Here is a 57,671-nt window from a genome sequence, read left to right on the forward strand (position 1 = left end):
CGGCGCTCTCATGGCAACGTATAATTACACCTTTCTTGCAGGCCTTAAAAATGGAAGCCCCGGAGCTGGCGGTATTTTAGTTACAACCTTAAATCCGGTTATGGCTTATGGAATTGGGATGCTCATTGACTGGAAAAAACCGACAAGAAACGAATTCATCGGCTTATTATTTGGAGTTATTGCCGGTTTAATGCTCCTGAAAGTTTGGGGGAATGAGACTATTTTTGCGAGACCCGGAAACCTGTACTTTCTGTTAAGTGCCTTGATTTGGGCTGTTATGAGCAAATTTACATCGAAATCTGCGAAATATGGTTCACCGTTTGCATTTACCTGGTGGATGTATCTAGTTACCTTTTTGTGTATTTTTCCTTTTTGCGACTTTACAGAAATTGGTAAATTAATTCAAACGCCGGATATTCATTTCTGGGGAAATGTTCTTTTTTCAAGTGTGATTACAACCACTCTGGCAACCACCACTTACTTTTTTGCCACTTCTAAAATCGGAGCTGAAAAAGCGAGTAGTTTTATCTTTATTGTACCGTTCAGTGCCGCGATATTCTCATTCGCTATTCTGGGTGAAAAATTGGAAATAAATACCATTGCCGGTGGTATGTTGGGAATTGCCGCTGTATATATGATTAACAGAAAGTAACATAGTTGTACTGAATTCGTTATCCCAATAAACAAGTCTTTTATTTTCTCTACTTTAGCATTCGAAAACTGAAAACTATGAAAAAACTAACATTTCTGTTCATCCTGCTTGCTATAATATCAGTAGGATGCAAAAAAAAGGGTTGCACCGATGAGAATGCAACCAACTACAACTCCAAGGCAAACTCAGATGATGGAAGTTGCACATATGCGGTAGAAACAGGACCCTACTTAATTGTGAAATTACATTTTGATTCTTTGCAGCCACGTCTGGACAATTTTGGCAATCCGGCTGTGATCCCATCAAATCATTCAGCTCAATCACCTATATTTCATGCAATGAGTGCCCATTACATTGAGTTTGCTCAAAATATGTATACACAATTAGGAGCGGGTGAAGTTTTGTATCATGGCGCAGAAACTACAGCAGGTGGCTCAAATGCTGTTGATTTCAGTAAAGCAATTATCAAAGGAGACAATGAAGTATTCCTGAAAATTCCATTGAAGGATATTTCACCTGATACTTATAACTGGGTTCGCTTGTCCCTGACTTATCAAAACTACAGTTTGAATTACCGTTACTCGGATGGAAATGATTACACCGGCCGTTTGGCTGCCTTTGTAGGATTTAATACCTATATCTCGAACTATAAAGTCTGGACGCAAACCCTGAATATCAATGCAAACAAATTGCAGGGATACTGGGCATTTGAGAATTACGGAATCGTTGTTCAGGGTCAGGCTTCAGTTACCACTGTACCAAATCCTTTATCGGCAACATCACCGGTTCCTGCAGGTTCTTGTGTTGTAACCGGAAATTTTGATACCCCTTTCACTATTACCGGAAATGAAACACAGGATATTACTTGTACCATGTCACTCTCCACAAACAAAAGTTTTGAGTGGTATGATGCAAACCAGGATGGAAAATATGAGCCGACAGGTGGTGATTATCCGACAGACATGGGATTAAGAGGTTTAAAGCCCATCATTACACCGTAAATATCGGAATTACACAAACAATTTTGAAGGAGGGAATCTATGTCCCTCCTTTTTTTATCTCCTAACCGGAGCATTCAGAAATAAGGCATGGCTTTTGCTAAAACGCAAGAAATTATTTTAACTAACTATTTATGAAAAGAATAATCTTACTTGCCACTTTTATTTCAGCAGCAATCGCTTTCGGACAAAAAGGATCCTGGTACCTCGGAGGAAGTACCGGAATCTCTTCAATTCTAAAACAACCGCGATCTATTATTTCAAAATCAGCTTCCTGGTCATTCTCACCGGAAGTAGGTACTTTTGTAAGTGATCAGATACAAATTGGTTTAGGACTAACAGTAAGCGGTTACCGAAATTCATTTATCCCTGCGAACATACTTGACAACATGCAATTCGGAGGCAGGATCTATGGCCGCTATGTTTTCGGAAAGGCAAGCTTTAAACCATTTGTGGGAATCAGTACCAACTATTTGGGAAGAGCATCTAATCTAAGTTCCGGGTTTGGAAGCACCGGTAAGTTGAATATCTTTAATGTGAGTTTGAATGCGGGCTTTGCTTATTCTGTTTCTCCGCGATTTAGCATTTTCGGTTCCGTTGGGGTTTTTGGTTTCACACATTCAAGAACAGGTTTCATCAAAACTCCTGATCAAACCTCTAACAACTTTAGCTTCAATTCGGGTGCGCCTGGTGGTCGGCTGACAGTCGGAATTTACTATACTTTCTGCAAAGGAAAATCAGGTGAATAAATTTTCATTTTTGATCAATAAAAAATCCCCTCCGGTTGAACCGAAGGGGATTTTATTTTTAGATAATTATACCTTAAGAAATCGCATCCAATTCTTCCTTGTTTGCAACAATGACTTTTTGGAAACGACGTACACCTGTACCAGCCGGAATCAAGTGACCAACAATTACGTTCTCTTTCAAACCTAATAAATGATCTTCTTTTCCGGAGATTGCAGCTTCATTCAATACTTTCGTTGTTTCCTGGAAGGAAGCAGCTGAGATGAATGATTGTGTCTGTAATGAAGCACGGGTAATACCTTGTAATAACGGTGTTGAAGTTGCAGGAACTGCATCACGTGATTCTACTAACTGCTTATCAGCGCGTTTCAATTGTGAATTTTCGTCACGTAATTTACGTGCAGAAACAATCTGACCTGCCTTAAGCGTTGTAGATTCTCCCGGATCAACAACAACCTTCATTCCATAGATAGAATCGTTCTCTTCCATAAAGTCTGCTTTATGAACAGATTGTCCTTCCAAGAAACGAGTATCTCCTGCATCCACGATCTCTACTTTCAACATCATCTGACGAACGATTACCTCGAAATGCTTATCGTTGATTTTTACCCCCTGAAGACGGTAAACCTCTTGGATTTCATTCACGATGTACTCTTGTACTTTCGTCGGCCCCTGGATATTCAAGATATCGTTTGGTGTAATAGCACCATCAGATAACGGTTGTCCTGCACGAGTAAAATCGTTCTCCTGTACCAGGATGTGTTTAGAAAGCGGAACCAAATATTTGCGAACATCACCTACTTTGGAAGTTACCTGAATCTCACGGTTACCACGTTTAATTTTTCCAAATTCAACGATACCATCAATTTCAGAAACCACTGCAGGGTTAGAAGGGTTACGTGCTTCGAACAATTCCGTTACACGAGGAAGACCTCCGGTGATATCCCCTGTCTTACCAGCAACACGAGGGATTTTAACCAAAATCACACCTTCTTCTACTTTATCACCTTCACTTACGGAAATATGGGAATCAACAGGAATGTTGTACTCACGCAATACTTCTTTTGTTTTAGGATCAATAATATGAATTGCAGGGTTTTTCTTCTTATCGCGGGATTCGATGATCACTTTTTCAGTAAATCCTGTTTGCTCATCGACTTCTTCACGGTAAGTAATACCATCAATAATATTTTCAAATAATACTTTTCCTGATACCTCAGAAATGATAACCGCGTTATACTGGTCCCATTTACAGATGATATCACCTTTCTTAACGGTGATGTTATTTTCAACCAACATTTCCGCTCCGTAAGGAATATTCGAAGTCATTAAAGCAACTCCGGTTTTCGGATCAGTAATTTTCAATTCAGCTGAACGTCCGACAACAATTGTCTTCGGCACGCCATCTGCACCTTTACGTGTAATCGTACGTAATTCGTCGATTTCCAATCTACCGGAAGATTTTGCTTTCAAATCGGATTCATCAGCAATGTTCGATGCAGTACCCCCAACGTGGAATGTACGTAATGTCAACTGTGTTCCCGGCTCACCAATTGATTGAGCAGCAACTACACCAACAGCATCTCCATCCTGTGCAGGACGGTGAGTTGCCAAGTTACGTCCGTAACATTTAGAACAAACTCCACGACGCATCTCACAAGTTAATACCGAACGGATCTCAACTTCTTCAATACCTGCTTTTTCGATTTCATCAGCTACGGTCTCAGTGATCAATTCTCCTGCCTCAACAATCAATTGTTCTGTTTCCGGGTTGAAGATATCGTGAACAGATGTTCTTCCTAAAATTCGGTCGATCAACGGCTCAACGATCTCATCATTTTTCTTCAATGAACTCGCTACTAAACCTCTCAATGTTCCACAATCCATTGCATTAATTACAACATCTTGTGCAACGTCAACCAAACGACGAGTTAAGTAACCCGCATCCGCCGTTTTCAATGCCGTATCGGCCAAACCTTTACGTGCACCGTGAGTAGAGATAAAGTACTCCAAAATCGAAAGACCTTCCTTAAAGTTGGAAAGAATCGGGTTTTCGATAATTTCCTGTGCAGAAGCTCCTGATTTTTGAGGTTTCGCCATCAATCCACGCATACCGGACAACTGACGAATCTGCTCTTTCGAACCACGGGCTCCGGAATCAAACATCATGTAGATGGAGTTGAATCCTTGATCGTCATTCTTCAGCTGATCCATCAACGTATTCGTCAAACGGATATTGGTATGCGTCCAGATATCAATAATTTGGTTATAACGTTCGTTGTTCGTGATAAGACCCATGTTATAATTGGCCATTACCTCTTTCACTTCCGTTTCTGCTTTCGCAACCAAAATTTCTTTTTCTTTCGGGATAATGATATGATCCAGGTTGAATGATAATCCACCACGGAATGCCATACCGTATCCTAATTCTTTAATATCATCCAGGAACTTAGCTGTTTTAGCCGTTCCACACACTTTTAATACGTGTCCGATAATATCACGAAGCGCTTTTTTCGTCAATACGTCATTGATGAAACCAACTTCACGCGGAACTACCTCATTGAAAAGTACACGTCCGCAAGTTGTATCGATCATCATTAAAGTTGGCACACCTTCCTCATTCAAATCGTATGATTTTACTTTGATTGGAGCGTGTAAATCCAATTTACCTTCGTTATTGGCGATAATTACCTCTTCAGGAGAATAGAAAATACTTCCTTCACCTTTAACTTTATGCTCAGGAGTACTTGTACGCATCTTAGTGATGTAGTAAAGACCCAAGACCATATCCTGGGAAGGTACCGCAATCGGTGCTCCATTCGCAGGGTTCAAAATGTTGTGAGAAGCAAGCATCAATAATTGTGCTTCCAAAATTGCAGCGTTACCTAATGGTAAGTGAACCGCCATCTGGTCACCATCGAAATCGGCGTTGAATGCCGTTGTTACCAACGGATGCAAACGAATTGCTTTTCCCTCAATTAATTTTGGCTGGAATGCCTGAATTCCCAAACGGTGAAGTGTAGGAGCACGGTTTAATAATACCGGGTGTCCTTTCAATACGTTTTCTAAGATATCCCAAACAACCGGCTCTTTGCGATCAACAATTTTCTTTGCAGATTTTACTGTCTTCACAATTCCACGCTCAATCATCTTACGAATAATGAACGGTTTGTAAAGCTCAGCAGCCATATCTTTTGGTAAACCACATTCATGCAATTTCAAATCCGGTCCGACAACAATTACCGAACGTGCTGAATAATCCACACGTTTACCCAATAAGTTTTGACGGAAACGACCTTGTTTACCTTTCAATGAATCGGAAAGGGATTTCAACGGACGATTTGATTCTGTCTTAACCGCAGATGCTTTACGAGAGTTGTCGAACAATGAGTCAACAGCCTCTTGCAACATACGTTTTTCATTACGCAAGATAACTTCCGGAGCTTTGATCTCGATCAAACGCTTCAAACGGTTGTTACGGATAATTACACGACGGTAAAGGTCATTTAAATCCGATGTTGCGAAACGTCCGCCATCCAATGGAACCAATGGACGTAATTCCGGTGGAATAACCGGAACAACTTTCACGATCATCCATTCAGGACGGTTGTCAATACGTTTTTGAGAATCGCGCATTGCTTCAACAACCTGAAGTCTTTTCAAAGCTTCATGCTTACGTTGAACCGAAGTTTCCGTATTTGCCTGGTGACGCAATCTGTAAGATAAATCTTCCAGGTTTAACTTGCGCAACAAGTCATACAATGCCTCAGCACCCATCTTCGCGATGAATTTGTTCGGATCCGTATCTTCCAGGTATTGGTTTTCTCTTGGCAAAGTGTCCAGGATATCCAAATATTCTTCTTCTGTAAGGAAATCCTTTTCAGTAAGGGAAGTTCCATCCAAATTATTTGCGATACCCGGTTGAATAACCACGTAACGCTCATAATAAATGATTTGATCCAATTTCTTGGTAGGCAATCCTAATAAATAACCGATTTTATTCGGTAATGAACGGAAATACCAAATGTGTGCTACCGGAACAACCAAAGAGATATGTCCCATACGCTCACGACGTACTTTTTTCTCAGTAACCTCAACACCACAACGGTCACAAACGATTCCTTTGTATCGAATACGTTTGTATTTACCACAATGACATTCGTAATCTTTCACTGGTCCGAAGATGCGTTCACAGAACAATCCATCTCTTTCCGGCTTGTATGTACGATAGTTAATTGTCTCAGGCTTGAGCACTTCTCCGCTTGACTGATCACGGATCACCTCAGGAGAAGCCAACGAGATCGTAATCTTGTTAAAGCTACTTTGTTTTTTCGGTGTTTCTTTTCTGTAAGCCATGTTATAACTTTCTTTAATTCAATTTGACAATTTGTTTCCTAATAACGTTTTGATCTTAGTCCATTGATATATTCAATCCAAGACCTCTTAATTCATGCAACAATACGTTGAATGATTCAGGGATACCCGGTTCAGGAATGTTATCACCTTTAACGATCGCTTCGTATGCTTTCGCACGACCCATCACGTCATCGGATTTAACTGTCAAGATTTCTTGTAGGATATTAGCAGCTCCAAATGCTTCCAATGCCCAAACCTCCATCTCACCAAAACGCTGACCTCCGAATTGGGCTTTACCACCCAATGGCTGTTGTGTAATTAATGAGTATGGTCCGATTGAACGAGCATGCATTTTGTCATCAACCATGTGAGATAATTTCAACATGTAAATTACACCCACAGTTGCCGGTTGGTGGAAACGATCTCCCGTTCCGCCATCATACAGGTAAGTTTTACCTGAACGTGGAACACCTGCTTTATCTGTCCATTCATTGATCTCTTCCGGTTTAGCACCATCAAAAATCGGAGTAGCGAATTTCACACCCAATTTTTCTCCGGCCCAACCAAGTACTGTTTCGTAAATCTGACCTAAGTTCATACGAGAAGGTACCCCTAGCGGATTCAATACGATATCTACCGGTGTTCCATCCTCTAAGAACGGCATGTCTTCAGCACGAACGATATTAGCAACGATACCTTTATTACCGTGACGACCAGCCATTTTATCACCCACTTTCAACTTACGTTTCTGAGCAACATATACTTTCGCCATTTTCACGATACCTGCAGGCAGTTCATCTCCAACTGAAATATGGAATTTTTTACGTTTGTAAATCCCCAATAAATCATTTGCTTTAATCGTAAAGTTATGTAACAAACGACTAACCAATGCATTTACGTGAGAATCAGTTGTCCAATTTGTAGGATTCACGATAGTGTAATCGATCACCAATAAATTTTTATGTGTGAACTTCGTTCCTTTTTTAATGATTTCTTCTTTGAAATTGTTGAATACACCAGCTGATTTATTCTCACCTAAAACGGTCATCAATTTATCAGCTAATTTTTCTTTCAATTCAGCGTAATCTTTATCGTATTCCGTATCAAGAACTTCCAATACGGGTTTGTCCTGAGCTTTTGACTTACGATCTTTAATTGCGCGAGAGAACAATTTTTTCTGGATAACAACTCCGCGAAGAGATGGACCTGCTTTCAAAGAAGCATCCTTCACATCACCTGCTTTATCACCAAAGATTGCACGTAATAACTTCTCTTCCGGAGAAGGATCCGTTTCACCTTTAGGAGTAATTTTACCGATCAGGATATCACCTTCTTTGATCTCAGCACCAATGCGGATCAAACCGTTCTCATCCAAATCTTTCGTTGCTTCTTCAGAAACGTTCGGAATATCAGAAGTTAATTCTTCCATTCCACGTTTTGTATCACGAACCTCTAACGAATATTCGTCAATATGAATCGATGTAAAGATATCGTCACGAACAACTCTTTCAGAAATCACGATCGCATCCTCAAAGTTATACCCTTTCCAAGGCATGAATGCAACTTTCAGGTTTTGTCCCAATGCCAACTCTCCACCTTGTGTAGCATAACCTTCGCAAAGAACCTGTCCTTTCTCAATTCGGTCCCCTTTGCGAACAATCGGCTTCAAGTTGATTGTTGTACTTTGGTTTGTTTTCTGGAATTTTGTTAATGAGTAACGAGTCACTTCACTATCAAAGCTTACTAATTTGTCATCAGCAGACCAATCGTAACGAATCACGATTTCGTTTGCATCAACGTATTCAACTGTTCCCGGTCCTTCCGCATTAATCAATACACGGGAATCGCGTGCAACTAATTGCTCGATTCCTGTACCAACTACCGGAGACTGTGGTTTCAATAATGGAACAGCCTGGCGCTGCATGTTGGATCCCATCAATGCACGGTTGGCATCATCATGCTCCAGGAATGGAATAGAAGATGCTGCAATCGATGCAATCTGGTTCGCACCTACGTCCATCAAATGTAAATCCTTCGGTTGAACAACCGGGAAGTCACCTTCAAAACGAGCTTTCACCAAATCAGAAAGGAAATTTCCTTTCTCATCAACAATTGCATTTGCCTGAGCGATCATTTTTTCATCTTCTTCTTCAGCAGATAAATAAATCGGTTCAGTCGTTGTATCTACTTTACCATTCGATACGGAACGGTAAGGAGTTTCGATAAATCCAAGTTTATTCACTTTCGCGAATACACACAAAGATGAAATCAAACCAATGTTTGGTCCCTCCGGTGTTTCAATCGTACACAAACGACCGTAGTGCGTATAGTGAACGTCACGTACCTCAAAACCTGCTCTTTCACGAGAAAGTCCACCTGGTCCTAGTGCAGACAAACGACGCTTGTGAGTTACCTCGGAAAGCGGGTTGGTCTGATCCATAAATTGAGACAACTGGTTGGTTCCGAAGAATGAATTAATAACGGAAGACAAAGTCTTCGCGTTGATCAAGTCAATCGGAGTAAAGACCTCATTATCACGAACGTTCATACGCTCACGAATTGTACGGGCCATACGAGCCAAACCAACACCAAACTGAGCGTATAATTGCTCACCTACTGTACGAACACGACGATTTGACAAGTGGTCAATATCATCCACATCCGCTTTAGAGTTGATCAATTCGATCAGGTATTTGATAATTGAAAGAATATCATTTTTAGTCAAAACACGAGACTCTTCCGAGTTGTCGATATTCAACTTTTTATTCATTCTATAACGACCTACTTCACCTAAGTCATAACGTGCGTCTGAGAAAAATAATTTTTCAAAAACACCTTTTGCAGTTTCATAATCAGGTGGTTCAGCGTTACGTAACTGACGGTAAATGTGTTCAACAGCTTCTTTTTCAGAGTTTGAAGTATCTTTTTGAAGCGTATTATAAATAATGGTATAATCAGCAGTGTTTGCATCTTCCTTGTGGAAAATCACTGTTTTTACACCTGAATCAATTACCAGGTCAACGTGGTGATCCTCCAATACCGTTTCACGGTCAAGAACCACTTCGTTACGTTCGATAGATACTACTTCTCCTGTATCTTCATCTCCAAAGTCCTCAATCCAAGACTTCAATACACGAGCTGCCAGTCTTCTACCAACGCATTTTTTCAAATTAGCTTTATTAGCTTTCACTTCATCAGCTAATCCGAATATTTCTAGAATATCTTTATCTGTTTCATATCCAATTGCACGGAAAAGTGTTGTAACAGGCAATTTTTTCTTACGGTCGATGTAAGCATACATTACGCTGTTGATATCCGTTGCAAATTCGATCCAAGATCCTTTAAAAGGAATCACACGAGCAGAGTACAATTTTGTACCGTTTGCGTGACGGCTTTGACCGAAGAATACCCCTGGTGAACGGTGTAACTGAGAAACAATAACACGTTCTGCACCATTGATTACGAACGAACCTTTTGGTGTCATGTATGGGATTGTACCTAAGTATACATCCTGCACGATTGTTTCGAAATCTTCGTGTTCAGGGTCTGTACAATATAATTTTAGTTTAGCTTTTAGCGGAACGCTATAAGTTAAACCTCTTTCGATACACTCATCAATAGTGTAACGAGGTGGGTCGATGAAATAATCAAGGAACTCCAACACGAATTGATTTCGTGTATCAGTAATTGGGAAATTTTCCGCAAATACCTTGAACAATCCTTCGCTTTCACGATTTTCAGGTGTCGTTTCCAATTGGAAAAACTCCTGGAAGGATTTAAGCTGAATATCCAGAAAATCCGGATAAGCGAACTGATTTTTGCTAGAAGCAAAATTAATTCTCGTTGATGTATTGCTTGTTGTTGCCAAGGCGAAATAAATTTAATTGAGAAAAGGACTTTAAAAATTGGCTAAACGCCGGTAAACAGGTCAAGGCATCCGTCAAATGACGGACACCTTTCCTGCAAAATTTTGTAACTAATTACTTGATCTCTACTTCAGCACCAGCTTCTTCAAGAGCTGTTTTCAAAGCACTAGCCTCGTCTTTGGATACAGCTTCTTTCAAAGTTGTAGGAGCTCCGTCAACTAGGTCTTTAGATTCTTTCAATCCGTTACCAGTTAATTCTTTAACCAACTTAACTACAGCAAGTTTGTTAGCACCACCTGATTTCAATACTACATCGAATTCAGTTTTTTCAGCAGCAGCTTCACCAGCTCCAGCTCCACCACCAGCCATCATAACTGGAGCAGCAGCAGCAGGCTCGATACCGTACTCGTCTTTCAAAATAGTTGCTAACTCGTTAACTTCTTTTACTGTAAGGTTAACCAATGTTTCTGCGATTTGTTTTAAATCAGCCATTTTTATAAATTTTAAAAAAGGTTCTTAAATAATTTTTTTTACTTGTGCCTTTGCCGAATTCTCGGCACTTGCGTTATGCTCTTTCTTCGAGCGTTTTAAGGATTCCAGCAATTTTGGAACCACCACTTGTAAGACCGGAAATAACATTTTTCGCCGGGCTTTGTAGTAATCCGATGATATCACCGATTAATTCTTCACGAGACTTGATTGCTTCAAGCGCATCCAATTGGTTGTCACCAATGAAGATTGCTTCTTCAATATAAGCTCCTTTAAGAATAGGCTTATCATTTTTCTTGCGGAAATCTTTAATCAATTTTGCAGGAGCATTTCCTACTTCAGCAAACATGATAGATGTCGGACCACTTAACACGGATGCCAAGTTATCGTAATTTCTACCTTCAACCTTAGCCATTGCTTTAGCCAACAATGTATTCTTAACTACACGTAGTTCGATACCTTGTTGAAAACAACGACGGCGCAATTGGTTGATTGTTTCAACTGTAAGAGCTGCTGTATCTGCAAGATAGAAGATGTTTGCTTTCGATAAATCTTGAGCAAGATCTTCAATGTACTGTGCTTTTTGATCTTTATTCATACTTCAAGATTTTAAGCTACAACAGATTTAGCATCAATTTGGATACTTGGAGACATTGTAGAGCTGATGTAGATACTTCTAATGTAAGTACCTTTTGCAGCGGATGGTTTCAATTTGATTAACTGTTGGATTAATTCGAATGCATTGTCGCGAATTTTAGCTCCTTCGAAGCTAGCTTTCCCAACAGATGAGTGAATGTTACCAAATTTGTCAACTTTGAAATCAATCTTACCTGCTTTTACTTCTTCAACAGCTTTACCAACTTCCATCGTTACAGTACCTGTTTTTGGGTTTGGCATTAAACCACGAGGTCCAAGGATACGTCCTAAAGCACCTACTTTACCCATAACTGACGGCATTGTAATAATTACGTCGATGTCTGTCCAACCACCTTTGATTTTCTCAATGAATTCATCTAATCCAACGAATTCAGCACCAGCTGCTTTTGCTTCAGCTTCCTTGTCCGGAGTACAAAGTACTAATACTCGTACGTCCTTACCAGTTCCGTGAGGCAATGCAACAGTACCACGAACCATTTGATTCGCTTTACGAGGATCTACTCCTAAACGTACAGAGATGTCAACAGAAGAATCAAACTTCGTTGTTGTAATGTTCTTAACCAAATCACAAGCTTCAGTCAATGTGTAGACTTTAGTTAAATCGTATTTAGCTAAAACCTCTTTTCTTTTCTTTGAAATTCTACCCATGACGCTTGTTATTTAGTTGCCGGAGCTTCACCTCCTTTAACAGTTACACCCATACTACGCGCTGTTCCAGCGATCATTGACATTGCGGAATCAACTGTAAAACAGTTCATATCCGGCATTTTGTCTTCAGCAATTACACGGATTTGATCCCATGACATTGATCCGACTTTGCTCTTGTTCGGTTCAGAAGAACCTTTCTTAAGCTTAACGCTGTCAATAATTTGCACTGCTGCTGGAGGAGTTTTGATGACGAAATCAAATGATTTGTCACTGTAAACAGTAATCACACATGGTAATACCTTTCCTGGCTTATCTTGCGTACGAGCATTATACTGCTTGCAAAATTCCATAATGTTGACCCCTTTTGCACCAAGTGCGGGACCAACTGGAGGAGCTGGATTGGCTTGACCACCTTTGATCTGTAATTTGATCAATGCTGCTACTTCTTTAGCCATTGTTTATTTAAATTATGCAGTCGTAACGTGGGCGTTAAAGGGAAGCTTTAATCAATAATCCCACTGCTGCGGTTAATACATGTTTATCCTTCTTTTTCGACTTGCATGTAGCTAAGCTCGAGAAGGTTCTTGCGACCGAAGATTTTAACCATTACTTTCAATTTCTTTTTCTCTTCATTGATCTCGTCAATTACTCCGGAGAAATTGTTGAATGGTCCGTCGATCACTTTAACTGACTCTCCGATAACGAACGGGATTTTCACTTCCTCTTCTGTTTCGGATAATTCGTCAACTTTACCTAAAATTCTATTTACCTCAGACAAACGCATTGGTTGAGGGTCTCCCCCTTTTTCAGCACCCAGGAATCCGATTACATTTGGAATTCCCTTGATCACGTGAGGAACCTCCCCGATCAATGCTGCTTCAATCAATACATATCCTGGTAAATACGCTTTTTCCTTTGAGATTTTCTTCCCGTTACGGATTTGAAAAACTTTCTCAGTTGGAATCAATACTTGAGACACGTAATCATCGAGCTTTAAACGGGAAATTTCGAGATCCAGGTATTCTTTCACCTTTTTCTCTTTTCCACTTACTGCACGTACTACGTACCAACGTTTTTTAATATCTCCCATTTTTCCAATTAAAAGAAAGAATAGATAAATCCAACAACCCCTTTCCAGGAAGAGGTAGGAGTTCCTGTAATTCCAAAGACATTGTCCATCGCGAACACTAACAATGCAAAAATTACAGACGCAACTACCACAATAAGTGCATTGCTCTGCAATTCTTTCCACGTCGGCCACGTAACATTCTGAGTCATCTCAGTAATTGTCTCGCTAAAATAATTTCTAAACTTTGACATGGTCAATTTATTTTGTTTTGCACGGGCGGTAGGATTCGAACCCACGACCAATGGTTTTGGAGACCACTACTCTACCAGCTGAGCTACGCCCGTGTAAAAAGGGGAGTTTAAGCTCCCCTTTCATTCAATATATTTATCGCGAATTAAGCGATGATTTCAGTAACCTGACCAGCACCTACAGTACGACCACCCTCACGGATAGCGAAACGTAGACCTTTGTCCATTGCTACAGGAACGATTAACTTAACATTGATTGTTACGTTATCACCTGGCATAACCATCTCACGTCCGTCTGTCAAGAAAATCTCTCCAGTTACGTCAGTTGTACGGAAGTAGAACTGAGGACGGTATTTGTTATGGAATGGAGTGTGACGACCACCTTCTTCTTTTTTCAATACGTAGATTTCAGCTTTGAAATCAGCATGTGGTTTAACAGAACCTGGTTTACAGATTACCATTCCACGTTTGATTTGAGATTTCTCAATACCACGTAATAAAAGACCTACGTTGTCACCAGCTTCACCGCGATCCAAGATCTTACGGAACATCTCTACCCCAGTTACAGTTGAAGTCAATTTCTCTTCACCCATACCTAAGATTTCAACCGGATCTCCAGAGTTAATAACTCCTGTTTCGATACGTCCTGTTGCTACTGTACCACGACCTGTAATCGTAAATACGTCTTCAACCGGCATCAAGAAAGGCTTATCAACATCACGAGGAGGCAATTCGATATATGTATCTACTGCATCCATCAACTCGTCGATTTTAGCAACCCACTCAGCTTCTCCGTTCAATGCACCAAGTGCAGAACCTTGAATAACCGGTGCATTGTCACCATCATAGTCGTAGAAAGACAACAATTCACGAACTTCCATTTCAACTAATTCCAACAACTCAGCATCGTCAACCATATCCACTTTATTCATGAATACAACTAAACGAGGAACACCAACTTGTTTTCCTAATAGGATATGCTCACGAGTTTGCGGCATTGGACCATCAGTCGCAGCAACAACCAAGATAGCACCGTCCATCTGAGCAGCACCTGTAACCATGTTCTTTACGTAATCCGCGTGACCTGGACAGTCAACGTGAGCGTAATGACGATTCAAAGTTTCGTACTCGATGTGTGAAGTGTTAATAGTAATACCACGCTCTTTTTCTTCAGGAGCGTTGTCAATAGAAGAGAAATCACGAACCGCAGCCAATCCCTTAGAAGCTAACACACTAGAGATTGCAGCTGTTAACGTAGTCTTACCATGGTCAACGTGCCCGATAGTCCCGATGTTAACGTGCGGTTTGGAACGATTAAAATTTTCCTTAGCCATTTGTTTTTATTTGTTACGTAGTTAATAAACCTTTTTCTTACTAATACAAAATTTCACCCATAAATCGAATGAGTGAATCCCTGCAGAGCCAATGACGAGAATTGAACTCGTGACCTCTTCCTTACCAAGGAAGCGCTCTACCCCTGAGCTACACCGGCCTATCCTTTTACATCGTAATTGAGCGGGAGACGAGATTCGAACTCGCGACCCTCAGCTTGGAAGGCTGACGCTCTACCAACTGAGCTACTCCCGCTTATTATATTATTTTCCTTGTCGTGGGAGTGGCTGGACTCGAACCAGCGATACCGTGAGGTGACAGATTTACAGTCTGCTGCAATAGCCACTATGCGACACTCCCATCCTTTAATGCGAGCCGGTGGAGGGACTCGAACCCCCGACCTGCTGATTACAAATCAGCTGCTCTAGCCAGCTGAGCTACACCGGCATTAAAGTTTGGTTATAAATACGATTTAAAAGAACGATTCTTTAAAGTGTTTTTCCCATTTGGGTTTGCAAATGTACTAAAGAATTAAATACCTGCAAGCGTTTCAGTGAAAAAAAATCAAAAAAAAATGGATGGCACTTTAGGCCATCCATCTAAATTCTTCATTTCCAATTACTAATTCGCTAATTTGCCTTTATATTTTTTTACTTGTGTCCGCAAGGCATCGACACACAAATCAGCCGCTTCTTCAAAAGATTTACATTGTTTCTTTGCAAACAATTCTTTTCCGGGCATTAATATTTTCACTTCAGCTATCTTATTTTCCTTATCCGAATTCTTATCCAATCTTAAAAAAACTTCCCCAACAATAATGTGATCAAAAAAAACCTGAAGCTTTTCTACTTTGTCGTTGATAAAATCAATCAATTTTTGATCAGCTTTAAAATGGATAGAATGCACTTTAACGTCCATGACTTTTACTTTTTGCGCCCACGTGGATGGGCATGTGAATAAATCGAGTTTATTTGAGCAAACGAATTGTGCGTGTAGACTTGAGTTGCAGACAAATTGGCGTGCCCCAAAAGTTCTTTCAAAGTTTCAAGCCCCGCTCCATTGTTTAACATGTGAGTTGCAAATGTATGACGCAAGATGTGTGGGCTTTTCTTTTGCGCGTTCGTTACACTTCCAAGGTATGTATTAATTTTTCTATAAACAAACTTTGGAGACATTTTTCTGCCATCTTTTTTTACAAATAACAAAAGTTGGCTATCAGGCCCAACTGGCTTGATTTTATCATAGGATTGGATGATCTGGTAAAGGTCATTTCCGATCGGAATGATCCGTTCTTTATTTCTTTTCCCAAGGACCTTTATACTGTTGCTTGTGACATCTTTATTTTTCAATTCTATCAATTCACTTAAGCGGACCCCGGTTTGATAAAACAACTCAAACATGAGTCTGTCCCGGATCCCTTCGAAGTCGGAAGAAAACAACTGCTCGATCCGGGCATTGTCTATTTCGGACTGTTTGACAAATTGTGGCAAGCGTTTTTCAACTTTCGGTCCACGGATTCGCAGCATAGGATTTTGCTCAACCTTTCCATTTGCCAAAAGCCATTTAAAAAAAGAACGCAGGCAAGAGATTTTCCGGGAAACAGTGCGGTTACTTTGTCCGCTCTCTATCAACTCAACAATCCAGGCCCGAACCAATTGATGATTGACTTCTTTCCACTCTGCCGATTTAGACAACTCAGCAAACACTATGAATTGATTCAAATCTTCTTCGTAAGCCAAGAGCGTGTGATTCGAGTAACGCTTCTCAACCTGTAAATAATGTATGAAGGAATCTTTGTAAGACATAAGCGAAATACAAGGTACAAAAAAAAGGCCTCAACATGTATAGTTGAGGCCTTAAATATCATTTAATGCGAATAATCTCCGTATTAAATCTCTTGAGATTTCATTTTTTGAGCATAAGCTGCACGAATGTTTGACTGACGATCAATAACAGATGGTTTCACGAATTCTTTACGACGACGTAATTCTTTCATGACATTTGTTTTGTCATATTTTTTCTTGTACTTCTTAAGCGCTCTCTCGATGTTCTCGCCTTCTTTAACTGGAATGATTAACATATCTATTTAAATTCTTATTGTTAGCTTTTTATAACCTATACGCTTATAGGGAGCGCAAAGATAATTATTTTTTCTTTTCAACAAAGAGTATCTCAAAAATAATTCCGAATTATTTTAAGATTTCTCTGGAGATCACTAATTTTTGAATCTCAGAGGTTCCTTCACCAATGGTCATCAATTTCGCATCTCTTAGGAATTTCTCTGCCGGATACTCTTTTGTGTATCCGTAACCACCCATGATCTGAACTGCTTCATTCCCGCATTTCACAGAAACTTCCGAAGCAAAATATTTTGCAAAGGCTCCCTGAGCAGTCATTTTTTGACCTCTGTTTTTGTAATCTGCCGCTTGGAAAGTCAACAATTCTGCCGCCTCAACCTGAGTAGCCATGTCAGCTAATTTAAATCCAATTGCCTGGAATTTACCGATCGGCTGGCCGAATTGTTCGCGTTCTTTCGCATACTTCACAGATGCTTCATAAGCTCCGCGGGCTATTCCACATGAAAGTGCAGCAATTGAGATACGTCCTCCATCCAAAATATGCATTGCCTGTTTGAATCCCTGTCCAACTTCCCCGATCACCTGAGATTCGTGTAAACGAACATTATCAAAAATCAATTCCGCAGTTTCCGAGGCGCGAACCCCCAACTTATCTTTGATTTTCACAGCTGAGAATCCGGGAGTACCTTTCTCAACGATAAAGGCTGTAATTCCATTTGAATCCAACAATTCCCCAGTGCGAACAAGAACAACTGCAACGTCTCCGGATAAACCATGTGTAATCCAGTTCTTAGCTCCGTTAATTACCCAATGATCCCCATCCTTTACTGCAGTACATTTCATACGCATTGCATCTGAACCGGTATTTGGTTCAGTTAAGCCCCATGCTCCGATAAATTCCCCTGAAGTTAATTTCGGAAGGTATTTCTTCTTTTGTTCCTCGTTTCCATGGTAGTAAATATGCCCGGTACAAAGTGAATTATGAGCAGCAACACTCAAACCAATTCCACCACATACTTTTCCCAATTCCATTAATGCTGTTGCGTATTCCAGGTATGAAAAGCCGCTTCCGCCGTATTCTTCCGGGATGTAAATTCCCAGCAGACCAAGCCCTCCCATTTTTTTCATGACATCCACAGGAAAATACTCTTCAGCATCCCATTTATTCATATTCGGACGGATTTCTCTCTCCGCGAAATCACGCACCATTTGCGTGATCATTTGTTGGTTTTCGTTTAGTTCAAAATTCATGATTAACAGTGTTTTGGGGTGTCCGTTAATTTATTTTTTTTCGATTATTATTTTTTAATAGGCCACTAAATTAGTAATATTATTAGAGTAGTTTTTCAATTTTTCATTACCATTTAAAAAATTCAATCCTACGAGGAAGTTAAATCCGGCTACTTCGCCTCCACATTTTTGAATAAGCTCTGCAGCAGCCGAAGCTGATCCACCCGTTGCCAATAAATCATCATGAATCAAAACCCGCTCTCCTTTTTGAACCGCATCAATGTGCATTTCAATTTCAGCCGAACCATATTCCAGGTCATAAGAATGATTGATTTTGTGATAAGGCAATTTTCCGGCTTTGCGAATCAACACAAAAGGAATGCCTAATTCCATTGCCAAAGGATATCCAAACAAAAAGCCCCTACTCTCGATCCCCGCAATTTTATCCAGTTTCTGATCTTTGTACATGGATGCAAGATGCTGTACTATTTCTTTGGACAAAACAGGATCCAACATGATCGGAGTAATATCTTTGAAAACAATTCCCGGCTTTGGAAAATCTACTACATCTCTTATTACACCTTTAATTTTTTCTTCTATCATTATTCTATTGTAAGGTAATGCTTCAGCTTCTCATACAGTTCATCTGTCATCAAAACTGATTTTTTAATCTCGCGGAGTTCCTTGTAGAATCCGTTTTGAGAGCGCAATTTTACGAGAGAATTTGCCAAATTCCAAGAAATATATGGATGATATGATAATTCCTTCACACTTGCGGTGTTGATATTGATTGTCCGGATGTTCTCGGGATCGATCTGAATGTATTTTTCCCACACCGCTATTTTCTCAGGAGTTGCCTGCCAAACTTCACTCAATTGGCTCAACGAATAAAACCCTCCGAAATTGTCTCTTGTCCGAATAATTTGTTTGGCATCAAAGATCGTAATGTCCTGAGCTTGTAATAAATCATCCAGACTTGCCCTGTTTATTGCAACAACAATCAGCTTTTGTTCCAACTTGTATTCCGTGTATTTATCCAGGTTTTTAGTTCTTTCAGGATAAAAAGTGGAATCTTTGATCAGATTAAATAATTCATCCGGGATAACAAAGATCCGCTTTAATTCTTCATTCGAATAGATCTTCCGGGAAGTGAATTTCAGTACAATTGCACTTTGCTTTTCAGAGAGCCCCAAAGCCATCCAATCTTCCAGTCCATAATCATTCGGGTTAAACCTGGACAAAGGTCTGGAATAGTGTTTTTTCTTCCGATCCTTGCGGTAATCGAAATAAGATTCGCGGTTTAGTTTCTCCGTAACCTGTCTTTCAACGTTCGACCATTGTTCTATCCTGATCTCAGGTTTCGGTCTGAAATACTGGATCAAATCAGGCGCGACAAAAATCGCGAGCAGCAGAAGGGCAAATATGAAAATGCCTCGTTTAGTAGATTTTGAATAGTGGTTCATGCTTTTTCTTAGTGGTAGTGAATCAAATCTTTTTGGAGGAGCGGGATGGTTTCCTGAATATCCATCGGATGATAATCCAGTAATTTTTCGGCTTTGGAAAGATCGAATCCGGTTCTCGGTGGTCTTTTTGCAGCCTGGTTCAATGTTTTCGAGGAAATAGTTTCAATCCGCAGGTTTGACAACTTAAGTGCTTTCCCTACTTCTTCAACAATTTGGTTGATCGGTCTTGATACCGGACCGCAGAGATGGAAAATACCGGTTTGATTTCTTTTCACGATCTCCACACATCCATAGGCCAAATCATCTGCCCAGGTCGGTGCGCGAAACTGATCATCCACCAACTTCATTAACTCACCTTTTGGAAGTGCTTCCAAAGCCCAAAGCATCATATTTGACCGGGACAATCCGAAACCGGTTCCATAAACAATGATCGTTCTGGCAATCGACCAGTTTTGATAATTATCCGGATCTTCCAACAGCAAGTTTTCCGCATCAACTTTTGACCGTGCATAAACACTCAATGGATTTACCTGGTCTTCCTCTTTATATGGTCCGTTTTCTCCATCGAATACAAAATCAGTAGAGAGTAATTCAAAATGAGCATTAACTCCTTTTGCAGCATCATAAAGCACCTTAGAGGACACTACATTTACCTGATGACATTCTTCCGGATGCTCTTCACAATAATCGACATTGGTTAAGGCAGCAGTATGAATGATTGCAGTTGGCATTTGATCAACCACCAGTTGTTCAACCTCATCAGTTTGAAGTAAATCCAACCTGAAATAGTTGCTTTCGGGACATTCCGGATTCCTGTTCGGTCCTTTTGAAGTTGCTATAAACGGTATGTTATGCTTTATGCAGCGCTTGACAATTTTTTGTCCCAACAAACCATTCGAGCCGGTGATCAGTATTTTCATGAAGGTAAATTGTTATAATTCCCAGATAGATGCGCGTTTTGGTCGTTTAAACCCAAAATAGTGTTTGTGCTCTAAAATCCAGGCCATGATTAGATATGGAATTAAAGGTGAACCCAACCCGATGCAGGTTGCATAGATAAAACCCAAACGCACTTTATTCGTTTGAATTCCCAGTTTGGCAGCCCACCATGAACACACCCCGAACGAGCGCATCTCAAAGAAAAAAGCTATTTTTTGTAAGGTTCGTTTCATTTTCTTAATTCCTCTTTCAAAATTACGGATTTTTCCGAATATTAAATATGATTCTAAGAGAGTTCCTGCAGCGAAGATTTGACACTAATTGTCGGACAAAATAATGTCTAGGGTTATAACCCTAGAAGGGTAGTCTCAAAAAAAACAGCTATTTTATTGTATGCGCGCACGAACCAAAAGTTCAATTCTCATTTACCTTCTTTTAAGAACCGTATTCCCTATCACACATTCCAGGCAGGCTTTTTTTGAACAAAATTCATTGGTAAGTTCAACCAAACCCTGAGATTCTAATGCATTTATTGGCTTAACACCTATATTTTTCCAGGTAGAAATCTTTTCATTCTTTTCCGGCGGAAGCATTTCCAATAGTTCGAAGGCTTTATTTCGATAAGCATCATCGCTTAAACGATAAGACAGCCACCATAAAAAGGGAACAACACTGTTAATGATAATCGTATTGGCTGTTGCGATACTTAATGTGGAAGCTGCTTTTTTCTCCTTCCCGAAGTCAAAATGTTCCAGCCAATATTCATCTGCCGGTTTCATCAATTTACTTTGCAGCATTACAAGCAATTCTTTTGCCGGCAGATACCAGCTATCCGAATCCCAATTCATTTCGTGAACAAAGGTGGCAAATTGTGCCAAACGCTGGGTCGGAAAACCTCCGGGCCTGCAACCTTTGAATTTCCAGCTGTACACATTCCTGGCTTCCAGCTTAAGCCTGTAACGCTGAAAATCCCATTCTTTTTTTAACTCCTCATGGTAAGGAATAGCCTTTGTTTCTTCCAAAAAACCACCAACTCCGAAAGTAATAGCCATTTTTTGTTTTTGGCTGGCTTTAATAAATTTATCAAAGGGAATCCCTATTGCCAATTCCTGAAAAGGCAGTTGATTGGTTTTCATTCCAAACGCTTTCGAAATGGTATGAAACAACACTTCTTTAAAAGACATACGGTGGCTTTGATACAGATTTTCAAGTTCCATCGTTTTCCGCTCCAGTCGCTGAAAAAGTGCCCGTTCAACCTGGTTTAAAACAATTACTTCGGGAATTTCATTCAAAAAAGATGCACACAAAACAGTGCTGGATCCTTTATAATAGGTATTGAACCAATCGAAATGATTCCAATCTATGAGTTGTTTAAGTTCAACGGTTGGAAGGGGAATCCCTTCTACAAAAATCAGATCATCGTGCTCATAAACCACATGAAGAATCACATTGGAATATGCTTTATCGAATTGGTGGCCATGCAGGTTCCAATCGGAGGATTTGACATGCATTTCGATGTTTCCCGAATGGGTGATTTGATCAATTGCAATTTTCCCATTGAAAAAATCGGGACCCGAATCCAAATTGTGAATTCCAACATGAAGAATTTCAACCTTTTTACCGTCAACGGTGTGTAGATTGGTTAATGGAAGCCGTTTATTCTTCCATAGAAAATGCAGGTAATTTTCGTTCATATTTCATCATTTTCCTATTTAATTTAAGAAAAAAGATGATTTGAAACAAGAGCAAAATCAAGAAATACTATCCCGATAATTATCAGGATAATATTGAAATAAAGTTATTTGTATTCTGCAAACAAACCTACCAATCCGGCTTCACTTGCTTCGCAAACTCCGCGCTCTGTGATCAAGGCTGTAACCAAACGGGCCGGAGTCACATCAAACCCGTAATTGCTGGCTTGGGTCGTTTCCGGACAGATCAGCACTTCGTCGAGCTTACCTGAAATTTTACTCTTCCCAACGATGTAACGCACTTCATTTTGGTCCCGCTGTTCGATCGGAATTTCTTTCAGTCCATCGCGAATAGTCATATCCAATGTAGTTGAGGGAAGTGCCACATAAAACGGAATCTGGTTATCATAAGCAGCCAATGCTTTCAGGTAGGTCCCGATCTTATTGGCAACATCTCCTTGTCTTGTAGTGCGGTCTGTTCCAACGATACACATATCCACCATTCCGTGCTGCATTAAATGCCCGCCCTGGTTATCTACGATCAGTGTGTGCGGAACGTTATGTCTCGTCAATTCATAACAAGTCAAATTTGCACCTTGCAAACGCGGACGGGTTTCATCTACCCACACATGCACTTTAATTCCTTTTTGGATGGCCTGATAAATGGGTGAAGTAATTGTTCCCCACTCGATACAGCCTAACATTCCGGCATTGCAATGAGTGAGAATATGAACCGTTTCGCCGTGTTTTCTCTTCGATATTTCTTCTATCAATGGTAAACCATGTACACCGATCATCCGGCAGGTTTCCACGTCATCTTCTACAATTTTAGCAGCTTCTTCCCAGGCGGTCTGAACCAAATCGGAAGCATTGGCCAGCTTTTCTTTCATGCGATCCAAAGCCCAAAACAAATTCACTGCCGTTGGGCGCGAAAGACGTAAATCAGCAAACGCTTCGTTTAAGTCTGCACCTTCCCTTGCCGCTAAATAAATTCCATAAGCAGCAGTTGCACCGATTAAAGGAGCGCCACGAACCACCATATCTTTGATTGCACGTTCTGCATCTTTGTAAGAGATCAGTTTTTCAACTACCCATTCGTGTGGTAATTTGCGTTGGTCAATTACTTCTACATACTTGTCTTCGGTTGTCCAAATGGTTCTGAATGCGCTCATGAGATTCTTTTTCTGCCTGCAAAATTAATCTATTTAAGACAAATTAAAGGATTGCGAGTTCATTTTTTAGTTTTAAGCTTCTTCCGAAATCGGACGTTTTTCTCTTCGTAGATTGGTTCATTTTGAGGGAAGGTATGAAGCTTAGATCAGGCTTTGCAAGGTTCTTCGAGTTTCGAATGCGAAACCTACTTCGTCGTCGACTTCGTAGTTTGAATGTAAAACACTGCTTCCATTGACGCTACGGTCAATGTTTTCAACACTGACGCTTTGGTCAGGGCTTTCAGCACTGAAGTTTCGCAGTGTGAAGGAGACAGTAGCAGACTTTACAGTCGCTACGTCTCAAGGTGGGGTATCTATGCTTAATAGTGGGAGTATCTATACTATACTCATGCTTTATTTATGCTTCATCTTCGAGAATTGGTCTTTCCAAGCTCATTCGAAAGTGATCTCATCAAAAGTTGTGGCAAATTGTTTCCAGGAAGGTTTCATTCCTTCTCTTGCCAGTTGAATTGTTTGAAATCCGTTTGAATCGGCAGCTTCCAGTTCTTCAACAATGTCACTAAGAAATAGTATTTCCGTTGCTTCCAAACTAAGTGCTTTGGCAATTTTAGCATAAGTTTCCCCATCCCTTTTTCCACCCGTATTCGTATCGAAATAAGCGGAAAATAACGGGGTTAAATCTCCTGAAATGCTATACCCAAAGATCAGTTTTTGTGCTGAAACAGAACCTGAAGAGAATACACCCAGCTCAATACCCTGTTCTTTCCACTTCTTTAAATTTGCTGCAACTTCCGGATAAACATGTCCTTTTAGTACACCGTCGCGATACCCTTTCTCCCAAAGAACTCCCTGCAGGGTTTTAAGCGGAGTAATTTTACGGTCTTCCACACTCCATTCGTACAATTTATCGATAATCTCCTGTTCGGTGGAAATCAGTTCTCCGTCTTCAGATTGCGCCAATTGGATCGTCTGTTCGAAAGCGTCCTTTACAATCGCATTATCGGTCATTTCAGTTAAATCCAGGATATTATTCCGGAAATAGGGAAACAATTTTTCAGCAACAAATGAAATAGAGGAAGTGGTTCCTTCAATATCAGTGAGAATGAATTTGGGTTTTTTGACTGTCATTTTATACAATATTTGATTCCGGATGTAATATTGTGAAATTACACCCGTACCTGAAATCCGTTTTTTATTTAGAAAGCCGGAAATCAGCAAAACGCTCCTCGACTTTCGAATGAGTGTATTCAGGAACCCAGCCGCTCATATCGATGAAAATGCGGATTGCCTTCACAAACGGATTGGTTTCACCGGCATCAAACCAGTGTTTTGTTCCAGCAGGAACCGAAATCAAATCTCCCTGTTCACACAGTAAATTGAAAACAGGTTCTTTTTCCAGGTTAAACCAAAACAATCCTTTTCCATCCACAAAAAAGCGGATTTCATCTTCGGAATGCGTATGTTCCGCCAAAAATTTGGCACGAATAGCTTCGTAATTTTCTGTCAATTTATTGATCGTGATCACGTCGGCTGTTTGGTAACCGCCTGCTTCCATGAATGGAGTCAAACTTGATTCGTAAGCTTTGAGAATCTCTTCCTGACCGGCACTGTCTTCGAATACAACATCTGCCTGCCATTGATCAAAAAAGATCCCACGAGCATTCATAAACTCACGGATCTTTTGCGGGTTACGCTCCGTGATATTCAAATCCGGAATAGATAATACTGCCATTTCACAAAATTAACGATTTACAAATTGCGGATTGCGAATTCAAGCCTAAAAATGAAGGGAACTCTCCTATAAAGCAACGAATCCTTAACCTGAGAGTTTAGTGAACCCGGATATACCAGCATAAAAATAGAATTGCTTTTTTTGTGAAAATCCGGAACAGATATGTATTAACTTCGCAGGAGTAAAACAGGAATTGCATTCAGAACGACAATTACGATGCTTTTCACGCGATCCGATAACTAATTTTTTTCAAAAATAAAAGGTGTTCATTCATTTCAGACTTTCTTTCCTTTTAATATTACTTGCAATTACCTGCAGCTTTCAAAGCTATTCACAAAAAAAGCAATCCTTTCCGGTTCGTTATTTCAAGCGTATCTTTTTCGATACAATGCCCAAAGAAAGAGCTCAGTTTCTGGCATATCCAACTATCGCATATTCCCCTGAGACAAGTTTGGAACTGGGCTTAAGTGCGTTATATGTCCGTTATGCAAAGGGAGATACGAACAACCGCTTGAGTGAAATAAACGGATTTGCTTTTTATACGTTTCAAAATCAATTCGGAGGAATTATTGAACATGCACTTTATACGGATAAAAACACCTGGTTCTTTTTGGGCAAATTAAAATTCCAAAGCTTTCCTCTAACCTTTTACGGAATAGGTGCTTCCGCTCCGAATATCAAACTTTCCAAAGTAGAGGCGTTTCAATTTCAACTGAAGGAACGAGCCCTGCATAAGCTACACGGTAATTTCTACGCAGGACTCGAATTTGACCTGCAGCATTTGGGAAGGGTTCAGTTCAATGATTATGATACTTCAAATTATTATGAAAAACCACTCGGACACGAAGGCTCCACCAATCTGGGAATCGGCATGGGACTCCTATACGACAACCGACACAATGTATTGAACGTCCGGCACGGATTTTTCTCAGAACTTGCTTTTTTATACTATGGCCCTCAATTTGGAGGAAAGTATGAATTTTCATCCATTTTCACAGATATTCGCTGGTTTCATCCCATCCGCAAACGAAATGTATTGGCTTTACATGCCGTAGGACAATTCAGTTTTGGAAATCCTCCTTTCAATCAGTTAGCTTTGTTGGGCGGCGAAAGCATTATGCGGGGTTACTATTTGGGGCGTTTTCGCGATCGAAATTTAATAGCTGCACAGGCAGAATACCGCATGCTTCCATTCAGTTTTGCCAAACGTTGGGGAGCTTCTGTTTTCGCCGGAACAGGTTTTGTATACAATACTTTTTCTTCTGTTGAATCCAATCACCTGCTCGTGGCCGCAGGAGCCGGATTGCGCTTTTTATTATTCCGCAAAAAGGATGTGTGGGTGCGGCTTGACGTTGCTTTTACCAAAGAAGGACAAGGAGTATACATCTTCATTGGAGAGGCGTTTTAGGCTACTGATCAAGCGCGAATGCATTTACTCACAATTTATTCTAAACTATCCTAAAAAAATCTAATAATTTCTTAACTCTTTTCAGAATTTCATTACTTTGATTTTATACAAAAAGTTAAATTTAATACAAAGAGTTATGAAAGTATTCAACAAATCGATTCTGATGGGCATTTTCGCCGTTGGAATGCTGGCAGTGTCCTCTTGTAAACCAATTTACACATGTGGTGACCCTATTCCTGAGAAAAAGAAAGGCGGAAAACGACTTCAGTTAGTTGTGGCGGAACGCGATTCCTTATGTACTACTCTTGCCGATCAACAAGCGGTGAATGAGCGACTAACAGCTGACAACAAAAATCTTCAGAGAAAGCTTTCCGGACAGGAAAACATCAATGAAAACCAGTCAGCACAATTAAGTCAGAAAGACAAAGATCTTCAGAATAAAGAGCGAATGCTTCGCGAAATGCAGGCCATTATTGCACGCCAGAATGAAATGACAAATAAGTTGAATCAAACTTTACGTGATGCACTGGTAGGGTTTAACTCGGATGAACTTACCCTGGAAATTCGCGATGGCAAAGTGTATGTTTCCATGTCTGATAAACTGCTGTTTAAATCAGGGTCAACTGCAGTGGAGCCAAAAGGAGTTGAAGCATTGAAAGTACTTGCCGACGTATTGAACAAAAACCCGGATATCCAGATTCTTGTGGAGGGTCACACGGACAACGTGCCGATCAAAACTGCAGTCTTCAAAGACAATTGGGATTTGAGTGTTGGTCGGGCGACTGTTATCACACGGATGCTGAATGAGAAATATGGTGTTGCAGCAACACGTATGACAGCTTCAGGTCGTGGTGAATACTACCCAAAAGCAACCAATGAAACACCAGAAGGGAAAGCAAAAAACCGTAGAACGGAGATCATTCTTTCACCGAAACTGGATGAGATTATGAATTTGTTGAATAATTCGGGACAATAAAATCCCGCAATATTATAAAAGCGTATCTGCCAGTTGCAGATGCGCTTTTACCATTTAACTTTCACAACCGCCGAAAATATGAAGACAATAACTTTATCTATTTGTTTTATTTGGTCATTAACCGGGTTTACACAGACCAACACTTTATCAAAAGCCCCATTCACCGATTCGACATTTGCAATTCTTGAGATCGATACAACAAACAATTGTTCTGCCAAGCTAAATGGCTATTTACAAGGTGAGTTCGACAAGGATGATCTTTCGCTTATTGACAGTTTGTTGAGACCTTTTATTGCTGAACGAACCAATGGTGGGTACCCTTTCCGCTGTGGCCGGGAAATCCATGATTACCTTTACTATTATCAATTTATTGCGATTAAAAATAACAAGGGGGAAAAGATAATCTGGGTAAATGCTTTTTGTCCTTCCTTTTTAAAAACCACAACTACACTGAGCAAACATGAAAAAAGACAGTTGAAAAAGGAACAAAAACAAGTATCTCAGGAACCTGACTGGCATAAACAGATCATTTGCGCGTACGATGGCTGTGGATGTTTTTGGGAATTAAAAATAAATCTAGCCAACAAGTCTATTTTTGACATCCAGGTAAGCGGACTATAATTTTCCTGTATTTCTGACTCCTTTACGATAGCTGTTGTTACCATGAAAAGGAATATCTTTGATACTATCAAATGATACTATCGTCTTGAAATAATTCGACTGATACATGCACATTATCCGACGAAACAGATTTCTACTCCTTCTTCTTGCGCCAGAAAAAATTCACCAGTAAAGAGATTGCGCTTATAAACAATAAGCCGGCAGAAAGTTGAAAACCTCTTTCATAATCGGGGATTTTACTCACGTGAAGAGTTCCTTCATCGAGGGGAAAACCATAGAAAAAATAAAAGATGCCGCCCCAGAAAATACTGCAAATGGAAATCAAATAGAAAAATCCTTTTCCGGATCTTAATTTTACAACAAGCGTGATCAATTGAAGCAGGATCAGCAAACAACTAAAAATGAGAATGAAGTTGTTCCAATTCATGGTTTCACCGGTTAAAATTCTTACTCTTTTACCAATTTACGCATAAAAGTCGATACTTCAGACCGGAAGAGAACATAATAAATTCCGGATGGAGAATGAGTCAAATCGATCGTTCCTGAATGATAACTACCTGCAATTGGTGTGCCTTGGGCAGAAAATACTTCAACCGAAAATTCGTCATCCAATGCAGAAGAAACTTTAAAAACCCCATTACCCGGATTTGGACTGATCTGAATATTCGAATTAGTTGCAACTTCTTCTAATCCTGCGGTATTAGTTGCCAAACGCAAAATGGTTCCGTCCAGTCCACAGGTATACCCGATCCCGTTACCCGGAAAACTGGCACCCAGCTGACGCGAAGAAGTAGAAACAATAGGCACCCATGAAGATCCCTGGTTGGTTGTTTTCAAAATAGCACTTGTATTTCCACTTACGCTTCCACCAATAGCATATCCAACAGAATGATCCGGAAAGAAACCCAATGCATTTAAAAAAGGACCGGAAAAATTATCGGAAGTCCACATAGACCCAGCATTTGTTGTCCGCAATATGATCGATTCACTGGAAGCGCTGAGACCACCTGTAATTATACCGGTATTCCCATTCATGAAATAAATATCTGTCAACGAATGTGTATTGGTGCCGCTGGCCTGAAAATTCCAGGCCTGTCCTCCATTCACAGTTTTCAGGATCGTTCCTCCGTCACCTACCGCATAACCAATGTATTCTGAAACAAAACAGATTTTATTCAGTTTGAATGAAATTCCCGTATTTGTCAGCGTCCATGCATTTCCTGAATTGGTAGAGATCAGAATTGTACCATTCGCGCCGCTTATATAAATATTCAAACCATTGACAAAAATTCCTGTCAAATCGTTACTTGTACCGGAATTAACCAATGACCAGCTCGTTCCCGAATTCGTTGTCTTAATGATCGTGCCTGATTTTCCAACTGCGATATAAGTTGACCCGCTCACAAATGCGATTCCCAACAAATCAACCTGTGTGCCCGAATTAGAGGTTGTCCAGTTTAGACCCGAATCAACTGTTTTACGGATTACACCCAGGTTTCCCACAACAATTCCAGTGGATGAACTTGAAAAACAAATGGCATTCAATTGAGTCGAAACGCCACTGTTCTGAGGTAAAAAGGATTGTCCTATTGATGATAATCCGGTAAGAAATACAGCTAGTGTCAAAAATAATTTCATAAATTCTAATTTATTTGGTTCTGGTACGGAAGCGGTACCCCATTGATTGGGGATAGAAAAAATTAATGCGAAAACTTCCAGTCAACTTCAAACAGGTATTCTGCAGTTTCCAGGTGACGTTTTGCTTCGAACAGGTTTCTCCCCCAGGCATAGGTTCCATGCTGACGCATAATGAAGGCCGGAACCGTCAGACGATTTTTGTCTCGGGTTAAAACTTCTGCAAAAGCGGGCATATCCTGGGTATTATCGAAAACAGGAACCTGAACCGTCGTATCATGTGTACAAATCCCTTCAAATCCTTTCAGTACTTCATAACCACTCAGCTCTACCGAAGTTTGATTTTTCATGGATTGTAAAACCGAATACACGGAGTGACTATGCACAATACACATCATTTCCGGAAATAATTCGTACAATTTACAATGGATCAGCGTTTCCGCAGAAGAACGGATTCCCGCATAGGCCGGAAGTGCCAAGCCCTTGAGATCGACTTCCATAAAGTCATCTGATGAGAAAAGCGACTTATCAATTCCGGATTTGGAAATAACAATCACATTTGGATTTGATGCCAGTCTGAAAGAATAGTTTGTGGAAGTGGCCGGCGACCACCCTTTTTGGTGATACGCACGAATAATATCCGCCAATTCTCTTTTCATTTCTTCCATACTATTTATTTTGTGCCTGTTTGATGTGATCACGCAGTTCTTTCGAAGTCATCGTACTTCCATCCGGACTCCATCCGGGCGGTTTTGCAATGTATAACCATTTATTTTTAAACCCTTTTGCTTTTCGAACATCTTTGTAAATTTCCATCCATTCGTGAAAAATTACATTCACCGGATTTTGACTGATCTGCTTTTCATACAAGCCATATTGAATGGGAAGTCCATCGATCTCAGCCTGAAAAGTGCCAAATAATTTGTCCCAGATAATGAGGATCATTCCCATATTTTTATCCAGGTATTCTACATTAGATGCATGGTGAACCCGGTGATGCGACGGAGTAACCAAAACATACTCCAAAACACCCAATCTTCTTACAGCTTTGGTATGAACCAGGATTCCGTAAGTTTGGGTGACTGAGTACATAATGAAAATATCAAATGGCTCGAAACCCAAAAACACCAGGGGAATGAACCAGATAAAACGGTAAACCGGCTGGAACACCGATGAACGGAAACCCGTTGTGAAATTGAATCGCTCGGAAGAATGGTGAGTTACGTGGATCGCCCAAAAGAATCGTACCATATGATCGATCCGGTGAATCCAGTAGAAGATAAAATCCTCGGCAAAAAACAGCAACAACCAATAATACCAGGAATTCGGTTCCCAGCTTATAAGTCTGTAATGAAAGAAAGAAAGGAGAACAAACAGGGTAATTCCACGCATTAGCACATCAATTCCCATATTTGCAATCATCAAATACAGATTTTGAATCGTATCACCAACCGTGTACAATTTTCTATTATGCCAATTACTCAGAATAATTTCACCCAGGATTAACAGCACATAGATAGGAGTGCTGATAAAAATGATGAGTTTTTCTACGTAATCAACCATATCAATTCCGTTTTTAGAAATTCTTCGCAGTCAAAATTTGGGCCATTTCCTGTTGCAGCTTTTGGGCTTCTTTCCTGGCTTCGCTTGCAAAATCAAGTGTACTTGCAGCATAAATAATCGATCTGGAAGCATTTACCAACAAACCGCAGTCCTTGTTCCAGCCATATTTGGCAACGTCTTCCAGACTTCCACCCTGAGCACCAACGCCAGGAACCAGGAAAAAATGGTTGGGAACAATTTTCCGAACTTCAGCAATACCTTCAGCCCTTGTTGCTCCCACAACATACATCAGGTTATTTTCAGACCCCCATTTGGAACTCTTTTTCAATACTTTCTTATAAAGCTCTTCGCCGGAGGAGTCTGTTGTGAATTGAAAATCCAAAGCTCCCTTATTCGAGGTAAGGGCCAGCAGGATTACCCACTTATTTTCAAATTCCTGGAAAGGCGTTACAGAATCCTCACCCATATACGGAGCAACCGTCACGGCATCGCAGTTCAGATACTCGAAGAATGTTTTGGCGTAATAAGTAGATGTATTTCCGATATCTCCGCGTTTTGCATCAGCGATAGTCATGCAGTGAGAAGGAATATAATCAATTGTTTTCTTTAAGGATTCCCATCCTTTCGGTCCCAGTGCTTCGTAAAATGCCACATTCGGTTTATACGCAACACACAAATCCTTCGTAGCATCAATAATTGCTTTATTGAACTCAAAAACAGGATCTTCTGTCTGCAGCAAATGAGCAGGAATCTTATCCAGATCGGTGTCTAAACCAACGCATAAAAACGATTTCTTTTCGCGAATTTGCCGAATCAATTCCTCTCTTGTCATCAATCTGTTTTAAGCGCGCAAAGATAAGTAAATAGAACGAAAAACAAATTAAGAACTACTGTCCAACGATAATTGTTCTCGAATGAACTGTTCTTGCGGAGAAATACCCCAAACAACCCCCGTTCAGATTTGAAATTGGATTGGCAGGAGTAGCACTGCTGGAGGAATTGACCCCTAACTGGTTGAAATAAGTATAAATCGGTTTATCAATGCAAAACAAGTCTACACGAACGGTATCTCCCAGCAACAAATCGGAAATAAATAAGGGTTCAACCGTAAGATTTCCATCCGTAAACTGATCGTTTTGAAGATAAACACTCTTATCGCGGGTGCCATTTATATAAACGTGAAACTGGTAATAGTTTGACACTCCCTGCTGGTCAAAATGAGCCGGAACCACTGAAATCAACGTATCCGCACCAAAAGGATAAAATTCAGCATACAAAGTATCCAGCTGCTGATAGGCAGGCATTGCGCTGCTTCCGGAATAGGTCGTTCCTTCCACAACCGCAGTCAGCGTATAGTTTCTTCCTTCAATACCCGGATAGCCTGTCAATTCATACCACCCATTCCCTACAGAAGTGAAGGTAGCAGTATTTCCAAGGTTATCAACTACCGTTACAACAGCATTGTCAACAGCCGGAGGAGCCGTACTTTCATCAAAGTTTTGGGTTTTCGTAATACGAACACGCTGAAGTGTATCGCCTCTGAGGATCGTTCCTTCAATGACCACTTTTTGTTCCGTATCGTTCAAATCAATATCAATCACTTTCTCACAACTTGAGAAACCAAGAAGGAAAACAAAAGAAACCAGGACTATAATTATTAATTTCATCTTTATTACATTTTAATTTGTTCAATCCACTTCCGTGGATTCATATCGAAATCAGTGCTTTTATGACCGCGCTAACACTTGTCTTTATCGAAAGCAGTGCTTTTTACGACCGCGCTAACACTTGTCTTTATCGAAAGCAGTGCTTTCTCTTATTTGAATTTAAAATTGTAAGTAATTGCCGGAACTATCTTGAATAAAGTTGTTTGGACTGCTTCGGTTTTGGACGGATCATCTTTATTTTCCCTGAACGTAATGGAATAAGCATTCTCCCGCGCATATGCATTGTAGATAGAGAAATTCCAGCTGCTTTCAAATTTCTTTGTGTTTTTGCGAAGCCAGGTTACACCGATATCCAGACGATGATAGTTCGGCATTCGATAGCCATTTCGCTGGGTATAGATAAAATATGTCTGACCATCAATCTGGTATTTACCGGAAGGGAAAGTCACCGCATTTCCAGTGTAAAAAACAAACAATGCCGAAACAGACCATTTCGGTGTAATATCATAAATTCCGACTACGGACAGATCGTGTGTTCTATCCTGTTTCGCACGGTACCAGTTTCCGTCATTGATTCCATCGATCCTGCGTTCTGTGCGGGAAAGCGTATAACCGACCCAGCCTGTAAACTTCCCGGTTTTTTTCTTCAGCATGATCTCCAAGCCATAAGCACGACCTATTCCTGAAAGTAATTCCCCTTCCAGACGTTCGTTTGCCTGCTCATTTGCACCATTCTTATAATCCAACTGGTTTTGCATCCACTTATAGTAAATTTCCGTGCTCAACTCCAATTTATTGTCCAGGAAATTCTTAAACCAGCCCAAAGCCACCTGGTCTGAAATTTCAGGTTTGATATTCAAACTGGAAGAAAGCCACACATCTGTCGGTGAACCGGAAGTTGAATTCGATACCTGATGGATGTTTTGTGTATTCCGGGCATAGGCAGCTTTGATCGATTGCCCTTTTAAATATTGCCAGCTGAAGGAAAGTCTAGGCTCGACGAAGAAATAAGATTTCAGTAATTTATTCTTTGCATAGGTCTCTGTTGTGGCAACTGTCCCATCCGGATTATAGGTATACATTTCATCACCGCTTGCAAGCGCCATTAAATTGGACCCGCGCAAACCGTAGCTCATCGTAAAGTTTTCGGTAATTGTATAGTCGTTGCTGATGTAAACCGCATTCTCAAACGAGTTGGTTGGTTTCAATCTTTTTGCATTGATCCCCGAAGCTTCATTTGCATCAATTTGTCCGGGGGTAATTCCGTGGTTAATCACATTCAACCCGATCTTAACTTTGTTCCTGTTATTCGGGAACCACTGAAACTCTTGTTTCAAATTGAAGTCCTGGATTTGTGAGGTGATATCAAACTTCACGTCGCCGCCCGAAATTGAAATTTTATAATCGTATTTACTGTAAATAAAGGAGGTGTTGGAAAACCATTTCTCGTCGATAATGTGATTCCATCGAAGGGTTCCTGTTGTATTTCCCCAATTGATTCCGAAAACATCACCCAAACCTAATTTGTCCCTTCCAAAGTACCCGGACAGGAACAAACGGTCTTTTTTACCAATGCGGTAATTGACCTTTGCATTCAAATCATAGAAGAACAATTTATTGTCTTTAAACCGGTCGGATAATTTCAGGAAAAGATCTGCATAGGTTCTTCTTCCTGAAACCAGGAATGAAGCTTTATCTTTTGCAATAGGACCTTCGATAATTAATTTGGAAGATATCAACCCGATTCCTCCTCCAACATTATAGCGCTTCTGATTTCCATCGTTCATTTTGATGTCCAGAACCGAAGCAAGCCTGCCTCCGTAATTTGAAGGCTGATTACCCTTATAAAGCATGGCATCTTTAATCGCATCCGAATTAAAGGTAGAGAAAAACCCAAGCAGGTGACTCGCATTGTAGACAGGAGCTTCGTCCAATAAGATCAAATTTTGATCTGCACCACCACCCCGCACATAAAATCCGGAACTTCCTTCACCGGCATTTTTCACACCCGGAAGCAATTGCATTGTTTTGATCAAATCCTTCTCACCAAAAATCACCGGGATCTTTGAAATTTCTTTCGGGTCGATCTTCTCAACTCCCATTAAAGGATCCCTTACATTTCCATCTGGTCTGTCTGTGGAAATAACAACTTCTTCCAATTCTTTTTCGTCCTGTTGCGTTTTCAACTGAAAATCCAGAGATTGCGAAACGGACAGATCCAATTCTTTCTCCATCGGGGGATATCCGGTTGCAGAAATCTGGATCGTATATTTTCCGGCCGGAAGGGTTAAAGAGTAGAAACCGTATTCATTGGTAACAGCACCTAATTTTTGGTCTTTTACGCGAACAACGGCACCAATGATCTCTTCTCCTTTCGATTCATCTTTAACAGTTCCGCTAAGGGTTGCATTCCCCTGGCCGAAAGAGATTGCAGTGATTAGAACAAATAAAATGGGTAATCCTAATTTCATATTGCTGAGTTGTGGTGTAAAATTCGCATTTATCTGCTCAATCAGAGAGAAAAAATGGCGAATGGTTGTCATTTTTCGGTTAATGGTATATTATCAAAACAAAAAAGTGATTTTCGCTTTCGCTCAATCACCTTTAATTATCGTTTATTAATTCAGTTCGCCTTTCATTTTTTCAGCATTTTCTGCCATCTTCAGTGCATCAATCATTTCCTGGATATCTCCGTTCATAAATGCACTTAAATTATAGATCGTTTTGTTAATTCGGTGGTCGGTAATTCGGCCCTGGGGATAATTATAGGTCCGGATCTTCGCTGACCGGTCGCCGGTAGAAACCAGGGTTTTGCGATGTGCAGCACGTTCCTGGTGAACGCGATCCAACTCCGCCTGGTACAAGCGGGAACGCAATACGGAAATAGCCTGTGCCAAATTTTTATGTTGGGAGCGGCCATCCTGGCATTCTACTACAACTCCCGTCGGAATATGCGTCAGGCGAATAGCAGATTCTGTTTTATTAATATGCTGCCCACCTGCTCCGGAAGCTCTAAAAGTATCCTTACGCACGTCATTCATGTCCAGCTCGAAATCTACCTCTTCCGCTTCCGGAAGGACAGCTACGGTGATCGCAGAGGTATGTACGCGTCCCTGGGATTCTGTTTCGGGAACCCGCTGCACACGATGCACTCCGGATTCGAATTTCAGCATTCCATAAATTCCGGCTCCGGTGATACTCATGGAGATCTCTTTATACCCTTTTGCAGAACCTTCCGAAGAGTTCACAATCTCATAAGACCAGCCAGCTTCCTTGAAGTACATCGTATACATCCGGAAAATATCTTCCACGAAAATACACGCTTCATCTCCACCGGTTCCTGCTCGCAACTCGATAATCGCATTTTTATCATCTTCGGGGTCCTTCGGAATCAGCAATACTTTGATTTCTTCTTCTATCTCAGGTCGTTTTTGTTCCAGCTCATTGATCTCCATTTTTGCCATTTCGCGCATTTCGGGATCCGTTTCAACGTCAAGCATTTCTTTGGAGCTTTTCAAATTGTCCAGAATATTCTTATACGTTTTATAAGCGGTGTCTACTTCTTCCAAATCTCTATATTCCTTATTCAATTTCACATACCGATCCATATCAGAAATGATATCCGGGTCGGTAATCATTTTACCAACCTCTATAAATCGAAAATGAATTGCTTCCAGTTTGCTCAGTAAATCTTGCATCTGTTTTTCTAATCTTTAATTCTTATTCTCATTCAAAAAAGAGAAATCCTGAGCTTTACGCTCTCCGCTTCTTAGCGGCAAGAATAAAACCATTTGTTTTAAACCGCAAAGAATCAACGCTTACGCACAGCTACAGCGAAGGCGCAAAGGACGCGAAGTCTAGTTCTCTCTGCCATTTATAGCTAACCGTTGTAAACAAATTCTCCTACTTCAGAGCGAACAGTTACCTGTTTTCCTGACATTGTTTCTACCCGGCCTATAATTTGCGCATCAATTCCAAACGACTGACTGATATCAATTATCTGTTGTGCCTCACTTTCAGGCAGGTAAATTTCCATACGGTGTCCCATATTAAAGACCTTGTACATTTCTTTCCAGTCTGTTCCGGATTCCTCCTGTATCATCCTGAACAATGGCGGAATCGGGAATAAATTATCCTTAATAACATGAACGTCATCTACAAAATGAAGGACTTTTGTTTGCGCTCCGCCGGAACAGTGAACCATTCCGTGAATTGACGAACGACATGTATCCAAAATTGCCTTTATAACCGGAGCATATGTTCTTGTAGGAGAAAGCACCAATTTACCTGCATCAAGGGAAACTCCTTCCACCTGGTCGGTCAGATTCTTAGAACCCGAATAAACCAATTCACCTGGAACAGCAGCATCAAAACTTTCAGGATATTTTTCAGCCAATGTTTTATTGAAAACATCGTGTCTTGCAGAAGTCAGTCCGTTAGAACCCATTCCTCCGTTGTATGCGTTCTCGTAGTTAGCCTGTCCGTACGACGCAAGTCCAACGACCACATCTCCACCCTGAATGGTGTGATTCGAAATAACTTCCGAACGTTTCATCCGGCATACAACTGTAGAATCAACGATAATCGTTCGAACCAAATCACCTACATCAGCAGTTTCACCGCCGGTCGAATAAATTCCGATTCCCTGTCCCCGAAGTGTTTCAAGTAATTCCTCGGTTCCGTTAATAATCGCGGCAATGACTTCTCCGGTAATCAGGTTCTTATTCCTTCCGATTGTGGAAGAAAGCAGGATGTTTTCCGTAGCACCAACACATAACAAGTCATCTATATTCATGATCAGTGCATCCTGTGCAATTCCCTTCCAGACAGACACATCTCCAGTTTCCTTCCAGTACATGTATGCCAGCGAAGATTTTGTTCCGGCACCATCGGCGTGCATTACGATACAATAGTCATCGTCACCGGTCAAATAATCGGGAACAATTTTGCAGAATGCTTTTGGGAACAAACCTTTATCGACTTTCTTGATCGCATTGTGAACTTCTTCCTTTCCTGCGGAAACACCTCGTAAGTTGTATCGGATATCTGACATACTAAAAATTGAAAGCGCAAAGTTACAAAATTCAATTGAGAGGAAAGCCCATAAAAAAAGGCCTTTGAAACAAAGACCTTTTTTTTGACTGCGCTGACGCTTATCTTTTTATCGAAAGCAGTGCTTTCTCTTATTTTGAAACTTACTTCGCTTTCGGAAGCGGTTTAAATATCAGGTAATCCGGATTTGAAGGTGGGTAAGTATTCGGATCGAACTCCAAAGTAACTACTTTACCTTCAGTACGTCTGTTGTACTGCTGCAATACTTCAAACAACTTCTTGTTTGTTTTCTTGAATTGGTTCATATAAGCTTCTTTCAGTACAATCACCTGTACACCCGGAAGTGGATTTCCATCTGCATCCCTAGGCTCAGATTCCATATACTTACCTGCAGCTAAGTAAACAGTTCTTGGCTCACGCTCTCCTTTTCCAACAGGAATAATTCTTCGCGGGTCAATTCCCTTTTCCTCAACAAGGTACTTGTAACAAGCTTTTGCACGGTTTTCAGAAAGAACCTGGTTGTATACGTCATTACCACGTGGATCCGTATGCGAGCTCAGCTCAAGAACCAATCCAGGGAATTCAGTTAATAAATTGTATACATAGATCAGGGAATCTTTCGAATTGATTGTAGAATCAACTAACAAATCCCATTTTGCCAAAGGATAACGTACTTCCGGAAGGCGAATTGGTTTTTTGATCGGGAACAATCCCATATCCAATACGAAATCCTGGTTGTATTTCAATCCTTTAGTAGAGATCGTTGCTCCATTCTTATCTTCGTAATATCCTTCTTTCGAAATAGCGATCTTGTACTCAGAATCTTCTGCAATATAACGGTCACCGTTCGGTTTTTTATCCCAGTAAACAGATCCGTCTTTCGCTGTTAAACCTTCCCATTTCTCATTTGCATTGGATCCGGTAACAACTACTTTTACACCTTCGATTTTAGTCTGGCGTGTTTTATCTAACAAGTCAAATACATTTACTTTCAAACTGAAGATGTTCGGCGGCAATTCATACATCCATAAATCCGGGATATTTTGCTCACCAACATTTCCTTTGCGCTCCGATGTGAAATAACCCTTACGGTCATCAACTTCAACCATCGCATAGTCGTTAAACTCTGAATTGATAGGAGAACCAAGATTTGTTGGTTTTTCCCATTGGTTTTTATCACCGATTTTTTCAGCACGAAACATATCCATTCCTCCCATTCCCGGAAGACCGGTGGAAGCATAAATCAAGTCACCGTTTTTAGCAAAGCTCGGGAACAATTCATTTCCGGCCGTGTTGATTTCCGGTCCCATATTTACCGGTGCCGTCCAGGAATCTCCTTTTTTCTCATAAGTGGTGTACCACAAATCGTGTCCACCTTGTCCGCCCGGCATATCCGAAGCAAAGATCAGGAATTTCGCATCATCAGTAACACATGGGTGACCTACCGACAGGGTATCATTTGGTTTTAAAGAAAGTTTTTTCGGACGTTCCCATCCTTTACCTCCCAACTCAGACATGTAGATATCACAACCAAGATTTCTCTTTTTCAAACTCGGACAACGTGTAAAGAACATGGTTTTACCACGTGCATCGATACATAAGGTACCCTCGCTGTCTTCCGTATTAATACTGTCACCAACGATCGGTTTAGGCTCCAGCCAGTTTCCTTTTTTATCCAATTCGGAAACGAAGATGTCCATATATTTTTGACAAGTCAACGGATCTTTCGCTTTCCCTTCGATTCCTTCACGCTCACTGGATGTTCCGAAAGCAATTTTAGTGTCTTTCTTATCCACAAACATTGGAGCCATTTCAAAACCTTCTTTATTTAAAGCTTTTACATTGGATACCGTATGACGGGTTCTGTTTTCCTTGAATTCCTCATACATTTTGCATGAAGCAATACCAACGTCAGCTCTGGGATCATCAGGAACCAAAGCTTTATAAGCCGTGTAGTTTTCCTGTGCTTTTTTAAGATCACCCATTTGGCGAAGCATATCAGCATTATATAATAAAACAAGAGGTTCTTTTTTCTGGAACTTTAATAGAATAGCTTTTTCATACCACTCATTAGCTCTCTTGAAATTATCTGTCATTCTGTAGCATTCAGCTGTTTTAAAAGCCATATCACCCTTCATCGCAAGGCCTGATTTAGACTTACGTTTGATTTTTGAATAGGCTAGCTCACATTTTGCTGCTGCTTCGCAATAATTCCCACTTCTAAACTGAGTATTCGCATCTTTAATTTGTTTCACTTGTCCAAAAGACAGATTGGAAACAATTAAGAGTCCAGATAAAATAAGCGTTTTAACATTCATAGCAAGGTGCAATCTTTTTTATATAAACACAGTGATAATCGACAAACTACAGGATTAAAGGTATAGTTCACAGTTATCGTGATTGCCGAAATTAAATTAAAATTTTGAATACACACTATTTATAACGGAAAAAAAAACGTCAAAGGTGGTTTTTGTGATAATTTATTCAGCAACGTACCTGTCCCATTTTTGTAGCAAATCCTGAAATCCCTGCGGTAAATCAGACTCGAAATGCATCCATTCTTTAGTCTTCGGATGTTGGAATCCTAAAGATTTTGCATGCAATGCCTGACCGGGAATCAAATCGAAACAATTGGCTATGAATTGCCTGTATTTATCGTGTGTGGTGCCACGCACTATGCGATCCCCGCCATATTCCAGGTCATGAAACAAGGGGTATCCTTTCCATTTCAAGTGTGTTCGTATCTGATGCGTTCTCCCCGTCTCCAGTTTACATTCGATCAAAGTAACCAAACCATAACGCTTCAGGACCTTGACATGCGTTACAGCGTGCTTTCCGTAATCTCCATCCGGGAAAACCGTCATCACTTTCCTGTTTTGCAGGGAACGCCCAAGATTCCCTTCTATCCGCATATCTTCTTCTACATCACCCCAAACCAGTGCCTGATACCTTCTTTCGGTTATCCTGTCATAGAATTGTTTTGCCAGGTTTGTAAGAGCATCTTCCGTTTTCGCAACGACCATAATCCCGGTCGTATGCTTGTCGAGACGATGAACTAACCCTGGCCTTCCAAAATAATCGGATTTCCGTTCGGGTAAATTGTCGAAGTGGTAAACCAAAGCATTAACCAAAGTTCCCTTATAATTCCCATATCCCGGATGAACAACCATATTTGGCGGTTTGTTCACGACAATCACTTCATTGTCTTCATAAACAATGTCCAAAGGGATATCCTGTGGAATCAGTTCTATTTCGCGCACAGGGTAAGGCAAGACAATTGCTACATCATCCTGTGGTTTGATTTTATAGTTTGATTTGACGGGTTTACCGTTAACTACTACGCTTCCGTTTTTGGCAGCTGACTGTATCTTGTTACGGGAAGTATTCGGAAGGCGATCCAACAAATACTTATCTATCCGAACGGACTCTTGTCCCGGATCTGCTTTAAATCTGTAATGTTCAAAAAGGTCTTCTTCTTCCTGCTCAACATCCTGAACATCTTCATTCATCTTATCTAATAATTTTTTTAACTATTTGCGAGTTATTTAATCTCAGAAAGTAAAGTCCGCTTGGAGAATCACTCAGATCAAAACGAAGATCTTCAGCCTGAACATCTAAAATAACCCGTCCTTGTGAATCAACCAAAACTGCTCCCGGAAACATTCCTTCCGATTTCCATTCGATGTTAACGATTCCTGTAGTTGGATTCGGATAAACATTCCAATCAATTTCTTCTATTGTTAACTCGCCGACAGCCAGGTTATAATTGTCTAAGGTTTTAATAATCGGTCTGATCATCGGAACACCCTGTTGTGAAGAACTCGACCAATTAATTCCACCGTTTATGGAATAGAATAATTTACCTGGTCGAATGGTGTTTTTATCAAATCCAACATTCAGCGGATCCACATCAATTTGCCGCATTCCGACATAAAACGCGCCTGTTCCCAGGGGAAGTCTTGTATTATTTAATAAGTAATCGGTGTAAATCCCCCGGTCATCTTCGTAAATCGGTGTTCTTGGGTAGAAAAACTGGTCTTCATAAAGAACCGCCCCGGGAACTCCGTTATTATCTCCCCAAACCGTTAAGAGAAATAGTTTATTTGACAAATCCTTCACGGTTGGGACAAAACAGATTCTTACTCCAAGCAGGGTATCTGCCTGGTAAGGTTCAAATTTCAGAGCCACTCTTCCCTGTACCTGGGAAATTCCATAGGCAGCCTCAGCAGATCCGTCATCGTAAGCGTAAACATTTTCAAATACTTGTTTTGTATACGAGGAATCATTCATCGATAAATTCGGGAATGGTGCTCCTACACTTCCGATGACATCAAAGGTTTTAGTGTTCACAGGCGGTGCAGTTGAAAAGGTATATCCTCCTGTAAAATCATGGATGCTTGAATAAGTTGTTCGCGGGGCATAATTAATGTTTCCGCCGGATAATGTCTGAGCTACGAGGTTAAAAGTTCCTTCAGTGATCCCCCCAAAATCCACTTTCACACTTCCGTTCATGTTGTTTTCGGTAATATTGGATCCGTTTCTAACAACTACTTTCACTTCCGGATTCATATGTGTCGGATCATTCACCCAATGTTCCCAAGGAACTTCCGTATAGGTATCGATCAATGAGCCGATAGGATAAACAAATGCGAAATCTTTGAATAAGGTATCCTGGTATCCGCTTCCGTTTCTCAAATGCACATAATCCAAGTGAAATTCATCCAGCATACCTGAAAGTGCTCCGTAGTTCTTGAATCTGAAACGGAAACCATTCGTCAGATAAGCTGCGTTCGTAATTTTCAGGTGAGCGATTTGGAAGTCATTCAGCGGGCCTCCATTTGTAGCCCAAATACGATCCCATTCATCCGAAGCCTGGTCGAAAAACTCCAGAACCAAGGAATCCTGCTGTTCGGGTGCATCACCAAATCCCTGGCGCTGAACCAAAAAACTAAGATAAATGGAATCACTCGGAACATAAGAGGACAAATCGATCGTCTTGGAAGTCAGGAAATCAGCATAATCGGTTTGAGTGGTACCGATAGCATAGGGATAACCGGTTTCATCCAATCCGTCAAATGTTACAACCCCCAGTGTCCAGGGATTAACCGCATGAGTATAATTATGGTATGTCGACAAATCAGTCCAGTATTTGTCCGGACTCACTTCATGTGCAAAGAAAATGATAATAGAATCTTGTTTTACATCGGGGTTTATCAATGCGATGGTATCCACGTCATTTGCAAAATCCAGAGTATCAAAAATATCATATGGCGGATAGAACTGTTCCTGGGAATACACCACCGGGTAATGCTGAAAATCCGCCCTTTTGATCGTGATCAAAGGCAAATCCGCCTGAGTGGTTATCCCTGCTGAAGTGGTATAGCGCCTGGTTGGTGTTGTCGAAAATACTTTGTCATTCGTCAAAGGAATATCCGATAAATCCGTCAAATAGAAAAACTCCTGCTCTGTTACATTCGCATCACCTGGCTGTGCATCCAGTACCGGGAATTTGGAATGAGAAAACTCATCCAGGATCGGCAATGACAAGGTATCGAATGAGTACACAAAAGTACTGTCAATATTGTCTATACTCTTCAATTTCAAAGATTTGGAACCTTCTCTTTTCATGGCACCGATCGGACTCAGAACTTCCTGTCCGAAGGAAACCAAACCAAATACGAATACAAAAACGGGTACTAAACTAAATTTCATCCAATTAAAAATTACCTACCTTTTTTCAGCTGAAACCATAATTGTTGTACCGGACGGAACAGTAACTCCTTCGATAAACTCTGGGCTTTGAGAGTAAATAACAGCGTTGGTTGAATCCGCAGCATCGGTACATCCATCACATACACCAACTGAAATCTGTAGCGATATTCCACTTAAACGCGCTTTAGCATCAGATATTGTTAAACCTGTCAAATCAATTATAGTAACCGGTTGTGCTGTATTATTCTGACCGACAACCAAAGTAATGACACTTCCAACCGGAATTCTCGTTCCTTCTTTAATTTCTCTTCCGTTATAAAGCTGTCTTAGAACTGCTCCATTTGACTCACTGGTCGGAACATAATTTTTACGGTATTTCAAGCCCCTGTTTTTAAGGACACTTTCCGCCATACGTTCTGACTTATCGATCAAGCTTGGCATTTCTACCAAACGCGTTTTCTTGGAAACCTGCACACGGATAATTCTACCCGGTTTAACACAGACAAGTGATTTTGAAGTTGGAAGCGGGTCCTGTGAAATAATGGTTCCGGCTGCCAGTTCAGGTCTGTAAACGGAATCCAGCACTTCTATCTTCAATTCCAAAGCTTCTAACTTAGACTGGGCACTACTCGTCTTCAAACCAACTACATTCGGAACATCAATTTTCACACCATGGTTAGTATATGAATCCAAATAGAACACAATTATGCCGATCACTAAAAAATAGGTAAGCAAAATGAAGAGAGAATGCTTCAAAAAATGCTTACTCCAAACAAATGCCTTAAGCTTCTGAAAAAACTTCATAAATCAATTATAAGTTGCAACAAATATAGAAAGAATGTTTCTGCAAGGATGCAATGCGCAGGCGAAGCTTTTAACAATCGATTCTGAAAACTTTTCCTCATCGATAAAATCGCGGTTCAAATATCACTTAATTTTGTAAAAAATAAAGGTATGAAGCTGGTTGGTTTGTTTTGTGGCGGATATTCTTCGGAATTTGAGATCTCTTTGAAAAGTGCTCAAACTATTATGGAAAATTTCCCGAAGGGATATGAAGTAGTTCCGATTCAGGTGCTTGAAAGCGGTTGGTTTGTGCCGGAAAATTCAGAAAAACTTCCGTTTTCGATTGAGAATATGAGTTACTCAACCAAGGGTAAAGAGCGCAAAATTGATATCGGCCTGGTATATATTCATGGAAATCCGGGTGAAAATGGAAAAATCCAGGCATTGCTTGATATGAAAGGAATTCCTTATGTAAATTCCAATGCATTGGCTTCCGAATTGAGTTTCGACAAATGGTATTGCAATCAGTTCTTATCCCGTTTCGGGATTCCGGTTGCAAAATCTCTTTTCCTGAAATCGCGAAATGAATTTACAGCACAGGAAATCCTGGGCGAACTCGGCCTGCCTTGTTTTGTAAAGCCTTCCGATTCCGGATCCAGTTTCGGGATCAGCAAAGTTTCAAAGGCGGAAGATTTGGAAACTGCTTTGGACAAGGCATTTGACGAGGGAGACACAGTGGTTATCGAATCCTTTTTAAAAGGAACGGAAGTTACCTGTGGGATCTATCGCTCTCCTTCCGGTTTGGTTACACTGCCTTTGACGGAGATTGTAACTGAAAATGATTTCTTTGATTACGAAGCAAAATATTTGGGGCAATCACAGGAAATCACACCGGCACGGATTCCGGATACGATCAGGAACGGCGTTTGGGAAGTTTCCAAAGAAGTTTATTCCTTATTACAACTCAAATCTATTGCCCGGATTGATTTTATGATCGTTAACGATGTCCCGCATGTAATTGAGGTTAATACTACTCCGGGATTCTCTGCGGCAAGCCTTGTTCCCCAGATGCTGGCAGAAGCAGGAATTTCAATCACAGATTTCTGGACACAGATCTTTGAGATGGAGTTAGCTAAAACAAAATGAACTCTTTTTGCTTTACCGCAAAGAGAAGAAGGACGCAAAGACGCACAGAATTTCTTTGCACTCTTTAATTTTTAGAGGTAAAAAAAGGAAAAGGTTTTGTGAGACATGAAGTTGAAGTTTTAAAAACTGAAAAAGGGTACAATCCAAAATAGTACCCTTTTCCAAACCTAAAACCCAATTTACCAAACCAATCAGAGAGATTTCTGATATATACTTGACATCTCTATGATGCAGGCGATTTGGAAAGGTTGGAAAAAAAATATTTTTTTTTCGGAGTGGTTCAATTAAAGATGATACTCAGTTTAAATGTGACAGTATCAGACTTTACAGTCGCTACGAATGCAAAACCTACTTCGTCATCGACTTCGCAGGTTAAAAGGAGACAGTAGCAGACTTTACAGTCGCTACGTCTCAAGGTGGGGCATCTATACTGTATAGTCGCTTTACCTATGCTCTAACTACGGAATATAGTAGCTATATCCCTCGGCTTTTCCGTCTTGACCAAAGCAGATCAAACAAATGATCGCTTCGGATCGAGTGAGACGGAGCCTCGGTCTTCGTCCACTATCGCGCTATCCCTCGGCTTTTCCGTCTTGTGAGACGGAGCCTCGGTCTTCGTCCGCCGCGGCGGACTCTTACTCCACACAATGGCACGGTGGGTCAAAATACCACTTTACATGTGGCATGGACTCTTGCCATTTTTGCTGGAATTGAGGGCCTAACATAATTGCTCTCATGTCCACAGCCTCCAGTTTTTTCAATTTGTAAATCTCCTCTGGCAATACGTTAATCGGATTATCCCAAATGTCTAAAACTTTCAATTCACTTAAATATCCGATGCAGGCAGGCAGGGAACTTATTTTGTTTCGTGCCAGATGCAGCTTTTGGAGTTTCGGAAGCTGACAAATAACGATCGGAGCATTTTCCAGGTTATTCTTCGTTACATCCAATGTTTTGAGCGATTTTAAAGTCCCCAGTTCCAATGGAAGATCTTTCAACTTGTTCTTGGAAAGATTGAGGTATTTCAGATTCTTAAAGGAGTATAATTTTTCAGGGATTTGCTCCCATTTTAATTTAGACGCATCAATTCCCAGAATAGTATCGGGGTTTGCCCTTTGAATTGCTTCCCATTTGTAAATTTTCAGGGTATCCTGAGCGACCAAGGCATTACTTGCGTAAAGAAAAATAATTGCGAGCAGTAATTTCATCTAATTGAATTTGATTTTTTAAATCGGCTATATTTTCAAAACGCTTTTCATCACGAATATGTTGCATTACTTCGACTTTAATCTGTTGATCGTATATTTCTTTATTAAAATCAAACAGGTAAATCTCTATTGTAATCTGACCGTTATTGGCAACGGTTGGTCTAGTCCCGATATTCATTACACCGTAAATCAATTGCTCTCCAAGATAAGCTCTGGCAGCGTAAACTCCATTTTTCGGGAAAATTTTCTCTGTATTCTCCAGATCAATATTTGCTGTCGGGAAACCGATTGTGCGGCCAATTTGCTGTCCTTTCACAACCTTTCCCTGCAAGACGAAAGGGCTACCCATTAATTCAGCAGCATATGACACCTTTCCTTCTAAGATCGCATTTCGAATCTTGGTTGAACTAATGGTGATCTCACCTGCAGAAATTGCCGGCAGCTGGAAGACTTTAAAATCATACAATTCACCCAATTCCTGTAATTCCTGGAAGGAGCCTTCCCTGTTCTTGCCAAAATGATGATCGTGACCGATGTGCATTTCACTTACCCCGATTTGGTTCACAAGTACGTCACGCACAAATTCCATTGCAGACAAGCGTGAAAACTCCTTGGTAAAAGGGAAAAGAATAACCGTGTCTAAACCTAGTTTTTCCAGTTTTTCCAGTTTTTCATCAACTGTATCAATCAATTTAACTGAATAACTATCCGGATAAAGAACTTTTCTCGGGTGTGGTTCAAACGTAAATAAAACAGATTCTTTGTTCTCCCGCCTGGCTTTCTGAACCAGTGAACGGATAATTTCCTGATGGCCTAAATGTACTCCATCATATGTTCCCAAAGTAAGTATTGGACTATTAAACTTAGTATCTGAATTCAATTGCCGAACTACACGCATGGTACAAATGTAGTTAAACAAAAAAAGTGGTGATGTAAAAGTAGCGGTGAAAAATTTTTCACCGCTACTTTTTATCTTATTAATTGAATGTTTCCATGACCGGTCAGTATTTTTCCATTTATTCCTTCGATTTCATAAGTAAAGAAATAAACACCTTCAGAAGCAATATCTCCGTTAACGGTTCCATCCCAGTAGGCTTGAACACCATCGTAATTACACATTTTGTCTCCCCAACGGTTTACGATGGTAACCTTAACAGACTTCACATAACTAACCGTAATAAAAAACGTGTCATTATTATTATCCCCGTTTGGAGTAAAGATATTTGGAATCACTACGATTGGATCCGGAAGCGGATTTACACTAATCAACAAGCTATCCGTATCAACACAAGAACCATTCGCAGCAGTCAAAACCACCAGATATTCTCCCGGACCCGTATACACGTATTGCTGCCCGGAAGTGTTATTGGAATTAGCCTGTGCCCCATTCCCAAAACTCCAATTATAGCTGGTAGCATTCAATGAATTGTTATCAAAATTCACCGTCAGATCCGGAAAACCTTCTGTTACATCAGCAGAAACAACTGCCGTAGGTATCAGAACAATAGTCACTGTAACCTGATCCGTATTTACACACCCATTCATGTCAGTTCCGGTAACCGTATAGGTTTGAGTAGATCCAGGAATAAATGATATTCCGTTTGTAACGCCATTATTCCAAACGTATGTCTGAGCTCCAGAGCCAGAAAGGGTCGCAGCACTTCCAATACAAATGGATTGATCTGCACCCGCATTCACACTTGGAAGCGGATTTACCGTTACAATTAGCTGGTCCGTACTCTGACAGCCGGAGGCATCAGTACCTGTTACAGTATAGGTTTGTGTAGAACCAGGTGTAAATGAAACACCATTTGTAACTCCATTGTTCCAGCTATATGTTTGAGTTCCTGTTGCAGTTAGTGTCACCGAGCCTCCCTGACAAACGGATTGATCAATTCCTGCATTAACAGGAGCAGGCAGATTTACCGTTACCGTTACCTGATCCGTATTTACACATCCATTCGCATTGGTCCCAGTTACTGTATAAGTTTGTGTGGAACCTGGAATAAACGAAACGCCATTTGTCACTCCATTGTTCCAGGTATAAGAAACCGCCCCGGAACCATTCAATGTCACAGAAGTTCCCTGGCAAACAGTTTGCACCGCCCCGGCATCAACCGCAGGAAGTGGATTTACAGTAACAACTACTTGATCTGATCCCTGACAACCGTTAGCATCTACCCCTGTAACAGTATACGTTTGTGTGGAGGCGGGTGTAAATGAAACACCGTTTGAAACACCATTGTTCCAGTTATAAGATTGTACACCCGAACCACTTAACACCACCGGATTTCCTATGCAAACTGCTTGATCGCTTCCGGCATTAATAGGTGGATTCGGATTTACTGTTACCTGAATGGTTGAATTTGCAGCACATCCATTCGCATCTGTTGCAGTAACGGTGTAATTTGTTGTCGCTGCCGGACCAACTGTGTTGCTTGATCCGTTTGGCAACGAATTACTCCAGCTGAAAACGTAAGACCCATTCCCTCCGGTTGCTTGAGCATTCATGGTTACACTGCCACCGACACACATCGATAAGGGTGTATTTGTGGTCACGTTCACAGGAGTGGGTTGGGCAATTGTAACTGAAATTGTATCGTGACAATTATTCCCGTCTGTTACAACATAATTATATGTTCCTACTGCTAAACTTGTAAATGTATTTGATACCTGAGAAGAACCCCCAACAGGAGAATAGGTATATGGTAACGGAGTTCCTGCTCCTCCAAGCTGGACACTTCCATCACTTAATCCATTACAAGATACATCTTGATTATCTATTAAAAGTGCGGTTAAGTTGTTTACAATGCCCACCGTAACCGGCACGGATGCAGAACAACCATTATCATCAACAACCTGAATCGTATAAGTTCCACCTGCAACATTGTTAAATGTCGGACTTGTTTGAGATGTCCCTCCATTCGAAGAATAATGTAATGTTCCGGTTCCTCCTGCTCCTGATACAGTTAAACTTCCGTCGCTACCGGAGCAACTTGCATCTGTTTCCGATACAAAAGAAATGGTTACAACAGTCGGTTGTGTTATGGTTACAGGCTGAGTATCGGCACATCCATTCGCATCTGTCACTTCAATAGTATAGGTTCCTGCCGCTAAGTTGGAATAAGTACCACCGGATTGGATCGACCCGCCGTTTAATGTGTAAGTGTAAGGAATTTGCCCACCTGAAACAGCAGTTACAGCCGAACCATTTGAACCGCCATTACAAGAAACATTGGTGCTGCTTGCAAGTGTTAAATCAATCGTACTTGGTGGATCAACAGTTGCAGCAATACTTCCTTGACAACCATTCATATCCTGAACCAGAACAGTATAGCTGCCTGCTGCTAAATTTATAAACACTCCGCTTGTTTGCCAGGTTACACCGTTATCAATCGAATATTGATAACCACCAGCACCACCTGTTCCCTGTACTTCAAAACTACCGGTCGGTCCGGCACAAGTAGGAGGTGTTGAAGCAATTTCATTTCCGGAAGGAGTTGAAGGGTCAGGAGAAACAATCATATTATCAGTCTTGACAATGACCGTTCCGTCACAGGCAGTATAAGTTACTTGAGCAGTATATGTCGTAGTTACTACAGGACAAACGTTTACGGTGTTTCCGGCACCTATACTCGTTCCACCCTGAAACCATTCCGTAGAATAAATCGGTGCTCCATTTGGAGTAAAACGCCAACCTTCAGGTGTTGAAACCGTCCAATCCGGTGAAGTATTTCTGTTAGGAGCTGCAATTCCAGCCGTACCGGCCGGATTTTGAATACCAATAATTGCTGCACCGCCATTCCAGCTTGAACACAGGCCTTTATTGTTAACATATACGTCAATCACATTCGTAGTTTCATACAAAACCATCATAAAGGTGGAGAAAACACTACCATTGCAAGAGGACGAATAGTGAGGCAAACCGTTGTAAGACACAACAAATATTCTACATGGCGCCGATCCAACAACATACCATTTTACGGTTCCACCGTAAGACGGATCAATGTCATGATAAATCCCAAAAATATCACCTGCCGATGTCAGACTGGCTGAAGGGCATGAAGCCGTAAAAGACCAAGGCTGGCCGGTTGGAGCATATGTTCCGAATTTAATTGATCCGTTTGACCCGATCTTACATGATGTATATGATTGCCCATAATAACAAAAGGTAAATGGCAAAGTGATCTGCGGACTCCAAACATCATCAGTACCAACAGAAACTCCCGTTCCACCAGCCTGATTATAAGCAATCGGTGGTGTATGAGGAATCGATGCTACCGTATAAGTAGTTGTGGCACCTGCATGAAACGGTGTTGCATTTAATGTTGCGCATGGCTGATTACACGTAAGTGTCTGATCTGCCCCCGCGTCAACACTTGGACAGCCAGGAAATTGAGCTAACGCCGTGGAAAATACTGACAGGATTCCCATCAGAGTAGTAGTAAGTTTCATATTTAGTAGCAATAAGTAACGAGTAGTGTAAACGAAGATATATAAAAAAGGTTGCAAATCAAAAAAAAGGTGTGCAAATCATTGAATATCAATATCTGCACACCTTTTAAGCTTCTATTTACTTATCCGTCTAATCCCTTATCAACTGCACATTCCCTTGTCCTGTTTGAGTTGTTCCATCCAAACCTGTTGCGGTAAATTTATAGAAGTAGACACCGTCCTCTGCATAATTTCCATTTACACGGCCATCCCATGATCCGTTTACACCTGAAATCCGTGCCATTGTATTTCCCCATCTGTTAACAATCGTCAGGTCTAAAGAAACTGCGTTCTCTAAACGAATAAAGAAAATATCGTTGTTCCCGTCACCGTTTGGAGTGAAGATATTCGGCATGACAATGGTCATCGGAGGAAAAGGAATCACGATAACTTCCAATTGTGCAGTATCCTGGCAAATACCATTACTTGCTGTCAGAACGACCGTGTATGTGCCTGGTGTCTGATAAATGGAAGATGGCGTTGCCAAAACATCTGTAGTATGGAATACCAGTCCGTTTCCAAAGGTAAAGTCATAGGAATTTGCATTCACACTGGAATTATTGAATTCAACTTCCAATCCCGGAGTTCCGGAAAGTGGAGACTCATTCCCCAAAACAGCAAGCGGAACAGGGACAACCGTTACTACAATTGTATCACTATCCTGGCATCCTGCAGTACTTGTCCCGGTCACCACATAGGTATTAACCCCAAGTGGTGGTGTGAAACCGGTGTTATTCGGCAGTGCATTTGACCAACTATAAACAGATGCACCTGTGGCATTTAATGAAATCTGGGTTCCCGCACAAATAGTCTGGTTTGCTCCGGCGTTAACCGAAGGAATAGGATTTACCGTAACTGTCACCTGGTCTGTATCCTCACAGCCGTTCGGGGCCGTTCCGGTAACAGTATAAGTTGTTGTTGATCCGGGAGTAAATGACACTCCGTTTACCACCCCATTGTTCCATGAATAAGTTTGAGCTCCGGTAGCTGTTAATACAACTGATCCTCCAGCACAGATTGCTTGATCGTTCCCGGCATTCACGGTGGGTGATGCATTAATAGTAACTGTGACCTGGTCGGTGTCTGTACATCCATTGGCGTCAGTTCCTGTAACCGTGTAAGTTTGAGTTGAAACTGCAATGAACGGAACCCCATTTGTAATGCCACTGTTCCAGGTGTAATTTTGCGCTCCGGAACCACTCAGTGTTACAGACTCTCCCTGACATACGGCCTGTGACGCTCCAGCATCAACAACAGGAAGCGGATTTACCGTAACTGTAACCTGATCTGTTCCTTCACAACCAAATGCATCTGTTCCCGTTACGGAATATGTTTGGGTTGAAGCCGGGTTGAAAGCCACTGCGTTTGTAACTCCATTATTCCAAACATAGGTTTGTGCTCCTGAGCCGGAAAGAATGACCGGATCACCGAAACAAATTGTTTGATCTTGTCCGGCACTTACAGGTATCGTTGTATTTACAGTCACAAGAACATCATCCGTATCCTGACAGCCATTTGCAGCAGTTCCGGTAACAGTATATGTTGCTGTTGCACCGGGAGTGAACGAAACTCCATTTGTTACTCCGTTATCCCACGTATAAGTCTGAGCTCCTGAACCGGAAAGCGTTACCGGCTGGCCTGAACAAACAGTTTGATCCGGTCCTGCATCAACTATTGGATAAATGACATTCACACTTGTGGAAACAGGTAATGATTGACAAGTTGTACTCTCATAAGATGTTGTAGCTACCATGGTGAAAGTTGAAACTCCTGCAGGCAAGCCGCCCGCTGATGTATTGGCAGAAGTAGGATTTGAAACTCCCGGCCCGGTCCATAATAAAGTAGTATTAGCTGTTATGGTAATGGGAGTTGTCAATAGTGGTGATACCGGAACCTGGAAAATAGAAGCTGAAGCTGCTGTACAGGAGTTATCATTAATTATTGAGCTAATTGCACCTGACGCATATGAGATGGATGTCGGTGAACCACAAACTGATGTGAGGTTCGAAAAAGTGATATTTGCATTGGTTAAAGCACCTACATCTGCGCCGATACAGTCGTAAATCTGCACAGCCCAGCCACCCGCAGCGGCGTTACAGCCAATCAGACTTGACCAGTTTATCGGGGTATTTGCAGGACCATAAGTACTATAAGTTCCTCCCAATGAAGCCGGCGCGGGGCTGCAAACATTTAAATTGCCGCTTGGAGCCGTTGTAAAACAGAGATTATTCACACCATCGGCGCTGTTACAGGTCGAGCCCTGTCCTATCGCCCCCGGGTTTGGAAGCAACAAGATCGTAGGAGAACCGCAAGCTGGCGGACCAACCAAATAAAAGGCCAAATCCGAAACAAATGTGTGGTTTGCGGAAAAACAAACCTGGATCTCGGTATTTACATTGATCAGAGATTGTGGCGGGGGCGGATTATAATAAGAAAATGATCCGGTCGTGTTTACAGTTGACGATAAAGAGGCGTTATTACAATTAGATAAGGTACTCGACGCAGTAACCTCGGTGTTCAGGTTCCATACCCAGGCTACCAAACAGTCGGTCACAGTGTTTGAAGCATCGCGTATTTCAACACGGTAACCATCACTTGCAAGATTTGATATTGTAGAAGTTGGGCCAACCTGAACTGAAAGCGGTTGCCACGAAAAATTTGTTTGATCGTGATAATACCAATTGAAAGTAAATGGTCCCACGCCACTTGTCGGGGTAGCGGTTAAACTCCCCTGTTGCGCTCCAAGCGTGGTTCCGCACCAGATATAAATCGGATCATTGGGGGCACCGTTTGTATATGAAGTCAATGAGGCGCCCGAGTTTCCGTTTGGAACCAATTGTGCATGACCGGTCATTGAACTTGCGAATGCAAGAAAAACAAGTAACTTTTTCATAACTACCTGGATGATTTAAGTTCGTTAATTCGCTTGGTGATCTTGTTTTTCTCACTGAGATAATACTCCCGGTCGGATTCCGACGCCTCGTTCAGCTTGATCGATACCTGGGACAATGCCTCAATACATTCCGGAAGATTCCAGTCTTCAAGTGTTCGGATATGAATCTGTTCGATCTTTTCCGGAGTACTTTCAACACCCTTGGCCTGGTGAACAATTACCCCATTCGGTAATTGAGTGGTATTTGATTGTGAATGGCCCAATGTATGTGATGCACAAACATAGAGACCCAAAAGAATTTCTTTTCTCATTTCAGTAGTAGAATAACAAATTTGGTGTTTCAGTAATGTTTTAAGATAAACGCCGGGTATTTCAGAAAAGTTGCACTCTACTCAACGATTTTTTTCGTTGATCTATCAACTTTTGATCTTTTTAAATTAAAATAACAAGCCGAACTCAATTATCTTCCTTTTTTATTGCACCAATACCATAAATGTGGTATTTTTGTCAACGAAATACAGCTTTATTTAAAATTAATCTAAATAAAGAAAGAATACACTTGTCATGATTACAGTAACAGAACAAGCCAAAAAACAAGCGATTCGCTTGATGGAAGACGAAGGCAAAGCAGGCTATTTCATTCGGGTTGGGGTTGATGGAGGAGGCTGCTCCGGATTAATGTACCAACTTACATTTGACAATCAAGAAAACGCAGATGATAAGGTTTTTGAAGACAACGGTGTTAAAGTCGTTGTGGACAAAAAGAGCTTTTTATACCTCATTGGAACCACCCTGGATTTTTCGGGGGGGTTAAATGGAAAAGGCTTTGTGTTTTCAAATCCGAATGCAGGAAGAACTTGCGGTTGCGGGGAATCTTTCTCATTATAATAATAGTACAAAGTTTAGATGGGTTATACTGAAAATGATTTAGCGAAGGATTTAGAAAATTCGGAATACAAATTCGGCTTTACAACCGATATCGAATCGGATAGAGCTCCGCTTGGATTGAATGAAGATATTATTCGGTTTATTTCTGCAAAGAAAGAAGAACCTGAATGGTTGCTGGATTACAGGTTGAAATGCTTTAAGATCTGGTCAGAAATGACCGAACCTTCCTGGGCACACATCACGTATCCGAAACCGGACTTTCAGGGGATTTCATATTATGCAGCTCCAAAACAAACCAAAAAATACGAAAGCTGGGATGATGTGGATCCTGAGATGAAAGCCACGATGGCAAAACTGGGAATTTCCATGGAGGAACAACAACGCTTAACAGGTGTGGCAGTTGATTTCGTAATGGATTCGGTTTCAGTTGCTACGAGCTTTAAAGCTAAGCTGCAAGAATTGGGAATCATTTTTTGCTCCTTCTCAGATGCAGTTCAAGAACATCCTGAATTGGTAAAACAATACATGGGCTCTGTGGTTCCTGCAACTGATAATTTCTATGCTGCTTTAAATTCAGCTGTTTTTACGGACGGTTCGTTTTGTTATATTCCAAAAGGAGTCAGATGTCCGATGGAATTATCAACTTACTTCCGAATCAACGAAGCAAATACAGGTCAGTTTGAACGTACCTTAGTCATTGCAGATGAAGGTTCATATGTTTCTTACCTGGAAGGATGTACTGCTCCTCAACGGGATGAAAACCAATTACATGCGGCAGTTGTGGAATTGATTGCATTGAAAGACGCTGAAATCAAATACTCAACGGTTCAAAATTGGTATCCCGGAGATAAAAACGGACAAGGAGGTATCTTCAACTTCGTTACGAAACGTGGAATTTGTGAAACCAATGCTAAAATCTCCTGGACACAGGTTGAAACAGGCTCTGCAGTTACCTGGAAATATCCCTCTTGTATCTTAAAAGGAGATAATTCGGTTGGAGAGTTCTATTCTGTTGCTGTTACCAATAATTTCCAGCAGGCAGATACCGGAACGAAAATGATTCACTTGGGTAAAAACACCAAAAGCACGATCATTTCTAAAGGAATTTCAGCAGGGAAATCTCACAATTCTTACCGCGGATTGGTTCAGATTCATAAAAATGCACACAATGCCCGCAATTTCTCTCAGTGTGATTCTCTATTGATGACTGATGAATGCGGGGCACATACCTTTCCGTATATTGAATGTAAAAATCCAAGTGCTAAAATTGAGCACGAGGCAACTACTTCGAAAATCGGGGAAGATCAGATATTTTACTGTTTGCAGCGTGGTATCTCGGAAGAAAAAGCCATCAGCCTGATTGTAAACGGGTATTGCAAAGAAGTCTTGAACCAGCTTCCTATGGAATTCGCGGTTGAAGCACAAAAATTATTGACGATCAGTTTAGAAGGATCGGTAGGATAAAAGAATTAGCAATGGATTAATTATCAAGGTGAAAACCTGTTCTTGATAATTCGCCAATTCATAATTAAAGAATAGGATGTTAAAGATCACAAATTTACACGCGTCGATTGACGGAAAAGAAATACTTAAAGGACTTAACTTAGAAGTAAAAGCCGGAGAAGTACACGCTATTATGGGACCAAACGGTGCTGGAAAAAGTACTTTGGCAAGTGTTTTGGCAGGTCGCGAAGAATACGAAATCACAGAAGGATCAGTAAATTTTGACGGGGCTGACTTGCTTGAAATGGCAACGGAAGACCGTGCCAGAGAAGGTTTATTCCTGGCGTTTCAATATCCTGTTGAAATTCCCGGGGTTTCTAACATCAATTTCCTGCGTACTGCTTTGAATGAAATTCGCGAATACAGAGGAGAATCTTCTATTTCAGCAAAAGATTTCATGGCATTGGTAAAAGAGAAATCTGCAATTGTGGAGTTGGATGCAAAATTGGCTTCCCGTTCAGTAAACGAAGGATTTTCAGGAGGTGAGAAAAAACGCAACGAGATCTTCCAAATGGCAATGCTGGATCCGAAACTATCTATATTGGACGAAACGGATTCCGGACTGGATATTGACGCACTTCGCATTGTTGCAAGCGGTGTAAACAAATTAAAATCTGATCAGAATGCAACGATCGTGATTACACATTACCAGCGTTTATTAGATTATATCGTTCCTGATTTTGTTCATGTACTTTACGATGGTAAAATTGTAAAATCAGGTCCGAAAGAACTGGCACTTGAATTGGAAGAAAAAG

49 protein-coding genes and 5 tRNA genes (2 of these 54 running past the window's edge) are annotated in these 57,671 nt (G+C 40.8%); 10 read left to right on the forward strand and 44 right to left on the reverse strand.

The window, feature by feature from the left end; translation table 11 throughout:
• The 3 genes from K0S23_RS14550 to K0S23_RS14560 all read left to right on the forward strand — a co-directional run.
• Positions 1-652 carry the 3' portion of a DMT family transporter gene (locus K0S23_RS14550; RefSeq protein WP_300358826.1) on the forward strand. Its footprint begins 230 nt before the window's first position, so the window shows 652 of its 882 coding nt (coding positions 231-882); its start codon lies beyond the left edge, outside the window; its stop codon occupies positions 650-652.
• A 77-nt stretch (positions 653-729) separates the two neighbouring features.
• A complete protein-coding gene (locus K0S23_RS14555; protein WP_300358829.1) occupies positions 730-1,653 on the forward strand; it encodes a hypothetical protein in 924 nt (307 codons plus the stop codon).
• 131 nt (positions 1,654-1,784) lie between these two features.
• Positions 1,785-2,399, forward strand: a complete 615-nt coding sequence (locus tag K0S23_RS14560) for a hypothetical protein (protein ID WP_300358831.1) — start codon at positions 1,785-1,787, stop codon at positions 2,397-2,399.
• 73 nt (positions 2,400-2,472) lie between these two features.
• Here the strand turns inward: K0S23_RS14560 and rpoC are convergent, their stop codons facing one another.
• The 26 genes from rpoC to K0S23_RS14690 form a co-directional block, all read right to left on the reverse strand.
• On the reverse strand, positions 2,473-6,753 hold the full coding sequence (gene rpoC, locus K0S23_RS14565) for a DNA-directed RNA polymerase subunit beta' (RefSeq protein ID WP_300358833.1): 4,281 nt from the start codon (positions 6,751-6,753) through the stop codon (positions 2,473-2,475).
• Between the two features lie 55 nt (positions 6,754-6,808).
• Positions 6,809-10,621, reverse strand: a complete 3,813-nt coding sequence (gene rpoB / locus K0S23_RS14570; RefSeq protein ID WP_300358836.1) for a DNA-directed RNA polymerase subunit beta — start codon at positions 10,619-10,621, stop codon at positions 6,809-6,811.
• A gap of 112 nt (positions 10,622-10,733) precedes the next feature.
• Positions 10,734-11,111, reverse strand: a complete 378-nt coding sequence (gene rplL, locus K0S23_RS14575; RefSeq protein WP_300358839.1) for a 50S ribosomal protein L7/L12 — start codon at positions 11,109-11,111, stop codon at positions 10,734-10,736.
• A 73-nt stretch (positions 11,112-11,184) separates the two neighbouring features.
• Positions 11,185-11,706, reverse strand: coding sequence for a 50S ribosomal protein L10 (gene rplJ / locus K0S23_RS14580; RefSeq protein WP_300358842.1), 522 nt, complete (start codon positions 11,704-11,706; stop codon positions 11,185-11,187).
• An 11-nt stretch (positions 11,707-11,717) separates the two neighbouring features.
• Positions 11,718-12,413 carry a 50S ribosomal protein L1 gene (gene rplA, locus K0S23_RS14585; protein WP_300358845.1) on the reverse strand — a complete coding sequence of 232 codons (696 nt, stop codon included), beginning with the start codon at positions 12,411-12,413 and terminating at the stop codon, positions 11,718-11,720.
• Positions 12,414-12,421: 8 nt separating this feature from the next.
• On the reverse strand, positions 12,422-12,868 hold the full coding sequence (gene rplK, locus K0S23_RS14590) for a 50S ribosomal protein L11 (RefSeq protein ID WP_144332614.1): 447 nt from the start codon (positions 12,866-12,868) through the stop codon (positions 12,422-12,424).
• 83 nt (positions 12,869-12,951) lie between these two features.
• The gene (nusG, locus tag K0S23_RS14595) at positions 12,952-13,503 is read right to left on the reverse strand and encodes a transcription termination/antitermination protein NusG (protein WP_124746866.1); all 552 of its coding nucleotides are present in this window, start codon (positions 13,501-13,503) and stop codon (positions 12,952-12,954) included.
• Between the two features lie 8 nt (positions 13,504-13,511).
• Complete coding sequence (gene secE / locus K0S23_RS14600; RefSeq protein ID WP_300358850.1) at positions 13,512-13,733, reverse strand: preprotein translocase subunit SecE; 222 nt, start codon at positions 13,731-13,733, stop codon at positions 13,512-13,514.
• 20 nt (positions 13,734-13,753) lie between these two features.
• Positions 13,754-13,826, reverse strand: a tRNA-Trp gene (locus K0S23_RS14605).
• A 50-nt stretch (positions 13,827-13,876) separates the two neighbouring features.
• Positions 13,877-15,064: an elongation factor Tu gene (tuf, locus tag K0S23_RS14610; RefSeq protein WP_300358853.1), complete on the reverse strand. Its 1,188-nt coding sequence runs from the start codon at positions 15,062-15,064 to the stop codon at positions 13,877-13,879.
• Between the two features lie 86 nt (positions 15,065-15,150).
• Positions 15,151-15,222, reverse strand: a tRNA-Thr gene (locus K0S23_RS14615).
• 22 nt (positions 15,223-15,244) lie between these two features.
• Positions 15,245-15,317, reverse strand: a tRNA-Gly gene (locus tag K0S23_RS14620).
• A 23-nt stretch (positions 15,318-15,340) separates the two neighbouring features.
• Positions 15,341-15,422, reverse strand: a tRNA-Tyr gene (locus tag K0S23_RS14625).
• A gap of 13 nt (positions 15,423-15,435) precedes the next feature.
• A tRNA-Thr gene (locus K0S23_RS14630) sits at positions 15,436-15,509 on the reverse strand.
• A 174-nt stretch (positions 15,510-15,683) separates the two neighbouring features.
• On the reverse strand, positions 15,684-15,980 hold the full coding sequence (gene raiA, locus K0S23_RS14635; protein ID WP_300358856.1) for a ribosome-associated translation inhibitor RaiA: 297 nt from the start codon (positions 15,978-15,980) through the stop codon (positions 15,684-15,686).
• A 5-nt stretch (positions 15,981-15,985) separates the two neighbouring features.
• A complete protein-coding gene (locus K0S23_RS14640; RefSeq protein WP_300358858.1) occupies positions 15,986-16,867 on the reverse strand; it encodes a tyrosine-type recombinase/integrase in 882 nt (293 codons plus the stop codon).
• Between the two features lie 83 nt (positions 16,868-16,950).
• Positions 16,951-17,142: a 30S ribosomal protein S21 gene (gene rpsU, locus K0S23_RS14645; protein ID WP_300358861.1), complete on the reverse strand. Its 192-nt coding sequence runs from the start codon at positions 17,140-17,142 to the stop codon at positions 16,951-16,953.
• Between the two features lie 109 nt (positions 17,143-17,251).
• A complete protein-coding gene (locus tag K0S23_RS14650) occupies positions 17,252-18,391 on the reverse strand; it encodes an acyl-CoA dehydrogenase family protein (RefSeq protein WP_300358864.1) in 1,140 nt (379 codons plus the stop codon).
• A gap of 54 nt (positions 18,392-18,445) precedes the next feature.
• Positions 18,446-18,973 (reverse strand): adenine phosphoribosyltransferase, encoded by a 528-nt coding sequence (locus tag K0S23_RS14655; protein WP_300358866.1) that lies wholly within the window; start codon positions 18,971-18,973, stop codon positions 18,446-18,448.
• On the reverse strand, positions 18,973-19,833 hold the full coding sequence (locus K0S23_RS14660; RefSeq protein WP_300358868.1) for a helix-hairpin-helix domain-containing protein: 861 nt from the start codon (positions 19,831-19,833) through the stop codon (positions 18,973-18,975). Before K0S23_RS14660 ends, K0S23_RS14655 begins: the two co-directional genes overlap by 1 nt.
• An 8-nt stretch (positions 19,834-19,841) precedes the next feature.
• Positions 19,842-20,753, reverse strand: coding sequence for an SDR family oxidoreductase (locus K0S23_RS14665; protein WP_300358871.1), 912 nt, complete (start codon positions 20,751-20,753; stop codon positions 19,842-19,844).
• 12 nt (positions 20,754-20,765) lie between these two features.
• Complete coding sequence (locus K0S23_RS14670) at positions 20,766-21,005, reverse strand: PspC domain-containing protein (RefSeq protein WP_300358874.1); 240 nt, start codon at positions 21,003-21,005, stop codon at positions 20,766-20,768.
• A 192-nt stretch (positions 21,006-21,197) separates the two neighbouring features.
• Complete coding sequence (locus K0S23_RS14675; protein ID WP_300358876.1) at positions 21,198-22,466, reverse strand: DUF2851 family protein; 1,269 nt, start codon at positions 22,464-22,466, stop codon at positions 21,198-21,200.
• A 104-nt stretch (positions 22,467-22,570) separates the two neighbouring features.
• Complete coding sequence (mtnA, locus tag K0S23_RS14680) at positions 22,571-23,635, reverse strand: S-methyl-5-thioribose-1-phosphate isomerase (protein ID WP_300358878.1); 1,065 nt, start codon at positions 23,633-23,635, stop codon at positions 22,571-22,573.
• Positions 23,636-24,067: 432 nt separating this feature from the next.
• Positions 24,068-24,763 (reverse strand): acireductone synthase, encoded by a 696-nt coding sequence (gene mtnC, locus K0S23_RS14685; protein WP_300358880.1) that lies wholly within the window; start codon positions 24,761-24,763, stop codon positions 24,068-24,070.
• 64 nt (positions 24,764-24,827) lie between these two features.
• Entirely contained in the window at positions 24,828-25,367 is a 540-nt protein-coding gene (locus K0S23_RS14690) for a cupin domain-containing protein (protein WP_300358883.1), read from the reverse strand.
• Positions 25,368-25,755: 388 nt separating this feature from the next.
• On the opposite strand from K0S23_RS14690, the gene K0S23_RS14695 reads away from it, so the two are divergent.
• The 3 genes from K0S23_RS14695 (at position 25,756) to K0S23_RS14705 (ending at position 28,372) form a co-directional block, all read left to right on the forward strand.
• Positions 25,756-26,775, forward strand: coding sequence for a BamA/TamA family outer membrane protein (locus K0S23_RS14695; protein ID WP_300358885.1), 1,020 nt, complete (start codon positions 25,756-25,758; stop codon positions 26,773-26,775).
• A 136-nt stretch (positions 26,776-26,911) separates the two neighbouring features.
• Positions 26,912-27,751: an OmpA family protein gene (locus tag K0S23_RS14700; protein WP_300358887.1), complete on the forward strand. Its 840-nt coding sequence runs from the start codon at positions 26,912-26,914 to the stop codon at positions 27,749-27,751.
• A gap of 78 nt (positions 27,752-27,829) precedes the next feature.
• Positions 27,830-28,372 (forward strand): hypothetical protein, encoded by a 543-nt coding sequence (locus tag K0S23_RS14705; RefSeq protein WP_300358889.1) that lies wholly within the window; start codon positions 27,830-27,832, stop codon positions 28,370-28,372.
• A gap of 133 nt (positions 28,373-28,505) precedes the next feature.
• On the opposite strand, the gene K0S23_RS14710 is transcribed toward K0S23_RS14705, so the two are convergent.
• From K0S23_RS14710 to K0S23_RS14770, 13 genes are all read right to left on the reverse strand, one after another.
• Complete coding sequence (locus K0S23_RS14710) at positions 28,506-28,799, reverse strand: hypothetical protein (RefSeq protein WP_300358891.1); 294 nt, start codon at positions 28,797-28,799, stop codon at positions 28,506-28,508.
• A gap of 20 nt (positions 28,800-28,819) precedes the next feature.
• Entirely contained in the window at positions 28,820-30,010 is a 1,191-nt protein-coding gene (locus K0S23_RS14715) for a YCF48-related protein (RefSeq protein ID WP_300358893.1), read from the reverse strand.
• Positions 30,011-30,072: 62 nt separating this feature from the next.
• Positions 30,073-30,675 (reverse strand): methylthioribulose 1-phosphate dehydratase, encoded by a 603-nt coding sequence (mtnB, locus tag K0S23_RS14720; RefSeq protein WP_300358896.1) that lies wholly within the window; start codon positions 30,673-30,675, stop codon positions 30,073-30,075.
• Between the two features lies 1 nt (position 30,676).
• Entirely contained in the window at positions 30,677-31,570 is an 894-nt protein-coding gene (locus tag K0S23_RS14725) for a sterol desaturase family protein (RefSeq protein WP_300358899.1), read from the reverse strand.
• A gap of 13 nt (positions 31,571-31,583) precedes the next feature.
• Positions 31,584-32,402, reverse strand: a complete 819-nt coding sequence (pyrF, locus tag K0S23_RS14730) for an orotidine-5'-phosphate decarboxylase (protein WP_300358901.1) — start codon at positions 32,400-32,402, stop codon at positions 31,584-31,586.
• Positions 32,403-32,457: 55 nt separating this feature from the next.
• Positions 32,458-33,237, reverse strand: coding sequence for a DUF4249 domain-containing protein (locus tag K0S23_RS14735; protein ID WP_300358904.1), 780 nt, complete (start codon positions 33,235-33,237; stop codon positions 32,458-32,460).
• A 149-nt stretch (positions 33,238-33,386) separates the two neighbouring features.
• Entirely contained in the window at positions 33,387-35,708 is a 2,322-nt protein-coding gene (locus tag K0S23_RS14740; protein WP_300358906.1) for a TonB-dependent receptor, read from the reverse strand.
• A gap of 147 nt (positions 35,709-35,855) precedes the next feature.
• Complete coding sequence (prfA, locus tag K0S23_RS14745; RefSeq protein WP_300358909.1) at positions 35,856-36,935, reverse strand: peptide chain release factor 1; 1,080 nt, start codon at positions 36,933-36,935, stop codon at positions 35,856-35,858.
• A 182-nt stretch (positions 36,936-37,117) separates the two neighbouring features.
• Positions 37,118-38,290 carry an AIR synthase related protein gene (locus K0S23_RS14750; protein WP_300358911.1) on the reverse strand — a complete coding sequence of 391 codons (1,173 nt, stop codon included), beginning with the start codon at positions 38,288-38,290 and terminating at the stop codon, positions 37,118-37,120.
• Positions 38,291-38,432: 142 nt separating this feature from the next.
• Complete coding sequence (locus tag K0S23_RS14755) at positions 38,433-40,544, reverse strand: OmpA family protein (protein WP_300358914.1); 2,112 nt, start codon at positions 40,542-40,544, stop codon at positions 38,433-38,435.
• A gap of 225 nt (positions 40,545-40,769) precedes the next feature.
• Positions 40,770-41,798 (reverse strand): RluA family pseudouridine synthase, encoded by a 1,029-nt coding sequence (locus K0S23_RS14760; RefSeq protein WP_300358916.1) that lies wholly within the window; start codon positions 41,796-41,798, stop codon positions 40,770-40,772.
• A 1-nt stretch (position 41,799) separates the two neighbouring features.
• Entirely contained in the window at positions 41,800-44,001 is a 2,202-nt protein-coding gene (locus K0S23_RS14765) for a T9SS type A sorting domain-containing protein (protein ID WP_300358918.1), read from the reverse strand.
• Positions 44,002-44,016: 15 nt separating this feature from the next.
• Positions 44,017-44,805, reverse strand: coding sequence for a PASTA domain-containing protein (locus tag K0S23_RS14770; RefSeq protein ID WP_300358920.1), 789 nt, complete (start codon positions 44,803-44,805; stop codon positions 44,017-44,019).
• A 150-nt stretch (positions 44,806-44,955) separates the two neighbouring features.
• Between K0S23_RS14770 and K0S23_RS14775 the strand changes: the two genes are divergently transcribed.
• A complete protein-coding gene (locus K0S23_RS14775; protein ID WP_300358922.1) occupies positions 44,956-45,930 on the forward strand; it encodes a D-alanine--D-alanine ligase in 975 nt (324 codons plus the stop codon).
• A 635-nt stretch (positions 45,931-46,565) separates the two neighbouring features.
• On the opposite strand, the gene K0S23_RS14780 is transcribed toward K0S23_RS14775, so the two are convergent.
• The 5 genes from K0S23_RS14780 to K0S23_RS14800 all read right to left on the reverse strand — a co-directional run bounded on the left by K0S23_RS14780 (position 46,566) and on the right by K0S23_RS14800 (position 54,836).
• Complete coding sequence (locus K0S23_RS14780; protein ID WP_300358925.1) at positions 46,566-47,138, reverse strand: leucine-rich repeat domain-containing protein; 573 nt, start codon at positions 47,136-47,138, stop codon at positions 46,566-46,568.
• A complete protein-coding gene (locus K0S23_RS14785) occupies positions 47,098-48,036 on the reverse strand; it encodes a bifunctional riboflavin kinase/FAD synthetase (protein WP_300358928.1) in 939 nt (312 codons plus the stop codon). The genes K0S23_RS14780 and K0S23_RS14785 overlap by 41 nt, the downstream gene beginning before the upstream one ends.
• A 71-nt stretch (positions 48,037-48,107) precedes the next feature.
• Positions 48,108-51,593 carry a gliding motility-associated C-terminal domain-containing protein gene (locus tag K0S23_RS14790; RefSeq protein ID WP_300358931.1) on the reverse strand — a complete coding sequence of 1,162 codons (3,486 nt, stop codon included), beginning with the start codon at positions 51,591-51,593 and terminating at the stop codon, positions 48,108-48,110.
• A gap of 130 nt (positions 51,594-51,723) precedes the next feature.
• Positions 51,724-54,525 carry a gliding motility-associated C-terminal domain-containing protein gene (locus K0S23_RS14795; protein WP_300358934.1) on the reverse strand — a complete coding sequence of 934 codons (2,802 nt, stop codon included), beginning with the start codon at positions 54,523-54,525 and terminating at the stop codon, positions 51,724-51,726.
• Positions 54,526-54,527: 2 nt separating this feature from the next.
• A complete protein-coding gene (locus tag K0S23_RS14800) occupies positions 54,528-54,836 on the reverse strand; it encodes a hypothetical protein (RefSeq protein ID WP_300358936.1) in 309 nt (102 codons plus the stop codon).
• Between the two features lie 253 nt (positions 54,837-55,089).
• Between K0S23_RS14800 and K0S23_RS14805 the strand changes: the two genes are divergently transcribed.
• From K0S23_RS14805 to sufC, 3 genes are all read left to right on the forward strand, one after another.
• Positions 55,090-55,413, forward strand: a complete 324-nt coding sequence (locus tag K0S23_RS14805; protein WP_300358939.1) for an iron-sulfur cluster assembly accessory protein — start codon at positions 55,090-55,092, stop codon at positions 55,411-55,413.
• Between the two features lie 18 nt (positions 55,414-55,431).
• A complete protein-coding gene (gene sufB / locus K0S23_RS14810; RefSeq protein WP_300358941.1) occupies positions 55,432-56,877 on the forward strand; it encodes a Fe-S cluster assembly protein SufB in 1,446 nt (481 codons plus the stop codon).
• A 76-nt stretch (positions 56,878-56,953) separates the two neighbouring features.
• A protein-coding gene (gene sufC, locus K0S23_RS14815; protein ID WP_300358945.1) for a Fe-S cluster assembly ATPase SufC crosses the window boundary here: on the forward strand, positions 56,954-57,671 show its 5' portion. Its footprint extends 35 nt past the window's final position; 718 of the gene's 753 nt are visible here — the first part of the coding sequence; the start codon lies at positions 56,954-56,956; its stop codon lies beyond the right edge, outside the window.

Source organism: Fluviicola sp., assembly GCF_029266855.1.
Classification (GTDB): Bacteria; Bacteroidota; Bacteroidia; order Flavobacteriales_D; family Crocinitomicaceae; genus Fluviicola.

Bases quoted from the DNA above. Each gene is read 5' to 3' on its own strand.
- K0S23_RS14555 (WP_300358829.1), top strand. From the start codon at position 730: ATGAAAAAACTAACATTTCTGTTCATCCTGCTTGCTATAATATCAGTA.
- K0S23_RS14560 (WP_300358831.1), top strand. From the start codon at position 1,785: ATGAAAAGAATAATCTTACTTGCCACTTTTATTTCAGCAGCAATCGCT.
- rpoC (WP_300358833.1), bottom strand. From the start codon at position 6,753: ATGGCTTACAGAAAAGAAACACCGAAAAAACAAAGTAGCTTTAACAAG.
- rplL (WP_300358839.1), bottom strand. From the start codon at position 11,111: ATGGCTGATTTAAAACAAATCGCAGAAACATTGGTTAACCTTACAGTA.
- rplJ (WP_300358842.1), bottom strand. From the start codon at position 11,706: ATGAATAAAGATCAAAAAGCACAGTACATTGAAGATCTTGCTCAAGAT.
- rplA (WP_300358845.1), bottom strand. From the start codon at position 12,413: ATGGGTAGAATTTCAAAGAAAAGAAAAGAGGTTTTAGCTAAATACGAT.
- rplK (WP_144332614.1), bottom strand. From the start codon at position 12,868: ATGGCTAAAGAAGTAGCAGCATTGATCAAATTACAGATCAAAGGTGGT.
- nusG (WP_124746866.1), bottom strand. From the start codon at position 13,503: ATGGGAGATATTAAAAAACGTTGGTACGTAGTACGTGCAGTAAGTGGA.
- secE (WP_300358850.1), bottom strand. From the start codon at position 13,733: ATGTCAAAGTTTAGAAATTATTTTAGCGAGACAATTACTGAGATGACT.
- tuf (WP_300358853.1), bottom strand. From the start codon at position 15,064: ATGGCTAAGGAAAATTTTAATCGTTCCAAACCGCACGTTAACATCGGG.
- raiA (WP_300358856.1), bottom strand. From the start codon at position 15,980: ATGGACGTTAAAGTGCATTCTATCCATTTTAAAGCTGATCAAAAATTG.
- K0S23_RS14640 (WP_300358858.1), bottom strand. From the start codon at position 16,867: ATGTCTTACAAAGATTCCTTCATACATTATTTACAGGTTGAGAAGCGT.
- rpsU (WP_300358861.1), bottom strand. From the start codon at position 17,142: ATGTTAATCATTCCAGTTAAAGAAGGCGAGAACATCGAGAGAGCGCTT.
- K0S23_RS14650 (WP_300358864.1), bottom strand. From the start codon at position 18,391: ATGAATTTTGAACTAAACGAAAACCAACAAATGATCACGCAAATGGTG.
- K0S23_RS14655 (WP_300358866.1), bottom strand. From the start codon at position 18,973: ATGATAGAAGAAAAAATTAAAGGTGTAATAAGAGATGTAGTAGATTTT.
- K0S23_RS14660 (WP_300358868.1), bottom strand. From the start codon at position 19,833: ATGAACCACTATTCAAAATCTACTAAACGAGGCATTTTCATATTTGCC.
- K0S23_RS14665 (WP_300358871.1), bottom strand. From the start codon at position 20,753: ATGAAAATACTGATCACCGGCTCGAATGGTTTGTTGGGACAAAAAATT.
- K0S23_RS14670 (WP_300358874.1), bottom strand. From the start codon at position 21,005: ATGAAACGAACCTTACAAAAAATAGCTTTTTTCTTTGAGATGCGCTCG.
- K0S23_RS14675 (WP_300358876.1), bottom strand. From the start codon at position 22,466: ATGAACGAAAATTACCTGCATTTTCTATGGAAGAATAAACGGCTTCCA.
- mtnA (WP_300358878.1), bottom strand. From the start codon at position 23,635: ATGAGCGCATTCAGAACCATTTGGACAACCGAAGACAAGTATGTAGAA.
- mtnC (WP_300358880.1), bottom strand. From the start codon at position 24,763: ATGACAGTCAAAAAACCCAAATTCATTCTCACTGATATTGAAGGAACC.
- K0S23_RS14690 (WP_300358883.1), bottom strand. From the start codon at position 25,367: ATGGCAGTATTATCTATTCCGGATTTGAATATCACGGAGCGTAACCCG.
- K0S23_RS14695 (WP_300358885.1), top strand. From the start codon at position 25,756: ATGCCCAAAGAAAGAGCTCAGTTTCTGGCATATCCAACTATCGCATAT.
- K0S23_RS14700 (WP_300358887.1), top strand. From the start codon at position 26,912: ATGAAAGTATTCAACAAATCGATTCTGATGGGCATTTTCGCCGTTGGA.
- K0S23_RS14705 (WP_300358889.1), top strand. From the start codon at position 27,830: ATGAAGACAATAACTTTATCTATTTGTTTTATTTGGTCATTAACCGGG.
- K0S23_RS14710 (WP_300358891.1), bottom strand. From the start codon at position 28,799: ATGAATTGGAACAACTTCATTCTCATTTTTAGTTGTTTGCTGATCCTG.
- K0S23_RS14715 (WP_300358893.1), bottom strand. From the start codon at position 30,010: ATGAAATTATTTTTGACACTAGCTGTATTTCTTACCGGATTATCATCA.
- mtnB (WP_300358896.1), bottom strand. From the start codon at position 30,675: ATGGAAGAAATGAAAAGAGAATTGGCGGATATTATTCGTGCGTATCAC.
- K0S23_RS14725 (WP_300358899.1), bottom strand. From the start codon at position 31,570: ATGGTTGATTACGTAGAAAAACTCATCATTTTTATCAGCACTCCTATC.
- pyrF (WP_300358901.1), bottom strand. From the start codon at position 32,402: ATGACAAGAGAGGAATTGATTCGGCAAATTCGCGAAAAGAAATCGTTT.
- K0S23_RS14735 (WP_300358904.1), bottom strand. From the start codon at position 33,237: ATGAAATTAATAATTATAGTCCTGGTTTCTTTTGTTTTCCTTCTTGGT.
- K0S23_RS14740 (WP_300358906.1), bottom strand. From the start codon at position 35,708: ATGAAATTAGGATTACCCATTTTATTTGTTCTAATCACTGCAATCTCT.
- prfA (WP_300358909.1), bottom strand. From the start codon at position 36,935: ATGCAAGATTTACTGAGCAAACTGGAAGCAATTCATTTTCGATTTATA.
- K0S23_RS14750 (WP_300358911.1), bottom strand. From the start codon at position 38,290: ATGTCAGATATCCGATACAACTTACGAGGTGTTTCCGCAGGAAAGGAA.
- K0S23_RS14760 (WP_300358916.1), bottom strand. From the start codon at position 41,798: ATGAATGAAGATGTTCAGGATGTTGAGCAGGAAGAAGAAGACCTTTTT.
- K0S23_RS14765 (WP_300358918.1), bottom strand. From the start codon at position 44,001: ATGAAATTTAGTTTAGTACCCGTTTTTGTATTCGTATTTGGTTTGGTT.
- K0S23_RS14770 (WP_300358920.1), bottom strand. From the start codon at position 44,805: ATGAAGTTTTTTCAGAAGCTTAAGGCATTTGTTTGGAGTAAGCATTTT.
- K0S23_RS14775 (WP_300358922.1), top strand. From the start codon at position 44,956: ATGAAGCTGGTTGGTTTGTTTTGTGGCGGATATTCTTCGGAATTTGAG.
- K0S23_RS14780 (WP_300358925.1), bottom strand. From the start codon at position 47,138: ATGAAATTACTGCTCGCAATTATTTTTCTTTACGCAAGTAATGCCTTG.
- K0S23_RS14785 (WP_300358928.1), bottom strand. From the start codon at position 48,036: ATGCGTGTAGTTCGGCAATTGAATTCAGATACTAAGTTTAATAGTCCA.
- K0S23_RS14790 (WP_300358931.1), bottom strand. From the start codon at position 51,593: ATGAAACTTACTACTACTCTGATGGGAATCCTGTCAGTATTTTCCACG.
- K0S23_RS14795 (WP_300358934.1), bottom strand. From the start codon at position 54,525: ATGAAAAAGTTACTTGTTTTTCTTGCATTCGCAAGTTCAATGACCGGT.
- K0S23_RS14800 (WP_300358936.1), bottom strand. From the start codon at position 54,836: ATGAGAAAAGAAATTCTTTTGGGTCTCTATGTTTGTGCATCACATACA.
- K0S23_RS14805 (WP_300358939.1), top strand. From the start codon at position 55,090: ATGATTACAGTAACAGAACAAGCCAAAAAACAAGCGATTCGCTTGATG.
- sufB (WP_300358941.1), top strand. From the start codon at position 55,432: ATGGGTTATACTGAAAATGATTTAGCGAAGGATTTAGAAAATTCGGAA.